This window comes from Pseudomaricurvus hydrocarbonicus, assembly GCF_011602365.1.
Taxonomy (GTDB): Bacteria; Pseudomonadota; Gammaproteobacteria; order Pseudomonadales; family Cellvibrionaceae; genus Pseudomaricurvus; species Pseudomaricurvus hydrocarbonicus.
Window position 1 is genome coordinate 346,028 of the sequence record NZ_JAAONZ010000003.1, and the last position, 57,671, is coordinate 403,698.

The 57,671-nt window shown below is 50.2% G+C and carries 55 protein-coding genes and 1 pseudogene (2 of these 56 running past the window's edge); 34 read left to right on the forward strand and 22 right to left on the reverse strand.

What is annotated here, in order from left to right; genetic code table 11:
* The 7 genes from G8770_RS06035 to G8770_RS06065 form a co-directional block, all read left to right on the forward strand.
* Positions 1-1,022 carry the 3' portion of a tetratricopeptide repeat protein gene (locus tag G8770_RS06035; protein WP_167183234.1) on the forward strand. 913 nt of this gene lie to the left of the window's left edge, so only the last 1,022 of its 1,935 coding nucleotides appear in the window; its start codon lies beyond the left edge, outside the window; the stop codon is at positions 1,020-1,022.
* Entirely contained in the window at positions 1,012-1,881 is an 870-nt protein-coding gene (locus tag G8770_RS06040; protein ID WP_167183237.1) for a glycosyltransferase family 2 protein, read from the forward strand. Before G8770_RS06035 ends, G8770_RS06040 begins: the two co-directional genes overlap by 11 nt.
* Positions 1,878-3,056 (forward strand): glycosyltransferase family 4 protein, encoded by a 1,179-nt coding sequence (locus tag G8770_RS06045; RefSeq protein ID WP_167183240.1) that lies wholly within the window; start codon positions 1,878-1,880, stop codon positions 3,054-3,056. The genes G8770_RS06040 and G8770_RS06045 overlap by 4 nt, the downstream gene beginning before the upstream one ends.
* A gap of 67 nt (positions 3,057-3,123) precedes the next feature.
* Complete coding sequence (locus G8770_RS06050; protein WP_167183243.1) at positions 3,124-4,194, forward strand: glycosyltransferase family 2 protein; 1,071 nt, start codon at positions 3,124-3,126, stop codon at positions 4,192-4,194.
* 497 nt (positions 4,195-4,691) lie between these two features.
* A complete protein-coding gene (locus G8770_RS06055; protein WP_167183247.1) occupies positions 4,692-5,522 on the forward strand; it encodes a glycosyltransferase in 831 nt (276 codons plus the stop codon).
* An 8-nt stretch (positions 5,523-5,530) separates the two neighbouring features.
* Positions 5,531-6,733, forward strand: coding sequence for a capsular polysaccharide export protein, LipB/KpsS family (locus G8770_RS24510; protein WP_167183250.1), 1,203 nt, complete (start codon positions 5,531-5,533; stop codon positions 6,731-6,733).
* 179 nt (positions 6,734-6,912) lie between these two features.
* A complete protein-coding gene (locus G8770_RS06065) occupies positions 6,913-7,800 on the forward strand; it encodes an FkbM family methyltransferase (protein WP_167183253.1) in 888 nt (295 codons plus the stop codon).
* 74 nt (positions 7,801-7,874) lie between these two features.
* Here the strand turns inward: G8770_RS06065 and G8770_RS06070 are convergent, their stop codons facing one another.
* From G8770_RS06070 to G8770_RS06115, 10 genes and pseudogenes are all read right to left on the reverse strand, one after another.
* Positions 7,875-9,314, reverse strand: a complete 1,440-nt coding sequence (locus G8770_RS06070; protein WP_167183256.1) for an MOP flippase family protein — start codon at positions 9,312-9,314, stop codon at positions 7,875-7,877.
* Complete coding sequence (locus G8770_RS06075; protein ID WP_167183259.1) at positions 9,304-10,008, reverse strand: methyltransferase domain-containing protein; 705 nt, start codon at positions 10,006-10,008, stop codon at positions 9,304-9,306. Before G8770_RS06075 ends, G8770_RS06070 begins: the two co-directional genes overlap by 11 nt.
* 78 nt (positions 10,009-10,086) lie before the next feature.
* Positions 10,087-10,340 (reverse strand): annotated as a pseudogene (locus G8770_RS06080) (IS5-like element ISCARN85 family transposase); the annotation flags it as partial.
* Positions 10,341-10,607: 267 nt separating this feature from the next.
* Positions 10,608-11,747: a polysaccharide pyruvyl transferase family protein gene (locus G8770_RS06085; protein WP_167183261.1), complete on the reverse strand. Its 1,140-nt coding sequence runs from the start codon at positions 11,745-11,747 to the stop codon at positions 10,608-10,610.
* 1 nt (position 11,748) lies between these two features.
* Positions 11,749-12,276 (reverse strand): class I SAM-dependent methyltransferase, encoded by a 528-nt coding sequence (locus G8770_RS06090; protein WP_167183264.1) that lies wholly within the window; start codon positions 12,274-12,276, stop codon positions 11,749-11,751.
* 1 nt (position 12,277) lies between these two features.
* Positions 12,278-13,435, reverse strand: coding sequence for a glycosyltransferase (locus G8770_RS06095; RefSeq protein WP_167183267.1), 1,158 nt, complete (start codon positions 13,433-13,435; stop codon positions 12,278-12,280).
* 226 nt (positions 13,436-13,661) lie between these two features.
* Positions 13,662-14,180 carry a class I SAM-dependent methyltransferase gene (locus G8770_RS06100; protein ID WP_208022073.1) on the reverse strand — a complete coding sequence of 173 codons (519 nt, stop codon included), beginning with the start codon at positions 14,178-14,180 and terminating at the stop codon, positions 13,662-13,664.
* A gap of 439 nt (positions 14,181-14,619) precedes the next feature.
* Positions 14,620-15,921 (reverse strand): nucleotide sugar dehydrogenase, encoded by a 1,302-nt coding sequence (locus G8770_RS06105; RefSeq protein ID WP_208022074.1) that lies wholly within the window; start codon positions 15,919-15,921, stop codon positions 14,620-14,622.
* 344 nt (positions 15,922-16,265) lie between these two features.
* Positions 16,266-17,123 (reverse strand): carboxylating nicotinate-nucleotide diphosphorylase, encoded by an 858-nt coding sequence (gene nadC, locus G8770_RS06110; RefSeq protein ID WP_167183273.1) that lies wholly within the window; start codon positions 17,121-17,123, stop codon positions 16,266-16,268.
* A gap of 345 nt (positions 17,124-17,468) precedes the next feature.
* Positions 17,469-18,005: a retropepsin-like aspartic protease family protein gene (locus G8770_RS06115; RefSeq protein WP_167183276.1), complete on the reverse strand. Its 537-nt coding sequence runs from the start codon at positions 18,003-18,005 to the stop codon at positions 17,469-17,471.
* 374 nt (positions 18,006-18,379) lie between these two features.
* Between G8770_RS06115 and G8770_RS06120 the strand changes: the two genes are divergently transcribed.
* The 5 genes from G8770_RS06120 to G8770_RS06140 all read left to right on the forward strand — a co-directional run bounded on the left by G8770_RS06120 (position 18,380) and on the right by G8770_RS06140 (position 24,603).
* Entirely contained in the window at positions 18,380-20,791 is a 2,412-nt protein-coding gene (locus G8770_RS06120; protein ID WP_167183279.1) for a DUF1631 domain-containing protein, read from the forward strand.
* Between the two features lie 306 nt (positions 20,792-21,097).
* Positions 21,098-21,733, forward strand: a complete 636-nt coding sequence (ampD, locus tag G8770_RS06125) for a 1,6-anhydro-N-acetylmuramyl-L-alanine amidase AmpD (RefSeq protein ID WP_167183282.1) — start codon at positions 21,098-21,100, stop codon at positions 21,731-21,733.
* A 189-nt stretch (positions 21,734-21,922) separates the two neighbouring features.
* Positions 21,923-22,762: a regulatory signaling modulator protein AmpE gene (ampE, locus tag G8770_RS06130; RefSeq protein WP_167183285.1), complete on the forward strand. Its 840-nt coding sequence runs from the start codon at positions 21,923-21,925 to the stop codon at positions 22,760-22,762.
* 88 nt (positions 22,763-22,850) lie between these two features.
* Positions 22,851-23,624, forward strand: coding sequence for a TetR/AcrR family transcriptional regulator (locus tag G8770_RS06135; RefSeq protein WP_167183288.1), 774 nt, complete (start codon positions 22,851-22,853; stop codon positions 23,622-23,624).
* Between the two features lie 496 nt (positions 23,625-24,120).
* A complete protein-coding gene (locus G8770_RS06140) occupies positions 24,121-24,603 on the forward strand; it encodes a YajQ family cyclic di-GMP-binding protein (RefSeq protein WP_167183291.1) in 483 nt (160 codons plus the stop codon).
* A gap of 136 nt (positions 24,604-24,739) precedes the next feature.
* On the opposite strand, the gene G8770_RS06145 is transcribed toward G8770_RS06140, so the two are convergent.
* From G8770_RS06145 to G8770_RS06155, 3 genes are all read right to left on the reverse strand, one after another.
* Positions 24,740-24,988: a hypothetical protein gene (locus G8770_RS06145; RefSeq protein ID WP_167183294.1), complete on the reverse strand. Its 249-nt coding sequence runs from the start codon at positions 24,986-24,988 to the stop codon at positions 24,740-24,742.
* Between the two features lie 224 nt (positions 24,989-25,212).
* Complete coding sequence (locus G8770_RS06150) at positions 25,213-26,235, reverse strand: ABC transporter permease (protein WP_167183297.1); 1,023 nt, start codon at positions 26,233-26,235, stop codon at positions 25,213-25,215.
* A 403-nt stretch (positions 26,236-26,638) separates the two neighbouring features.
* The gene (locus G8770_RS06155) at positions 26,639-27,520 is read right to left on the reverse strand and encodes an ABC transporter ATP-binding protein (RefSeq protein WP_167183300.1); all 882 of its coding nucleotides are present in this window, start codon (positions 27,518-27,520) and stop codon (positions 26,639-26,641) included.
* Between the two features lie 437 nt (positions 27,521-27,957).
* Here G8770_RS06155 and G8770_RS06160 point away from each other — a divergent pair, with 437 nt between their 5' ends.
* The 5 genes from G8770_RS06160 to groL all read left to right on the forward strand — a co-directional run bounded on the left by G8770_RS06160 (position 27,958) and on the right by groL (position 33,615).
* Positions 27,958-29,298, forward strand: a complete 1,341-nt coding sequence (locus G8770_RS06160; RefSeq protein ID WP_208022075.1) for an AmpG family muropeptide MFS transporter — start codon at positions 27,958-27,960, stop codon at positions 29,296-29,298.
* Between the two features lie 226 nt (positions 29,299-29,524).
* A complete protein-coding gene (locus G8770_RS06165; RefSeq protein WP_167183306.1) occupies positions 29,525-30,544 on the forward strand; it encodes a DUF481 domain-containing protein in 1,020 nt (339 codons plus the stop codon).
* 250 nt (positions 30,545-30,794) lie between these two features.
* Positions 30,795-31,355 carry an FxsA family protein gene (locus G8770_RS06170; RefSeq protein ID WP_167183309.1) on the forward strand — a complete coding sequence of 187 codons (561 nt, stop codon included), beginning with the start codon at positions 30,795-30,797 and terminating at the stop codon, positions 31,353-31,355.
* 248 nt (positions 31,356-31,603) lie between these two features.
* Entirely contained in the window at positions 31,604-31,897 is a 294-nt protein-coding gene (locus G8770_RS06175; protein ID WP_167183312.1) for a co-chaperone GroES, read from the forward strand.
* A gap of 71 nt (positions 31,898-31,968) precedes the next feature.
* The gene (gene groL, locus G8770_RS06180) at positions 31,969-33,615 is read left to right on the forward strand and encodes a chaperonin GroEL (RefSeq protein WP_167183315.1); all 1,647 of its coding nucleotides are present in this window, start codon (positions 31,969-31,971) and stop codon (positions 33,613-33,615) included.
* Positions 33,616-33,883: 268 nt separating this feature from the next.
* Here groL and G8770_RS06185 read toward each other — a convergent pair whose 3' ends face one another.
* Positions 33,884-34,312: a hypothetical protein gene (locus G8770_RS06185; RefSeq protein WP_167183318.1), complete on the reverse strand. Its 429-nt coding sequence runs from the start codon at positions 34,310-34,312 to the stop codon at positions 33,884-33,886.
* Between the two features lie 303 nt (positions 34,313-34,615).
* Between G8770_RS06185 and G8770_RS06190 the strand changes: the two genes are divergently transcribed.
* The 5 genes from G8770_RS06190 to G8770_RS06210 all read left to right on the forward strand — a co-directional run bounded on the left by G8770_RS06190 (position 34,616) and on the right by G8770_RS06210 (position 39,863).
* Complete coding sequence (locus G8770_RS06190) at positions 34,616-35,335, forward strand: response regulator (protein WP_167183321.1); 720 nt, start codon at positions 34,616-34,618, stop codon at positions 35,333-35,335.
* 7 nt (positions 35,336-35,342) lie between these two features.
* Positions 35,343-36,791 carry a sensor histidine kinase gene (locus tag G8770_RS06195; protein ID WP_167183324.1) on the forward strand — a complete coding sequence of 483 codons (1,449 nt, stop codon included), beginning with the start codon at positions 35,343-35,345 and terminating at the stop codon, positions 36,789-36,791.
* Between the two features lie 439 nt (positions 36,792-37,230).
* Positions 37,231-37,815: a superoxide dismutase [Fe] gene (gene sodB / locus G8770_RS06200; RefSeq protein ID WP_167183327.1), complete on the forward strand. Its 585-nt coding sequence runs from the start codon at positions 37,231-37,233 to the stop codon at positions 37,813-37,815.
* Between the two features lie 206 nt (positions 37,816-38,021).
* Positions 38,022-38,663, forward strand: coding sequence for a urate hydroxylase PuuD (locus G8770_RS06205; protein WP_167183330.1), 642 nt, complete (start codon positions 38,022-38,024; stop codon positions 38,661-38,663).
* 378 nt (positions 38,664-39,041) lie between these two features.
* Positions 39,042-39,863, forward strand: coding sequence for a hypothetical protein (locus G8770_RS06210; RefSeq protein WP_167183333.1), 822 nt, complete (start codon positions 39,042-39,044; stop codon positions 39,861-39,863).
* A gap of 340 nt (positions 39,864-40,203) precedes the next feature.
* Here the strand turns inward: G8770_RS06210 and G8770_RS06215 are convergent, their stop codons facing one another.
* The gene (locus G8770_RS06215; RefSeq protein WP_167183336.1) at positions 40,204-40,530 is read right to left on the reverse strand and encodes a Lar family restriction alleviation protein; all 327 of its coding nucleotides are present in this window, start codon (positions 40,528-40,530) and stop codon (positions 40,204-40,206) included.
* Positions 40,531-41,247: 717 nt separating this feature from the next.
* Here G8770_RS06215 and G8770_RS06220 point away from each other — a divergent pair.
* The gene (locus tag G8770_RS06220) at positions 41,248-42,765 is read left to right on the forward strand and encodes a fumarate hydratase (protein ID WP_167183339.1); all 1,518 of its coding nucleotides are present in this window, start codon (positions 41,248-41,250) and stop codon (positions 42,763-42,765) included.
* Positions 42,766-42,934: 169 nt separating this feature from the next.
* Here the strand turns inward: G8770_RS06220 and G8770_RS06225 are convergent, their stop codons facing one another.
* Together G8770_RS06225 and G8770_RS06230 are read right to left on the reverse strand one after the other, a co-directional pair.
* Entirely contained in the window at positions 42,935-44,095 is a 1,161-nt protein-coding gene (locus G8770_RS06225; protein ID WP_167183342.1) for a hypothetical protein, read from the reverse strand.
* A gap of 22 nt (positions 44,096-44,117) precedes the next feature.
* The gene (locus tag G8770_RS06230; RefSeq protein WP_167183345.1) at positions 44,118-44,690 is read right to left on the reverse strand and encodes a MiaE family protein; all 573 of its coding nucleotides are present in this window, start codon (positions 44,688-44,690) and stop codon (positions 44,118-44,120) included.
* Between the two features lie 232 nt (positions 44,691-44,922).
* On the opposite strand from G8770_RS06230, the gene fabV reads away from it, so the two are divergent.
* From fabV to G8770_RS06270, 8 genes are all read left to right on the forward strand, one after another.
* Positions 44,923-46,110: an enoyl-ACP reductase FabV gene (gene fabV, locus G8770_RS06235; protein ID WP_167183348.1), complete on the forward strand. Its 1,188-nt coding sequence runs from the start codon at positions 44,923-44,925 to the stop codon at positions 46,108-46,110.
* 208 nt (positions 46,111-46,318) lie between these two features.
* A complete protein-coding gene (locus tag G8770_RS06240) occupies positions 46,319-47,209 on the forward strand; it encodes an MBL fold metallo-hydrolase (RefSeq protein ID WP_167183351.1) in 891 nt (296 codons plus the stop codon).
* Between the two features lie 130 nt (positions 47,210-47,339).
* Positions 47,340-48,383 carry an NADP(H)-dependent aldo-keto reductase gene (locus G8770_RS06245; RefSeq protein WP_167183354.1) on the forward strand — a complete coding sequence of 348 codons (1,044 nt, stop codon included), beginning with the start codon at positions 47,340-47,342 and terminating at the stop codon, positions 48,381-48,383.
* 78 nt (positions 48,384-48,461) lie between these two features.
* On the forward strand, positions 48,462-48,692 hold the full coding sequence (locus G8770_RS06250) for a DUF2789 domain-containing protein (protein WP_167183357.1): 231 nt from the start codon (positions 48,462-48,464) through the stop codon (positions 48,690-48,692).
* 302 nt (positions 48,693-48,994) lie between these two features.
* Positions 48,995-49,870 (forward strand): 4-hydroxy-tetrahydrodipicolinate synthase, encoded by an 876-nt coding sequence (gene dapA, locus G8770_RS06255; RefSeq protein ID WP_167183360.1) that lies wholly within the window; start codon positions 48,995-48,997, stop codon positions 49,868-49,870.
* A 41-nt stretch (positions 49,871-49,911) separates the two neighbouring features.
* Positions 49,912-51,093 carry an outer membrane protein assembly factor BamC gene (gene bamC / locus G8770_RS06260; protein WP_167183363.1) on the forward strand — a complete coding sequence of 394 codons (1,182 nt, stop codon included), beginning with the start codon at positions 49,912-49,914 and terminating at the stop codon, positions 51,091-51,093.
* Between the two features lie 14 nt (positions 51,094-51,107).
* Positions 51,108-51,863: an MBL fold metallo-hydrolase gene (locus G8770_RS06265; RefSeq protein WP_167183366.1), complete on the forward strand. Its 756-nt coding sequence runs from the start codon at positions 51,108-51,110 to the stop codon at positions 51,861-51,863.
* A gap of 491 nt (positions 51,864-52,354) precedes the next feature.
* Positions 52,355-52,639: a PilZ domain-containing protein gene (locus G8770_RS06270; protein WP_341771092.1), complete on the forward strand. Its 285-nt coding sequence runs from the start codon at positions 52,355-52,357 to the stop codon at positions 52,637-52,639.
* An 88-nt stretch (positions 52,640-52,727) separates the two neighbouring features.
* Here G8770_RS06270 and G8770_RS06275 read toward each other — a convergent pair whose 3' ends face one another.
* Positions 52,728-53,270 (reverse strand): leucine-rich repeat domain-containing protein, encoded by a 543-nt coding sequence (locus G8770_RS06275; RefSeq protein ID WP_167183369.1) that lies wholly within the window; start codon positions 53,268-53,270, stop codon positions 52,728-52,730.
* 366 nt (positions 53,271-53,636) lie between these two features.
* On the opposite strand from G8770_RS06275, the gene G8770_RS06280 reads away from it, so the two are divergent.
* From G8770_RS06280 to G8770_RS06290, 3 genes are all read left to right on the forward strand, one after another.
* On the forward strand, positions 53,637-54,290 hold the full coding sequence (locus G8770_RS06280; protein WP_167183372.1) for a YiaD family glycine zipper/OmpA-like lipoprotein: 654 nt from the start codon (positions 53,637-53,639) through the stop codon (positions 54,288-54,290).
* A 402-nt stretch (positions 54,291-54,692) separates the two neighbouring features.
* Entirely contained in the window at positions 54,693-55,202 is a 510-nt protein-coding gene (locus tag G8770_RS06285; RefSeq protein ID WP_167183375.1) for a hypothetical protein, read from the forward strand.
* 167 nt (positions 55,203-55,369) lie between these two features.
* Positions 55,370-56,215 carry a class I SAM-dependent methyltransferase gene (locus G8770_RS06290; RefSeq protein ID WP_167183378.1) on the forward strand — a complete coding sequence of 282 codons (846 nt, stop codon included), beginning with the start codon at positions 55,370-55,372 and terminating at the stop codon, positions 56,213-56,215.
* Between the two features lie 37 nt (positions 56,216-56,252).
* On the opposite strand, the gene G8770_RS06295 is transcribed toward G8770_RS06290, so the two are convergent.
* The 4 genes from G8770_RS06295 to moaC form a co-directional block, all read right to left on the reverse strand.
* Positions 56,253-56,687 (reverse strand): PaaI family thioesterase, encoded by a 435-nt coding sequence (locus G8770_RS06295; RefSeq protein ID WP_167183382.1) that lies wholly within the window; start codon positions 56,685-56,687, stop codon positions 56,253-56,255.
* Between the two features lie 63 nt (positions 56,688-56,750).
* The gene (gene moaE, locus G8770_RS06300) at positions 56,751-57,200 is read right to left on the reverse strand and encodes a molybdopterin synthase catalytic subunit MoaE (RefSeq protein ID WP_167183385.1); all 450 of its coding nucleotides are present in this window, start codon (positions 57,198-57,200) and stop codon (positions 56,751-56,753) included.
* Positions 57,201-57,246: 46 nt separating this feature from the next.
* On the reverse strand, positions 57,247-57,498 hold the full coding sequence (moaD, locus tag G8770_RS06305; RefSeq protein WP_167183388.1) for a molybdopterin converting factor subunit 1: 252 nt from the start codon (positions 57,496-57,498) through the stop codon (positions 57,247-57,249).
* Between the two features lie 39 nt (positions 57,499-57,537).
* Positions 57,538-57,671: the 3' end of a cyclic pyranopterin monophosphate synthase MoaC gene (moaC, locus tag G8770_RS06310; RefSeq protein WP_167183391.1), read on the reverse strand. Its footprint extends 346 nt past the window's final position; only the last 134 of its 480 coding nucleotides appear in the window; the start codon falls outside the window, past its right edge — the gene reads right to left on this strand; the stop codon is at positions 57,538-57,540.

Below are 57,671 nucleotides of genomic sequence, written 5' to 3' on the forward strand. Positions count from 1 at the left end.
CTATGTTGATGATATTAGCTCTGATATTTGTAGCAGTACTGAAAAGAAAGACTTGGCCCTTATTTAGCTTTGGTGTTTTATGGTTTTTAGCTGGGCATTTAATTGAGTCGACAACGGTACCGTTAGAGCTTTATTTTGAGCACAGAAATTATTTGTCAGTATTGGGTGTGGCGATTGTGCTTTTTGCTGCCTTGCAGGCTATGGCAAGTAATGTGTCTGGCGCATTTTGGGGCATTGCTCCAGGTTTGTTGCTTATTCTTGGTATGTCAACCTATGGTTATGCTAACGAGTGGAGCTCTGCTGATCGATTAATACCTATTTGGGCGGCAGAGCATCCAGAGTCTCCAAGAGCTAGAAGAAGTTATGCGCAAATGCTTGCAGTAAATGGCATGTATGAGGAAGCTCTACTTGAATTGGATGAGGGTTATCGTGAATTCCCTCAGGACTTGAGTTTTCCAATTATGTCATTGATCTTTTCCTGCAGTGCAGAAAAGGCTTATCGATATGATGTGGATGATTTGATTAAGCGAACGGAGGAGCATAAAGCGACTAACTCATTCAGAACCACTACTACATTACTTTTTCAAATGATGATTGATGGCCACTGTCAAGATCTGGCGGCGCCTATGCAGAAACTGGTAGATGAGATGCCCTTACTATCAAATGCTCGATTTAAGCGGTCGCTATTGTCGGCAATATCCATTAAAAGTGGTGAGCTTTATATCGTAAAAGGTGATTATAATTCTGCTTTATTACGCTTTGTAAATGTTGATCGCAGGACTCCTAGTGCAAGCTCGGCTGTACGATTATCAAATTTATATCTTATGATGGGTGAATTGGATCTGGCAGTGAAATTTCTCCAGACAGCTAAAGATCGGTCAGAAAATAGTGCTTGGGGTTTAATGGAGCCGCGCAGAAGCGAGTATGATAAAAAACTTCAGTGGATACGGAGTGCTCAAGCTAAGCTGGATGAGATTGAGAGTGCTAGCCCAGACTTTAAGGAAAGTGTTGATGTCAATTAGTATTGTAATTCCTGCAAAAGATGAATCCGCAGTTATTAAAGAGGTTGTGCTGGAAATAAAAAAGTTGTTTGTTGGCGCTGAGTTGATTGTTGTTTGTGATGGGTCTTCTGATGATACAGCGTCTTTGGCAGAAGATGCGGGGGCTAAAGTCATTAGAAAGCCTTATTCAATGGGCAATGGTGCCGCGATTAAAACAGGTTTTCGGGCAGCCAGTGGTGATATTGTAGTGTTTATGGATGGAGATGGGCAGCATTCACCGAGTGATATTTCTAGCTTGCTGGAAAAGTTGGATGAAGGCTTTGATATGGTTGTTGGAGCCCGAGGACGAGACGGGCAAGCGAATGCCGGGAGAGGGGCAGCTAATAAATTTTACAATACATTAGCAAGTTATATAACTGGTCAGAATGTTGAGGATTTGACATCAGGATTTCGAGCAGTCAGAGCGAGTAAATTTCGTGAATTTCTCAGTCTTTTACCTAATGGATTTTCCTATCCCACGACAAGTACGATGGCTTTTTTTAGAGCCGGTTATCCAGTGGCATATGTCCCCATCTTAGTTAAAAAGCGTATTGGTAAAAGCCACATTAATCTTGTACGTGACGGGATTCGCTTCTTACTAATTATATTTAAGGTGGGTACGCTATATTCACCATTGAAAATGTTTGTTCCGTTAAGCTTCATTGTTTTTATATTGGGACTCATCAGATATTTTTATACATTTTCTGTTTCTGGTGAATTTACAAATATGTCGGCAATACTCTTTGTTTCCTCATTGCTGATTTTTTTGATGGGGCTGATATCGGAGCAAATATCATCCTTGGTATATCAATTGTCTACATTCAAAAAAAATGACGAATGAAAAACCTTTTAATATTAACAACCTCTTATCCTAATTCTAAGAACCTTTCATCAGGGGCCTTTGTTGAGAGTTTTGCTTCGGAAATATCGAAAAAATATAACGTTACCGTGTTGGCTCCGTCGGTTCGAGGTGGGTTGATCAAGTCGCCTGATCAGGGTTGCTTTAAAGTAGAGGAATTTCGTTATTTCTTTAAAGGTTTTGAGGTTCTGGCGCAGGAGGAGGGCGGGATTCCTGCGGCATTAAAAAGAAAGCCATATTTATGGTTTATGGTTCCATTTTTTTTGCTGGGTTTTTTTTACTCGATCTGCGCAAGGGTTAGAAAATTCGATTTTGTACAGGCAAATTGGGCTGTTTCTGGGCTTGTGGCAGTATTACCAGTCTTTTTGTTTGGCAGGCAATTAGTTGTCACTTTACATGGCGAGGACTCTAGAAACATATTAAATAGTAGCGTACATGGTTTTTTATTTAAAATCTTATGTTTTTTTAGTAAAGCCGTTGTTTGTGTTGGGTCTGAAATGGCAGGCGCATTACAGCGGCGTTTCCCTAAATATAGGGGGTCGATACGGTTCATTAGTAATGGTGTGAGCGATAAGTTTCTAAGAAAGAAGCCAGTGTGCGATGGCGAAGCTAAAGTGACAAAAATTCTGATGGTTTCTTCATTGATTAAATCTAAGTCAGTTGATCATGCAGTTTTTGCTGTAGATGAATTAAAGAAATCAGGTCATAAATTCACGTTAAGTGTTGTGGGTGGTGGGGAGCTAAGTTGTGAGTTACAGGCGTTGGTGCAAAGGTTAGGGCTTCAGGAGTATGTTTTTTTTAAAGGTGTATTGCCGCATGAGTCCCTTGAGGATGTGTTTGCTGCACATGATATTTTTTTAGTTTGTAGCTCCCAAGAAGGTAGGTCTACTGTGGTGATGGAGGCTTTGGCCGTAGGGTTGCCGGTAGTTGCTTCTAATGTTAAAGGCGTACGAGAGCTATTGGTTGGTTCACCTTGTTCTTATATGTATGAATATGGTGATGTATCAATGATTACTAAATCATTACTGTTGGCCAATGATAGGCTCCAGTCTGTGGGTAAAATTAGATCAAGTGATTATAGTAAGAGGTGGGTAGATGAATTGGGTTTGACGTGGGAGAGTACTTCAGAATCATATAAGAAAATATTTGACGGATAAGCGAGTCCGGTAGAAGAAAATGTATTTTAGAAGTAGGCTAGATGGTATTTAGGAGCGTTGAGACTCTTTGGCAAGTGTTGCAGTTAACAAGGACTTAGGTGTTTGCGTGAAGAATTACCCTTTAGTTTCAGTCATTATCCCCGTATACAATTGCGAAAAATATATTTCACAAGCTTTAAGTAGTATTCTCAGGCAAAGCTATACTAATTTAGAAGTGTTGTTGTGTGATGACGCTTCGATAGATACAAGCTTATCTGTTATAAAAAACGTTAAAGATGATCGAATTCGTATTTATCAGAACAGCCAAAACCTTGGCTATTTAAATACAGTAAACAAACTTTTTGATTATTGCCGAGGTGAATTTATAACATTTCAGGATGCGGATGACTGGAGTGGACCTGATAGAATTGAAAGATTGGTGAACAAATTTGAGCAAGATGTTGAGCTGATGTTGTGTGGCAGTCAAAGTAAAAAGCATTTAAGTTCTGGTGCGACGCAATTATCCCGTTACCCAATGAGTGATACGGAAATCAGGAAAAGACTTAACCGTGGTGAAACGGCTCTTTTTTGTGGTGCTAGCATCATGGTCAGAAAACAGGTACTTGAAAGTATTGGAGTGTATAACCCTATATTTTCTCGGGTTGGTGCAGAAGATATAGATTGGTATTTGAAAGTATTAGAACATTGGAAATGTGAGAATTTACCAGTCCCGCTATACCACTATAGGCAACATGGTGAGTCATTTACTCAGACTTTAAATGCTAGTGTAAATGGTTTTGCTGCGGATGTTGCGTTGGCCCTGCACATGCTGAGGGATGAGGGGGGGAACCCTTTACAGGATGTTCAGAAAAAGTATCTCTGTAATAAATTTAATGAACTTAAGTTTACTTTAGAAAAATCGAGTGATCGAGTAAAGTTGTTAGCATTTTATGGTAATTATTCACTTTCATTTAAAACCTTTATAAATGGGGTCGACGGCACAGAGGATCGACCAAAATTGTTGGCTTCAGCGCTAGTAGCACTTGTTTATATGGTTTTACATCCGTTGTTGCCAAGTTCGTTGATTAGAGAAATAGTATCAAGGAAAAGAAAGAAAAGAGCGCAAAGGATTAAAAAAAATTTGATTGGTTTGAGTTGATGATGCGTGTGTTTTATTTGGTTGGACTTATATGTTCTAGTGTAAGGCGGGTAGATCTGGAGGCGTTATTGCAAGTCGAGTGGTGAAAGGTTGATCCCTATTGACCCCGTTGCTTTCGATGTGTACTGATAGGTCATGGCGCTTGGTTTAAATTTAAAAATAAAGATATTGTTACGATGATAATGTGTTTGTTAGAACATTGGTTTTATGAGTGGGAAACTTTAATCAAGCTATACTAGCTAAAGCGGGAAAGTAGGGGAATGGTCTTAACGTATCTGAAAAGCATAAGGTTTTCATTGCTGAAAAGTGGATGTTGCTGCGAGAAAGACCTTGTCAGAATAGTTTCAACTGTCAATTGAAGGGACGATGTGTGTAAAAGGAAGAAAAAATTTTTTTGAGTTAAGCAGCGCGTTGGTTCCTGAAAGTGGTTGGCCTTCATGTAAAAGCCGATCGTATAATTCTTTACATTGTTTAATTTGTTCTTTGAGTAGTGATTTATGAACCAAGGTTTGGTTACAGTTTATATTCCTACTAGGGGTGATTCACCTTTGTTGAGAAGAGCTGTTGAGTCGGTAATGGCTCAAACTTATCAGAATATTGAAATCATCATTGTTGTTGATAGTGACATTTATAATATTGATAAATATTTGGCTGGGATTGGAAAAAGTTCTTATCGATGCTTTTTTCATGGGCGCATAAAAGGTGCCAATGCTGCTCGAAATTTAGCTGTTGAGTCATCCGCCGGCCAGTATATAACCGGCTTAGATGACGATGACTATTTTTTGCCTGATAGGGTAGAAAACTTATTAGAAAATTACAGTCCGGAATTGGCATTTGTTTGTAGTGATGAGATTTTAGAGTTTGATAATAAAGAAAGAAAGTTTACTAAGTATCGGAAAGAAAAAATTCAACTCGAAGATATGTTGCTAGAAAACTGCGCGACCAATCAAGTCTTTACGGAGACGTATAAGTTTAAAGAGGTAGGTCTATTTGATCCAAACTTGCCTGCTTGCCAGGATTACGATATGTGGATGAAGCTCATTTTGAAATATAAAGTAGCAATTAGAACCGCTAATCCTAGTATGGTAGTCGATAAATCATTGATGAGGCCAAGAATTAGCAACCAATCCAAAAAGCTTGATGGATTTAAGGTCTTCTTTGAGCGATATAAGCCATACATGAATAGAAGACAAATCAAGAGACAAAGAATGCGGTTGGTATTGGCGGAAAAAGAAAGAATAAACATTCGTGACTTTGTGAAATACACAACGTTGCAAACATTTTTTGGAGATTTTAAAAGGTTGTTTGGTCGTAAGTCATGGATCTAAGGCAGTCTGTGGTTTTTTATATTGATAATCTTGAGCGGTATGGATTCTTTTCAAGGTTCTTTGATGCAATAACGGGTTGTGGTTACCGTGTGTCAATAATTACTGCGTCATACTCGGTGTACTTTAAATCAAGATTAAAAAAAATAGATGCTCATGTTGTCAGTGATGTTGATATTTTAAAATTCGAAGTTATAAATCAAGATTGGTCTTCTTTTCATGAAGTCAAAGCTGGCTATCAAGATGAATCGATGGCTTCAAAATTGTATACGGTCTCGTATTGTTTTGCTGATAGGGTTTTCGCCAATAGATATGTTAAGAAGTGCTTTATATTTAACGGTTCTTCCAGTGTGGCCAAAGCTATAGCGGATTGTGCAAAAGATAGATCTGTGGAAACTCTATTTTTTGAGCTTGCGAATATTCCGGGAAAAATATTTATTGACCCAGAAGGTGTAAATGCCAAATCACTACTTTATAAAAACATTGGGATATTGGATGAGGTTGAGGTTGATTACGAAGAATTTGAGCGATGGAAGTCGGGCTACCTAAGTTCTTGCTTGAGACCAAAACAGGCTGCGCTTGCATCTAAGTTTCGGTTTGAGTATTTAATTGACTGGGTTGGGTTTTGTTTCTTTAGAGTACTTGATCAGAGTAATAAATCATATGTTTCTAGAGGTTTGAGCAAAGTAATGCGAAAGTCGATAGTAGCGGAGACTAGAGATGTACGTATTGTAAAGCCCTATTTGCTATTTCCTTGTCAGGTCAATAATGATACGCAATTAACTTTAAATAGCAGCATAGGGAATATAGAGGGGATTAAAATCGCTAGTGAAATGGCTAAAAGTGCTTCTCTAGAATTACTTGTGAAACTGCACCCGGCGGAAACTGATGTTGATCATGTGCGTGATATTTGCCATCAAGTAAATTATTGTGATGGAACACTTTTGAGCAAAGGGGACACTCTTGAATTAGTTTATGAGTCAGATAAGGTGGTAACTATAAACTCTTCTGTTGGCTTGATGGCTGTTATCCTGGGGAAAGATGTTGAGTTTTTAGGGGAGTCCATTTATTCGCAGTTGACAGGTGATAGGCTATCAAAATTTATCATTCGATATTTGTTGGATGTTGATTATTTTTCTAAAGAAGATCTGAGTATAGAAATAACTAAAAGTTTTTTTAGAAGCTCATTTGAATCTATGGCCTCCCCAAAATAAACAATGATGGATTCATAAGTAGCTGGTTGTGACAGCCGTTATTTCGATGTAATACACCCTGATGAGAGCTGCTCGTAACGACAACAAAAGCCAAGCAAGTCATTGGTAAGTTGCGGTAATAGTTGCTTGATCACTATTAATAATCCACCCCACAAAATATCACCGACAAGGAATAAGCAGTGCGTAAGCTAATGAGAATGCCGAGCATCATGATTAATCGATTTATGTCTGCTTTTTATCCTCGCAATGTAGTAATTTCGTTTGCAGGACATTCACTAAAACTTGATCTAAAGTGGAGACATGAGCGTAGCTATTTTGAATACATAAAGAGGAATAAAGTTACTGGCCCACTAGGAATGGACTTATGGGTACTAAGCCGCTTTGTCAAACCTGGTCATATAGTTCTAGATGCGGGAGCAAATATTGGGTTCACATGCCTCTTGGCCAAAATTTCGGGAGCAAAGGAAATTCATGGTTTTGAGCCAGACCCACGATTAACAGAAAGGCTGAAGGCCAACTGTCGTGGAGAGCAACTCTTTATTCATGAGAAAGCTCTTAGCGATGAATCGGGCTCAATGCAATTAAGAGTGTCAACAGCGCACAACCAGGGCTCCACTCTAAGTGGTAAAATTGTTGAAAAATTTCCGGAAGTATTCAAAGGCTCTCAATTGGTACCAGTTGAAGTTGTGACAATCGATGAGGTTTTTCAAGATAAGAATTTTGATTTATTTAAAGTTGATGTCGAGGGTGCTGAGCTGGCAGCTATTAAAGGGGCTGCTTTAATGCTAAAAAAAGCTCAACCAAGTACGGTATATATTGAAGCTTATGAGGAGTTTTTCGATGAAATCCATGAGTTTCTGCAAAAGTTCTACGGATTTTTCTATAGAATTGTCTGCGATCGAAGTGGTAATTGTTGCTTATTTCCGCTCGATACGGATTTTCGCAAAATGCAAAGAGAGGGTTTTTACACGATGCCACCCTCCTATATCTACTCTGTATCAGAGCAAGAGGAACTAACAAAGAGTTGGACTCAACCGCTGTCGCCGGTTAGTAAAGTTGACACTTAATTAATTTAGTGAGCTCGGGTTGTGGTTACAATATTACGATGCATATCCTCTCGTAAGTCGTAGACGCTGAGTATTTAAGTTTCTCTTCTAAGGCTATTAAGTATACTCTTCTCAAATAATAAGAGGTACGCAATATATACTGTCCCACAGACAAAACCTCCAATGAGAACTCGTAAGAGAGGACTATTTAAATCAACGGCCTTAACTATTAATGAGCCGAGCCAGCCAATCGTCATTACGACAGCGAATATTTTCAAAAAATATCTTGCAATTGGCCAATAATTAAATTTGGAAATTTTAGCAACCAAGATATGCCAACACGTTCCTAGTGTTAATGACAGCCCCAATAATGTGTAAGCCGCAGTCTGTGGTGTTGGTGAAATAATTAGCGCAGTTGTTAAAGCTGCCACGATGCAAAGAGCCCATAAAAGATTCCACCAGAACCCTACATTCGCCCAGCCTAGGGCTAGAATGAGTGCACCACCAGGGTTGCCCAGAGCCCTCAATATCCCAACTAAGGCAAGTATCGGTAGTAAAGTTGCAGTTGTGTCCCAACCTTCTCCATACACTATCTGAACAATCTCGTGAGAGAAGAAAAAGAGGAAAGCCAAAATAGGTATCGTGATAATAGACAGGGCTTTTACATTGAATGTGTAGTAGCGGCTGAGAGCGGCCGTATTATTTTGTATCTTAGAGTAAATGGGAAAGGCTACTTTGTTGATGATTGGGTTGACCTTGCTCACAGGAAAAATTATCAGATTCCAAGCAAGATTGTAGAAACCGGTAGCATTCATACCTACCAGCTTGCCTATTAACATTTTATCTGCATTGGTTGCGATGTAGTTAATACATCGTTCCCCCACTTGATAAAACCCGAAACTATAGAATCCTTTAAGTTCAGAGTGTTGGTAAACAAGTGAAGGTTTGTGGTATCGGTAAAGGCCGATCCATAGAAACAATAAACTAGCCAAACCAGCCTGAGTTAGCATGGCATATACTAGGGCGAGAATTCCTAATCCCTGTACAGCAGAGACAACAGCAACCACTAGACCGGCAAAAGAAGAGCTTACATTTATGATTTCCAAGGTAGAGAAATCCATTTCTTTTTGGCATAAAATGCGGTACTGATTACCTACGGCGACCAATATGAATACGCTGGAAAGTATTGCCATTAGGTTGGTGATTCTTGGATCATTGTAAAAGTTAGCTACTAAGGGAGAAATCGTAATAACAATTAGGCAAAGTACGACCCCTGATGCAAGGTTCAGCCAGTACAGACTTGAAAGCTGTGAATGGCTAAGCTCCTGACGTTGGATTATTGCACTGCTAATACCCATATCTTGAAATGCTTGCGCAAACCCAATGACCACCATGATTATCGCCATTAATCCGAAATCTTCCGGGTCCAACAGGCGAGCTATAATGAAGAGTTGGATGAATTGGAGCAAAGTAATGATCAGCGTGGATAAGGTGGTCCATTTGACACCGCTGACAGCTTGGGCTTTAAAATTCATCTCGAGTCTTCCTGGCTGTCACATAGTAACCGCAGGTCTCTAGTTCCCACTGGCGATCAAGTTTGTCCAACAAAGGTGCAGCCTTTTGTCCCAAAAACCAACACAATGACAGTGCTAACTTTAAAATGAACCGAAGAGGTTTCGGTCCCAGAATAAACCTTTTACTGAAGTAATTGATTTTCAAGATCCACATGCTAAAAAAACCAGATTGGGGTTCTACTGCCACATCTATGAAGCCAGCTTTCTCTATTAGATACTTTAATCCGTAGGGGGTGTAGCGATAATAGTCATATGGTGCTTCGTGTACCCACCACTGCCAAGGTACTTGAACAACAATATTTCCACCTGGCTTTAGGATGCGATAAGCTTCATCGAGCATATTTTGAGGTTCGCAAAGGTGTTCCAAGACAGAAAGGGATACAACTGTGTCGGCCACACTTGACTCTATTGGAAGTGGTTTGTTCAAATCTGCTGCGATATCGGCCGTAGTATTATGAGTGCTCCCAGACCAATCTACGCCTATATACTTCTCCGCATGTGTCATAAAGTAATTTCTATAAGGCGCTTCGCCACACCCAAAATCATAGAGTACCCCTTTATATAGCTTTGAGTGTTTCTGCAAAAAGTGATCGCTTATATCATATGCCAACCAGTTATGAGGCCTTCGGTTAGAATGGGTTTCGCTTATTTTCATTGGATAATCACTTTTTTAGTCATTAGAGGCCCCACTAGGTTGTCTATTATAACGGGGGCATTAAAAACGTTTCTTTTACTAGGGCCTGTTCACACTAATTAGCTTGTCAGCAATCAGTGAGAAGTTAATAAAAATCGGAATACAACATCCAGTTTCTCAAAGCGGCTGAAGATTCTCCGGAATCCCTTTAGCCGTCTAAATAAGCGCTCTACTTCATTGCGCTTTTTGTAGATCTCCTTGTCATACTCCCACGGTGTCAGTCGATTAACCTTTGGTGGCACGACTGGAAACATGCCCAGATCAAGAGCCAACTGCCTTGTCTCATCTCCCTGTTGCTTAAGATATCCATAATAGGTGTCCACTTAAAAATAGGTGGACACTATGATTGTGGGTTTAACACAGAATTTAAAGATGAGTTCGCCTGACGGTTACGGCTGGCGTCAGAAAGGCTGTCAGTATCAGTTGTAAAACTGCATGTATAATGCATGAGGCGGTTGTCCAGATGAAGAAGAACGTGAAGTTCAGTAGGCTTATGCTGATAAATTGTGTTTTAGATATTCATGAAAGATAATGAATGGTGTAGAAGTTTTAAAGTTAAATTAGTTCAAACGGATCATAAATTCTTTAAAGTCCTGTAGTGCTCGCTGATGTTGATGTGCCAATATGCCTGGTAGTATTTTTTTTATTTTATGTTCTTCTGCCAAAAATGAAGAAAACTTATTTTGGGCTTCCTTCAGTGGTTCGTTGTAATCAATTGAATAATTATCTAGCGTCATATATTTATAGCATTCCTTCCCTTTTTGCTCATAAGAGATATTAAATGCAGGAACTCCATGCAAAAGTGAGATAAGACACATGTGAAGCCTTGTTCCTAAAATACATCTATAAGTTGAGACCCGCTCTTTGAGTTCTTCAAGACTATGTGCTTCTGTATTAATAGTAATGAGTGAACCTTTTCCAGTTTTCTTTATAACAATGCCTGCAATTTTGCAAGCTAGCCTTGAGTCATCAATATAATTTGGTATGCCTTGGCAAGTTGATATGAACTCAATTGAATAACCCTTGTTAAGAGCTATTTCAGATAAATGGCAAATAATGTTGATATAGGTTTCTTCATCACGTTGGTCGTGATGCCATTGTCTTACTGAAATACCTATGACTTTCTTTGAGCTTTTAGAGTTGGTTGGAGAGGGTGGTGTGAGGAATATGGCATCTATAGATGGCAGTATTTTTTCTGCTGGGTACCCAGCATTTATTGCATTGTCTTTTGACCACTTGTCACGAACCATTATAAGGTTAATGTTTTTTGACAGTTTGGCTAGGCCTTCTTGATCTTGCGAATTCAACGGGCCAACAGACTGGGCATAAATTGCTGTTTTTTTTCCTAGCCTACTAGCCCAGCGATAAATTGCACTGCGCCAAGTGAATCCATAGTAAGAGTTAATGTATCCTCCGGGTGCTCCAATTAATATGTCTGCTTTTCGGTAGGCAGAAGATGATAGTAAGCACACTAATGCGGCTATATCTGCTAGCAATGGGAGTCGAAATATGCTTTTTTTATAGCCGAGTACCTCGCCGCAAATATTGCTGCGGTGTTGGAACTCTCTCAATTGGTCTGGGTGTGGCGTGGCAATTAGCACAGAGTGTCCTTGAGCTAATAACATATCCTCTAGTGCGGTTATTAGTGCGATATCACCATTATTACGAACGGCTGTTGAGTTTATAATTACGTTTGCCATATTAATTTAGTTTTTCGAATACAAAAAGTGAATTGCTTGAGGGTAATAATTCATAATGTTTTTCTACTAGGCCATATTTGCAAAAAAGTGATTGTATTTCTTGTTCGGTAAGGTCGTTTTTCCAGCCTCTTTTTATTCTTTCTTCCTTTATAGGAAAATAATCTGTCGAACAGTAGGATATAATGAATTTGTTAGTTAACGTTGATGCGGTCGTTATAAACTTTTCAATATCGTTTATGTATTCAAGGCAACCGCTAATAAACCATACGTCTGCCTGCATCTCTGGTAGATTTTCTTTATTAATGTCGCAGACTATCATTTCATCTCCACGTTTCATGTAGTCAATCCCAATATATGTCGTGCTTTCTGGGATATACTCTCTGAGCCACATGGGGCCACACCCAACATCAATTACAACCTGATCGTTGTTTCCGATAAACGATGCCATTCGTTTGATTCGAAGACGCCAAGCCGGATCGAATCGTTCGATTTTTGACCAGGCTGGAGCCTTGCAGAGAAGGGTACGCATTCTATTGAGCATAATTTTGGCCGGTAGATATTATGTAATTCGCTTCAAGAAGCGTTGAGTTGAGTTGGATGTTAAAGTATTGAGTTGCGCGGTGTCTGGCATTCTTCGACATTGAATACAAATTTTCTGGGTTATTTAGTATGAGTGTCAGGACTTCAACAAACTCCACATGACCCTTTTCTGGGATCAGGTAGCCAGTGAAGTTATTACTAATTGCTTCCTGATTTCCACTATGTCGAGTGGCGATGCAAGGAATACCGCAGCTCATAGCCTCAAGAATGGCTATAGGCAAGCCTTCCGCATCGCCATTTTCTGCTGTGACGCTGGGTAAACAAAAAACCTGTGCCTGATGCAATTGTGCAAGCACCTCATCTGAGCTTTGTGTACCCAAAAATTCAACATCAACAGCCAGCTCTTTGGCCAGTTGCTTGGCATCTTCTAACAGTGGACCTGTACCGATCATCACCAGCTCTATGTCCGGTATTCGTATTCGCACTTCTGCGTAGGCTCGGATCATAGCTAACGGCGCTTTCTTTTCGACCATGCGCCCAACGAACAGAATACGCTTACGGCGCTGTCCAATGGGTAAACTGCCAGGTTCGAACCGCGCTGTATCTACACCGATGTAAGATACATTGATTTTTTCTTCAGGAATACCGTATTCAATAGCCTTTTGCTTAATTGCTTTGGATACAGCAATAAAATAGACGGAAGGGTCTTTAGCCATGCTTAATAATCGACGAGGATAAACTTTTCCTCGCAACCCACCGTGTCCGGCTTCCCACCACTTTCTATGGATGTTGATATCTTGACCATGCAAAGTGACTAACATAGGAAGCTTGGCAGCTTTTACACTCGGCCAAATACGGGTGGCATCGGTGCCAAAGTGGGCGTGTACTAAGCTGACTTGTAATTGTTGTAACTTTTGAACTAGGTCTGTCTCGGGCCGCTGTAACCAGAAGTGGAATAAGCGATGAAGCGTGCTGCCTAGTTCTGGCACAATTTCGCGTTTGATGTTGGGGGTTTTTAAACCTCCATTGAGCTCTGTGCGCCCAATCAAAATTGGTTCCCATGAGCTCAGGGTGTTTGCCTGATCTCGAATAAAGGTCTCCGAGATCTGAAGCAGTGTAGAGCGGAATATTGCTACTTTTTGTTTCATAATCAAAAACTTTTAACTTTTTTGGAACGGTAAGATGGCTGATGTCCGTGAATATTGACTCGGTAAAAGGCTAATACTCGTTGGGGCAGGTGTTTACTGCCTAGAGTATATGTTGTTCATGCATATCCAGTAATGTGTTTCGTGTCAAATGCTCGAAGTAGGAGTCGTATATGCTATATAGCGTACGAATTAACAGGTGACACTAATACCGGGTAAGACCAATGACTTATGCGTAGCATACAGGAATAACGTCGATGTGCTTCTCGCCTGTTATTGCCGGTAATAAAGGATTTTCTTTTGTAGGTCTTTGACTTCTGTCTTCAAAAATAAACAATTGATATTTCTCAGGGAGAGAGCCTGATTCGAATATCTCAGTTTTTTTAAAGTGCTGGTTGTATCTATCAAAATAATCTAAACCAGGCGCCCTGACATGATATGACTCTTGGGGGTTGGGTTCTGGGTATTCAATTGTTTTTTCTACCACAATTGGAACTGGAAGAAATGCTATGCCGTTTGGTTTTAGTACTCTATTTATTTCTGAGATTGCTTTATCATCATCAGGGATATGTTCTAACACGTGCGAAGCAAAGATAAAGTCATAACTATTGTCATCGAATGGTAAGTTCTGAATGTCAACTTTATGATCAACACCTTTCATGAATATGTCTGCACTTTCATATTTGCCGAATTTAGCTGTAAAGTATTCTTGGAAAAATGGTTCTGGAGCGAAATGTAGGATTTTCATGGTGCTAGTATCCAAGCCGTTTAGAACTTGATTTAGTATTATGAATTGCATTCGGTGTCTTTCTAGTGCGTTGCAATTTGGGCATTTTGCATGTTTTCTGACCCCGGTTGTAGGGTTGATGTCCATAAAGGGACCGTTATAGTTGCAAATAGGGCATTCAAACTGCTTTTTTTGGCTGTTTTGAATTTTATATATTCTGGCAGTAATGTTGCGTTTCAGCTTGTCAATATGATGTTTTATTCTCATGGTGTTCCTATGTGTAGTCTTGCACTGATAAAGCGGAAACATTTTCTTTTATAAGAATATCCGCTCATTTTCCAAAGCTTTTAAAGCCTGGGCCATTATCTTAATTGCAGCTGCTCTTATTAATCGGCCTCAAGGTTTGTTAGTGTCGCCGCTGTGACCGAGTGCAGCTCTTGGGATATTACGCTGTTCGATTCTAAGCTGAAATTTTACTGTAGCTCGCCCCTAAAGTAGAATTTACACAGTCAACAAGCAGAGCAGCCCTCCCCACAACCCCCAAATCAAACGCCCCATGCCCGGTCGCCAATACCACCGCATCAAACCCCTCAATATTCTCCACCGTCAACTCCACGCTCTGTAAATCAAATTGGTGATCGCGCATCTTCGGGAATACCGGAATGTGTGGGTCGCTGTAAGCTACGTCAGCGCCTTTTGATCTCAAAATTTCCATAATTTTAATGGCCGGGCTTTCCCGCGCGTCATCGATGTCTTTTTTGTAGGCAATGCCCAGGATCAGGATTTTGCTGCCTTTAAGGGCTTTGCCTTGGTCGTTGAGGGCGTCCATCAGTTTGCCCACCACCCATGCTGGCATACCGCGGTTGATTTCGCCGGAGAGTTCAATAAAGCGGGTGTTGATGTTGTACTCTTTGGCTTTCCAGGTCAGGTAGTAGGGGTCGATGGGGATGCAGTGTCCACCGAGACCGGGGCCGGGGGTGTATTTGGTAAAGCCGAAGGGTTTGGTGGCGGCGGCGTCGATGACTTCGTGGATGTTGATGCCCATTTTGTCGGCGACCATTTTCATTTCGTTCACCAGGCCTATGTTAACGGCGCGGTGGATGTTTTCCAGCAGTTTGGTCATCTCGGCGGCTTTGGTGGAGCTGACGGTGACCACCCGCTCGACGATGCTGCCGTAAAAAGCTTCCCCAGCCTGGGCGCAGGCGTTTGTGATACCGCCAAGGACCTTGGGGATCTTATGGGTCGGAAACTCTTGGTTGCCAGGGTCTTCCCGTTCTGGCGAGTAAACCACAAAGATGTCTTGCCCGGGGGTGAGGCCGAGCTCTTCGACCAGCGGCACAATTTCTTCTTCGGTGGTGCCGGGGTAGGTGGTGCTTTCCAGCGATATCAGCTGGTCCTGGTGCAAATAGGGCTTGCAGGTTTGCAGCGTGTCGCGGATGAAGTGCAGGTCGGGCTCGTGGTGTTTGGACAGCGGCGTGGGCAGGCACAGAATGACCACATCGGTGTTGGCGATGAGGGCAAAGTCGGTGGTGGCCTGAAAACCCTTGTCGTTGGCGTTGCGAATGCGCTGTAGATCAATGTGTTTGATGTAGCTGAGGTTGTCTCTCAGTTGCTGAATTTTGCCGAGATCCACATCAAAGCCAATGACGTTGCGGTAGCCCGCCTCGCTCACCGTTAAGGCCAGTGGCAAGCCCACGTAGCCCAGGCCGATGATGCCGACGGTGGCTTCTCTGTTGTTGATTTTCTGAAGCAGGCTGGTCATGTAAGTGATGAATTCCTTTTTGGGGCCGGGCTCGTGGGCTGAGAAATTGCCACGTCGCTTCGCTCCTCGCAATGACGAGTTTTTAATGGCTGTGCGTATATCTATGTTTACTACGGCATGCCTGAGGTTGCCACGTCGCGTCTTGTAGTGACGCGTTTTCAATGCTCGTAGGGGATCCCAATTCAATGCTCGTACGTGCATCACCAGTGGTTCGGCCAGAACAGGGCTACAACCCAGCGGGGGTTGTTACTCTGCTGCTGGAATGGCAATGGCAACGCTATCTTCCTGGAGTGGCCTGAGGCACTGCTTATGGTCGGGCAGGTGAAGGGTATCGCCTTCAGCCCTTACATCTTAAAGCGCATCGACAGATCCACGGCCTTGCAATCTTTGGTCAGTGCCCCGATCGAAATGTAATCAACCCCGGTTTCGGCGATCGGCCGCAGGGTTTCGTCGGTGATGCCGCCGGAGGCTTCCAGTTTGGTGTTGCTGTTATTCTCTTCTTTATTAAACCGCACAGCTTCGCGCATGTCGTCTAAAGAAAAGTTGTCGAGCATCACAATATCGGCGCCTGCGGCGAGGGCTTCTTTAAATTCGGTCAGGTTTTCGACTTCCACTTCGACCGGTTTGCCGGGCTCCTGCTGTTTGGCGGTGGTGATGGCCTGAGTGATGCCTCCGCAGGCGGCAATGTGGTTTTCCTTGATCAGGAAGGCATCGTAAAGACCGATGCGGTGGTTAAAGCAGTTGCCACAGGTCACGGCGTATTTTTGGGCGGTGCGCAGGCCGGGAATGGTTTTGCGGGTGTCCAGCAGTTTCACGCCCGTACCTTCGACCAGCTTGGCGTAGCGGTTGCTGACCGTGGCGGTGGCGGACAACAGCTGCAGGAAATTCAGGGCACTGCGTTCGCCGGTGAGCAGCGAGCGGGCACTGCCTTTCAGGCTGAACAGCGGTGAGTTGGCTGTGACGTGATCGCCGTCGGCCACGTGCCAGGTGACTTCGACGGTATTATCCAGCTGCTTGAAGACTTCATCGACCCAGGCGACACCGGCGATGACACAGTCGTCACGGGTAATGATGGTGGCTTCGCCGGGCTCGCCCTCGGGAATCAAGCGGGCAGTGATGTCGCCGTCTTTAATATCTTCTGCCAGTGCAATTTTGACGCTGTGTTGCAGGTCTTGGAGGAGTCCGGGAATGGTGTCGATCATGGTGAGCCTGTTTGTTGGGTCTGTTTTTTGGGGCTACAACTTAGGTAGCATGCCTGACTGTTCAGTCTACTCAGTGTGCTTCTATCGTCTGTATAGACTTTGTTGTTTTGCATTACTCGTCAATCCTGGCGCGAGGCCAGGGAGATTGCTTCGTGCCTCGCAATGACGAGTTCTTCCCTGGAGATTGCTTCGTGTCTCGCAATGACGAGTTCTTCCCTGGGTATTACTTCGTGCCTCGCAATGACGAGTTGTTCTGTGTTCTTAATAACGTGTTCTCAATATATGGGCTGGATTCTATCAGTAAATCCCGGCTTGGGCATGCCCGCCATTCAGCCCCAACGCCGCCTACTCGGGCCAAACGGCCTGCCTGAGCACCAGTTGTCCCTGGCTCTGCCGGAATTCAATGGATTTGAGGGCGCTCATGCCCAATAGCACCTCGTTGCCGCGCATGCCGGGGTTGATGCTGGCGCGAACGTCGGTCAGGTGGATGTCCCCGAGCGCAACGTTGTCGAGTCGGGTTGAATAGACCGTGACGTTGCCGTTGGCAGTGGAAGCAATCTGAGGGTTACCGGCTTTCAGGCCGAGCTTGTTGGCCAGTCTTTGGGGGATCACGACATCAGTCGCGCCGGTGTCGAGCAGAAACACCACCGGTTGCTGGTTGATCAGGCCGGAGGCCACGTAGTGGTGTTGGCGGTTACTGTCCAGCACCACCTCCCGGTATTGAGCGTTTATTGAACTGTTGGGGGAGGTGTTGGGGTTGATCTGGCTTTCTTCCCAGTTGCCGAAACCCCAGGTCAGCAGGCCTATCACCAGCAGCCAGAATACAATGAGCATGCCTTTGCCCATGGCTCGGGTGTCAGAGGGGGCTTGGGAGGGGGGCATGATCGTGGGTTCTCCTGTTGTGATTGTTTGGTGTCAATGCCTGGGGTCAACTAATCACTGGTTCTAGAGAGTGTCATAAAGTTGCATTAAGATTATAAGAATGATTTCAGCTTATATCAAAACGTGATGATATTCTCGAATACAGTGTTTGTCTCTGGTACGTCAACTCCCCTGAATTATACTCGATTCGCACTCTGGTATAAGACGATTCCCTGTTTTCCCGCATTTTCCTTGATGGGCTTTCGCAATTTCAGAGGCAGATGTTTGGGACCGCTGGCCTGAGGAATAGACAAAAGGTGTTTGACAAGTCAAAGAACTTCAACGGGGCATCGAATGTGGTGTCTTTAGTCTCAGCCTCCCCTGAGGAAGCGCCCATGCGCTCAGCGCAGGTGTCCCTGGCACGCTTGCCAGCACCGGTGCATCGGGTGCGGGAAAAGGCGACAGCTCTATTGCAGCAAACCCTGACGAGTCTCTTTAGTGGCGCGGACGATGCTCTGTTTGATCTGGCAGATAAAGCCACGAGCAATCAGGATCAAAACATCTATTTTGAGGCTATGCGCGAAGTACGGCTTAAACGCCGTGAAACCGAACAACATTTTTTCGCCCAACTGGATCGTGCCTATACGGCGTTGTCGCGGGCAATCCCGGAAGAAGCCGCTGACACTTCCCTGGCGACGAACGATCTGAAACTGGTTGATAATACTCTGGAGTTTCAGGTGGCGGTCGAAAGCATGACGGCGAAGGCGCTGACGTCGTGCGCCGAAGGGGCACAACACATTGCTTTGCGACTCAACAGCCTGGTCCCAGCCAAAGTGTATCAAATGAACAATCCCGTTGGCCCGGATGTGTTGTGCAAAAGTTTTTTGAGTGTCATTGAACCGCTCGAGGTGGACATTAAAGCCAAGCTGGTTTTACTGAAGCTCTTTGATAAGGCCGTCATGGCTCAGTTGAGTAAGATCTACCAGATCCTGAACAGCGTGTTAATTCAACAGAATGTATTGCCTTCGCTGGCGATTCATGACAGCAGCCAGCAACGCCAAACAAACACTTCAGCGCAGCGCTCCGCTTCCGCGAACGGTCAGCAAGGTGCAGGCACGGCTCAAACAGCTGCCGTTCAGGCGCCGGTGTTGGAGCAGTTACGCGGTTTATTGACGCCCGGTGAATCGGAAATGCCTGCTCAAGCAGGGGGGGGGGTAGCCGCTCTCAACAAGACGGCTGGCCCTCAGGTTCCCGCCGGCGATGCTGCGGTTGGCGCTCCTTCTTCCTCTGGTGCCACTGGCGTAGAGGGGGAGCCGCTGGCCTTATCCGTGACCGAGCTTGCGGAATTGTTGACTGCCTTGCAGTACCAGCCGATGACCAATTCCGGAGCACAACATTTACTTGATGCGACTCAATTGACGCAGTTGTTGCAACGGTCCGCGAAAGCTAAAACGTGCGTGTCCTCAGAGGATCAGGATGTGATGAATCTCATCTACATGCTGTTTCAATTTATCCTGGACGACAGAAGCCTGGCGACAAGCATGCAACGTCAGTTGGCGCGCTTGCAGATCCCGCTGTTGAAAGTCGCCATTGTGGATAAATCCTTTTTTATCCGCGCAGGTCACCCGGCCCGGCGTTTGTTGAATGAGTTGGCCACTGCCGCATTGGGTTGGCAGGAACCGGATAAGGGGATTCAAGAGGACCCTCTGTTCAAAAAAGTAGTGTCCATCATCGAGGTGGTTATTGCGGACTTTGAGGACGACGCTGCTATTTTTGATGCGTTGTTAACGGATTTTCTTGCCTTTACTGAGAAGGAGCGGCGTCGAGCCGATGTTTTGGAAAAGCGTACAGTGGATGCTGAAGGGGGTAAGGCCAAGTCTGAGTTTGTCCGCTCTCAAGTCAGTGAACAGATTGATGCCATTGTTCAGGGGAGAGAGCTGCCGGCCTGTGTGTCCATCATTCTGGATGGACCCTGGCATAACGTGATGTTTATCACCCTGTTAAAGTGCGGTAGTGATACCGAGGCGTGGCAGGCGGTTAGCCAGGTGGTTGACGATCTGGTTTGGTCGGTTACCGCAATTCTGGATGCGCCGGCCCGTAAACGCTTCATGGGAATGTTGCCGGGGTTGTTGAAAAACCTGCGCAAAGGGTTTGAAGAAATTTCGTACAACCCGTTGGAAATGAACAAATTGTTGCAGCAGTTGGAAGCAGAGCACTTGCGTCGTATGCGTGCGCCCCTGGGGCAGCCTCCTGTTGCGAGCGCCATTGATGTTGCGGCACCTGATGCCAGACACGCAGCCGGAAAGGCGGGGGATCCCGGCTCAATCGATCCGGTAAATGCCGGGTTCTCGGTAGCATCCCCAGTGACGGATAAGCCTGAGTTGAGGTCGTCAGAACCTCCTGAACGAAAAGCGGGAGGACCCGGGCGGGGTGACTCGAAACCTGCTCAACCCACACGCCCCGAAAAAAGTGTAATCATGGACGGTGACGGCAGTAAAAGCAGCCAGCCTGATTCAGAGGTTTCTGCTGCCTGGTTGGGGCAAGTGGACCGGTTTGCTCAGGGGGCCTGGTTCGAAGTGGCTGAGCCCGGCCAGCCCGTTTTTCGCTGTCGTTTGGCCGCAGTGATGAAGGCGGTTGATAAGTTTATCTTTGTGAACCGCAGCGGGATGAAGGTGGCCGAAAAAAGCCGAAAAGAGCTGGCACGAGCCTTGGAAACCAAGGTTTTCAGGGCGCTGGACGACGGCATGCTGTTTGACCGTGCGCTGGAGTCGGTCATCGGTAATTTGCGCGAGACCAGAAGCAAGTAGTCTCAAGACTTGGGTCAACAGGTAGTCTCAAGACTGAGGTCAACAGGTAGTCTCAAGACTGAGGTCAACAGGCAGCCTCAAGACTGGGGGCAACAGGCCGTCGCGAGCGGGCCTGGTAACCCCAAGAGCCGACTGTGGCTTTCAGCGGGTGTGTATAGAGCCCCTGTCATTGAAGCAATGTGCCTGGCCACGGGTGTCTTCGCAAGCGCCAGTGCCCGCAAACCGATGTCGTTCAAACTGGTGAACCGCGCCGCAGTTGTGTAATCTTGGTGGATGAACGCCAATCACCCGACTGACGGTATACGAATGCCTCCCCAGCCAAAAGACAAGCCCCCACAGGATTCGACGCATTCCGAGGACTCCGGGGCGGCTCACGCATCCAACCTTCCCCTGAGCGTGGATGCAGAGGGCTGGGTCAATGCGGCTGTTTGTGTTCCCTCCCCAAACTGTGACGAACGTGCCGACCCTGAAGACATCTCACTGTTGGTGATTCACAACATCAGTTTGCCGCCTGGTGAATTTGAAAATGGCTGTGTGCAGCAGTTTTTCTGTAACCAGCTGGACCACGCTGCGCATCCCTTTTTTCAGGAGATCGTCGGCCTGGAGGTCTCTTCGCATTTTTTTATCAGCCGTCAGGGGGCACTGACTCAATTTGTCCCGGTGGGTGCACGGGCCTGGCATGCAGGCGCCTCCACTTTCAATGGTCGGGAGCGCTGTAATGACTTCTCCATTGGTATCGAGTTGGAAGGCACGGATGAGCAGCCGTACACTGATCAGCAATATGCTTGCCTGCAGCGACTGACGGACACTCTGATGAGACATTACCCCGCCATATCAGTGGAGCGGATTACCGGGCATTCAGACATTTCGCCCGGGCGGAAAACGGATCCCGGTCCGGCTTTCGACTGGCCGCGTTACCTTGATGGGTTGGCAAGCCGGTAATCGGATCCACACAGCTTTTGGAAGGGATCATAAATCCGGTATTGATAAAAGATCCGGCGCAGCTAAAACAACCGCCATTAATACAGCAATGTCGTAGATAAACAGTGTCGTAGATCAAAGTACCACCGCAGAAAAAATAGCCGGACAGAGAGACGTCGGGCTTATAACAATAGGACAAGGAGTTAAAACATGACCTTTGTGGCCATCATCATCGTATTTGTTTTGGTGCAATATTGGGGGTCTGTCGACACCTTTCATCGTGATGGCTGGTTTGACGACTGGTCGGACACCACCCGCAGCTGGTTTGAAGGCAATGCAGGACTGCAGCTGCTGGCCCTGGTGGTGTTGCCTCTACTGCTGCTCTGGTTGTGCCTGGGGCTGTTGGATCAGATTTCGGGCGGACTCTATTTTCTGGCCTCTATCCCTTTGCTGCTTTTCAGTCTAGGGCGGGGCAACTACAGTGAGTGGCTGGCCGGCTACTGCGAGGCGTATCACCGCAATGATAACGAAGTGGCCACGGAGTATGCACAGCGTTTGGGTGTGGATGCGAATGAAATTTCAGATTGGCCCGAGTTGCATCGTGAGGTGTTGCGTAAAGCGGGTTATCAGGGGTTGGAGCGCTGGTTTACCGCCATTTTTTGGTTTGCTTTGTTGGGGCCGATCGGGGCGGTATTTTATCGTTTGGCATCCTTGGCCCAGAAGGCTCCGAACCAGTCTGAAGAGCTGCAGGAGTTTTCCGCGCAGCTCTTGTGGCTTCTGGAGTGGCCGGTGGTCCGGTTATTGGGATTAAGCTTTGCCTTGACGGGCAACTTTGTCAGCTGTTTTCATGGCTGGAAGGAGCACCTGCTGAGTCGTGATCACAGTACCGAGGATGTGATGGAGTTTTACACTCACGGCGCCCTCAGTGTGAATGGGGACGGGGTTACTTTGGAGAGTGTGACTGAACAGGAAGTGGAGTCTCTTATCCCGTTGCTCAGCCGCAGCCTGATTTTGTGGTTCTGCGTCTTGGCGTTGCTGGCGATTTTATAAACAGGGTTATCATTACAGCCAGGCGCGTTGCCTTTGAGGCAAGCCCTGAGCATGATAGCCCCCGATGTAGACGAATGATCTGAAGTTAATGCAAGACTCGAATTCAACAAAAAGCTCGAAATCAACTCAGGCCCCGGGCTCCACCCGGGCTCCGAACTTATCTCCGGGCTCCAGAGCCGCAAGTGATCAGCAGCTTAGCACCAAGACTCAGAAGCTTAGCACCAAGACTCAGAAGCTGAGTAAAGGAGAGCAGACCCGCCTGAAGATCCTCAGGGCCGCGTTGCGTGTCATTGCCCGGTCAGGCCCTCGGGCTGTGACCCATAGGGGGGTGGCGAAAGAGGCAGCAGTCAGTCTGTCCTTGACTACGTATTATTTCAAAGACCTGTCTGAGCTGCTGATTGAGGCGTTCCGGCTCCACAAGCAGGAATTGCACGATCAGATTGCGCCTAATTTTCTGTCCTTCCAGGGTCAGGTTGAGTTAATTCAAACTTGCCGTGCTCAGGGGGACCGAGAGGGTCTGAGGGCGTCGATCCATGCCATCACCGAGCAATTAAGTGACTTCATGATTGCGCGCAGTCAGGAGGATTCACAGGGGTTGATGGTGGAAATGGCGTTTTTCTTTGATTTGCACATGCCAGATCATTTTCGGCAAATTGCCTATGAGCTGCGGCAAAGGTTCGTTGATGATGTGATTGAGCTGGCGACTCAAGTGGGGTCTGATGACCCGGTTTCTGACGCCGAATTGATTGTCTCAACCGTGCAGCGACTGCAATTGGAGCTGAGGTCAGTACCGAATTGCATGTCTGAGGAGAAGCTGAGGCGGCAATTGCAGCATCTGGTGTGGCGGCTCTGGCGGGATTGAGGGTTTTTATTCCTTTTTAATACAAGCCCGTAAGATACTTTACCCGTGCCCGGACTTTCTGACGGGTCGTACTCTGCGCCATATCGCCAGTTTACCGTATGTAAGTGATCGCATACGGTAAGAGCCTTGTTTTTGTGGGGTTTTCTCCGTTCAACGATTTTGCTCTAAGGGCTGAAAAAGGGTTGACCCTGACTGGTCGCTGGGAATATGATGGAAAAACTTACCGACAGGGCTGTATATGTATACAGTTCTCCTCGATTGCACGGACGCGCCACTAACACAGCACTTGAACTGACGCTGAGAGCTCTGTCGGTAAGCTTTTCCCCTGTTGATATTCACTGGTCTCTACCGTGCCCCTTCAGGCACTTTTCCCGTCTGCTACTCGCAATCTACTCTCAGTAGGGCTCTTCTTATTGGGGAATGGCCGTGATCGGGTATGAGCACTCAGTTCTCCTTGAATCTGCTATGATCTGCTTTTTTTCAGAGGGGAAAGCCAATGCCATCATTTGATATCGTCTCAGAAGTGGATAAGCATCAGTTGACGAACTCTGTGGATCAGGCCAATCGTCTGATCTCTACGCGCTTTGACTTTAAAGGGGTGGACGCAAAGTTTGAACGCACAGATTACCTGGTCACACTGTGGGCTGAAGTGGATTTCCAGTTGGAGCAGATGCTGGATGTGCTCAAAAGTGCGTTGCACAAGAACAAAATCGATATTGCCTGCCTGGAAGAGGGCGAGATGAAGGCTTATGGCAAGCAGGTGAAGCAGGAAATAAAGGTGCGAACCGGCCTGGAAAGTGAGCTTTGCAAAAAAATTGTTAAGCTGATCAAGACTGAAAAAATGAAGGTTCAGGCGCAGATTCAGGGCGATCAGGTGAGGGTGACTGGCAAAAAACGTGATGATTTACAGCAGGCGATGGCACTGTTGCGGGAGTCTGAGTTGGGAATGCCGGTGCAGTTTACCAACTTTCGGGATTAATCCGCGTTGTTTGCATCGGGGGGGATAAAAAAGGCCAGTCGGATAACTGGCCTTTTTTAGGGTTTGAGCCGGCCTGTTAAAGGGGGCACAAACGCTTTCGTCATGGCGGACGAGGCTACTCTAACGGGGAGAGCCCTTATTTACAGGCTTTTTTAGCTGCGCGCATTTTCTTGCCGCAGTAAGACTCGTCGCTCAGGCACCACTTGCGGCTGCCTTCCAGTTGAATGATTTCACGAGCGTCGGAGCTGCCGTGACAAGCAACTTCGATTTTATTAAAGGTGCGGCCGTCGCTGGTCTCGCCGCTACCGGCGTCTTTCAGGCTTTTTGGGCCGGCAAATGCTGTGGTTGCAGCAGTTAACAACAGTACAGTAATTAAGTGTTTCATGGATACCTCGAAAAGCAGCGGCAAAAAGTCCCGCGTAGTCTAAAAAAAGAGTGTTAGCAAATCTGACGGGTTATTATACATACATGTTGAGTAAATAGGCAACGCTGCACGTCACCTTTTTTGTCTGGTGTGTACAAAGGGAACAGTTTCTTGTGCTTGAGGGATCGCAGAAGGGTGTTTAAGTGCGGCAGGGGGGATCGTGTGGCGGACGAGGGAGGCGATGTCTAGTCGCTCCGCCACTTGAATATTTTGGCTGAAATAATGAGAAAAACGGCAGTCATGACACACATAACAACAAGGTGATGGCTGATGTCTCCTAAAGTAGCCCCTTCGACCATAACTTCCCGGGCGGCTTGTACCATGTGAGTCAGAGGCAGAAGCTGAGCAACCTGGCTCATCCACTGGGGGGCGCCATCCAGCGAAAACCAAACCTCTGACAGGAGTAGCATCGGGAAGGTGAGGAAGTTCAGCAGGCCGTTGGCCAGCTCTTCGTTGGACAGGCGGCTGGCCACAATCAGTCCCAGAGACAGCAGGCAGAGGTTGCCCGTGAGGGCAATCAGCAGCAAATTCCAGTAGCTGCCCAGCATGAGAAAGTCGATAAACCAATCGCTGACGACGTAAATAATGATACTGACTGCCAGCATGATCATCAGTCGCGACAGCACTTGAGCCGCGAGAAAGCTGTAGGGGGAGACCGGTGCGGCCTGCAGGCGTTTGAGAACACCATTCTTGCGGTAGCGAACAATGACATAGCCCACGCCAAATAGTCCGCTGAACATGAGATTCATCCCCAGAATCCCTGGGATCACCCAGTCAACGTATCGAACCTTTCGGCCTTCCAGTTCACTGCCCTGCCATCCGGCGTTGTCCGCTTGCGCAGTATGTTGATTCCGGGCATTGAGGAGGTCGCGCAGTACTTTGGCGTTCTGCGATTCCGGGTTGTAACGATACTGATGGCTACCGTCGGTGAGGATTAACAGATCCAGTTGATGGTGCCGGACTTTTTGCTCCGCAGCCACCAGGTCATCAAACACCACGGTCTGAATGTAGTCGCTCTGTTCGACCACGGGCGGAGGTTGGTCTGCCGGATAGAGCCCCACTTTAAAGAGCGCAGGATCTTCCCGAGAGAAGGCCAGTGCCACCACCGCAATGATCAGCGGCGGCATCACAAACGACCAGATCAACGAACCTTTATCGCGGTAGTATTCTTTGGTTCGAGCCCAAAACAGGGCGGATAACTGATTCAAAGCGGTATTCTCTTCAACGTTAAGACTGAATGTAAGGGCCAAGGCATCGGCACCATGCCGGGCTCAAAAAAATGTATGGTCAGAACACACCCATGACTTAGGCTGTTCTCGCCACTCGCCCAAGGTGGATGACGCAGCAAAAGAGGGCTCCCTGGAACGGCTAATGCGTCGGGTTTATGCACCTGAGCGATGAGCCTATTTCCAGAGATTGCCGCGTCGTTACACTCCTCGCAATGACGGCTTTGAATTGCGTCGCAAGAAAAGGCAACCTTGGGTGACTCGCCACTCGCCACTCGCCACTCGCCACTCGCCACTCGCCACTCGCCACTCGCCACTCGCCACTCGCCCAAGGTGAATGGCGCAGCCAGAGAGGGCACCCTGGGGTGACTCGCCACTATTTTTATCATTCCCTCAGACTGTGCCCGGTCAATTTCAAAAAAAGGTCATCCAGTGTCGGGTTGCGAACTTGCAGCGAGTGCAGCCGGGCTCCGTCCTGAATCAACCGCTGGAGGGTGTTTTCCACCGATCGACTTTCTATGACGATTTGGTGGCTTGAGGTTTGGGTTGTCTCATTCGTGACAAAATTGTCTGGCAAGTCCTGTTGGTCGAGACAGACAAAGACGTGCTCAAAGTGCGAGTGAAGCAGCTCGCTGGGAGAGCCTTCGGCAATGATCTGGCCGTGATCCACAATCACCAGATGGTCGCACAGCTGCTCAGCTTCATCCATATAATGGGTGGTGAGTACGACGGTTTTGCCCTGGGCTTTAATGTTGTTGATCAGGTGCCAGAAGTTTCGTCGCGACTGTGGGTCCAGGCCGGTTGTCGGCTCGTCCAGAAACAGAATGTCAGGGTCGTTGACCAGAGCCAGGGCCAGCAGCAGCCGTTGCTTTTGACCGCCAGACAGTTTGGCCGCCTGCTGGTGAATAAAGTCCGCAAGGTGGCACTGTTCAATCAGCGATGCCACGGGCAGGGTATGCGTGTAAAAGCTGGAAAACAGCTGCAGTACCTCTTTGACGGTCAGGTAATCCATCAGTGATGTCGATTGAAACTGGATACCGGCTTCCTGTTTGAAGTCAGGGTTTTTGCGGGTGCCTTTGTAAAGTATGTCACCGCTGGTGGGCGGGGTGATACCTTCCATCATTTCAATGGTGGTGGTTTTGCCGGCCCCATTGGGCCCCAACAACCCAAAGCAGATCCCCTTGGGAATGCTAAACGATAAGCCGTTGACGGCTTGGACCTTACCAAAATGTTTGGTGAGGTTCCGGACCTCTATAATGGGCGTCATGCCGCTTCCCCTTTGATCGTGCGGCGTCAGTATAGCAGGGGCCTTCTTGGAAGACAGGAGGCAGTTCAGCTCAGCCTGGAAAGCATTGACTCAAAAGGCAGGGGCGAGTCATAGGTCTGGATTAGAGGGATGAAGGTGTGAGCTGGCGTCCACATTCATGAATCGCTCTGGGTTTGCCCGACGTGTTCTGATAATGTGGGGATTCTCAGGGCGTGAAAGTTTAAATCTTGTCTGATTTCCTGGCTGGCTGTTTGTTTTGTGATCGATCTGCTGTGGGGTTGTACTGCGGTGGTGCGATTCAGGCAGCAGGCGAAAGATTATCCGCTGCCCGCGATTGAGTCTTTCAAAGAGTTTGGTGTGTCCTGGACGTCAGTGTGTCTGAGGCACAAATTCATACAAAAGGTTGTTGAACTTACCTAGCATTAAGTCCTTAGTTTATGCCCCCCACTAGTCCTTCCTGGTCCGACTCATTTCGCGTCTATTTGAAACCTCGTGTGATCACGATGTTGTTTCTCGGATTTGCGGCGGGACTTCCTTTGCTGCTGGTTTTTTCAACCATGTCTGCCTGGCTGCGGGACATGGATGTCAGTCGCAGTGCCATTGGTTTTTTTGGCTGGATTGGCATTACCTACTCGGTGAAAGTGTTCTGGTCGCCAGTGGTGGATCGCCTCAAGATTCCCTGGTTGAGTGAACAATTGGGGCAGCGGCGCAGCTGGATGCTGTTGGGGCAACTGGGCGTCATTGCCGGGGTGTTGGGGATGGCGATGACCGACCCGCAATCACACCTGACTCTGGTCGCCTGGCTGGGCTTGACCGTCGCCTTTTCCTCGGCGACCCAGGATGTTGCCATTGACGCCTACCGGATTGAAGCGGTGGTGCGCGAGTATCAGGGGGCGATGTCTTCCATGTACATACTCGGCTATCGGGTGGCGATGCTGGTGGCGGGGGCGGGCTCTCTTTATATTGCTGACTTTTTTTCGTGGTCTATGGCCTACGCAGTAATGGCGGCTTTGATGCTGGTGGGGGTTGTGACCGTGATGTTGATTGCGGAGCCCAATGGTCATACACATGAAGATGCCGATGAGCTGGAGGAAGCACTGCATCACCAGCTGCACCTTGACGACCCTCATTTGCGTGGACTGCGATGGTTTGTGGATGCGGTGGTGGCGCCCTTTGTGGATTTCTTTAAGCGCAACGGACGTTTTGCGCTGGTGATCCTGTTGTTTATCGGCCTTTTTCGTCTCAGTGACATTGTGATGGGGATTATGGCGAACCCGTTTTATCTGGATTTGGGGTTTAGCAAGACGGATATCGCTTCCATCGGTAAAGTGTTTGGTTTTTTTATGACCATTATTGGCTCTTTTCTGGGAGGGCTGCTGGTGGTGCGCTATGGCGTGTTCCGGCCGCTGATTGCGGGAGCGGTGATGGTGGCCCTGACCAACATGCTGTTTGCGCAATTGTCCCTGATTGGGCCGGACATCACCTGGCTGGCACTGGTGATCAGTGCCGACAATCTCAGTGGCGGCTTTTCGAATGCGGTGTTTGTCGCCTACTTGTCCGGTTTAACCAATCGCGCCTACACGGCCACGCAATACGCGCTGTTCAGTTCGGTGATGACCCTGCCAGGTAAATTTGTCAGCGGGTTTTCCGGAGTGATTGTCGACGCCAACAGTTATACGTTTTTCTTCAGTTACGCGGCGTTAATGGGGGTGCCGGCGATTTTACTGGCCATCTATCTGTGGCGCCGGAATTTGGCGGAAGAGCCTCAGCGGGCCTAATCCCAGAGCCTCAGCGGGCCTAATCCCAGAGCCTCAGCGGGCCTAAAGCTAGAGCCTCAGCGGTCCTAACGCCAAAGCCTCGACGGGATAAAAATACACCACTTTGGATGTTCAAAGTGGTGTCAATTGACTACACTGTGGCGCAATTTTTTGCCGAACTTTTTTCCAAGTATGAAGACTGGGTGATATGCGACGATTTTTTACAAAGCCATCATCGGCTGCTTTGATGGCTGTGACAGCGAGTGTGTTAAGCGGCGGGTTATCTGCCGCTGAGTTGGTTCTGACCAATGGTGACCGAATTCACGGAGCTTTAACCAGCGTGAATGCTTCATCGGTAATGTGGAAGTCCGACAGCTTTGGCGACCTGGCCATTGATAAAAGCAAGGTGGCAAATTTAACCACCGATCATAAAATGAAGGTTCAGGGTGTTAAAGAGGCCTGTATCATCAGTGGTATGGAAGGTTACTACCTGAACTACGTCTGTGGTGATAATAATGAGCCGCACAGCATGCAGCTCATGGCCCTGGATTCCATCGTTCCATTTGTCCAGTTCCATGCTGACGGGGCTCAGGTGTCCGGTAAAATGAAGCTGGCGGCCACCTATCAGCGCGGTAACACCGTCGAAGACGATGTGGCAATCGACGGAGAAACGGCTTACCGCGAAGGTGACTGGCGTCATGTCGGTACCCTGAATTACGACAGCGAATCGACGGATAATTTGCCGGCTGATGAGGATTATGATCTGGAATATCGACTGGACCGATTCCTTTCGGAGCGATGGTTCTGGTACAACCAGATTGGCTATGGGGCCGAAGAGTCGATAAATGTTGATGAGCGGTATACGTTCGGTACCGGTATTGGTGTGCAGCTGTGGGAAGACCCCAATTCAGCGTTGGCGATCGGCAATGGTTTGCTCTATAAGAAGGAGCTGCTGGATCCAACCGCCGAAGAGAAAGTTGACCCCAGCTGGAACTCAAAAACCGAAGTCGCCTATTATCGGTTTTCTACGAAGTTTCGTTACAAGCTGCCTTTCTCTGCAGAGATATTTAATACCAATGTCGTCCTCTACTCGTTGCAGGATTCGGAAAACTGGGAGCTCAGCGCCGATTTTGGTTTGCACATCCCCTTGGGTGTTGGCCTGTTTTCGGAATTTAAGTTGGAATACGATTACGACAATCAGCCTTCTTCCCCAGACGCCAGAAATGAGGATTCGAAGCTGACGGTGGGCATTGGTTATCAATGGTAATCCGCCGGGACGGAGCTCTTAAGCGGGGCTCCCTATTCCATGGCTAAGGTATTTTGTAGGTAAAACGTCCAGGGCTGATCTGCCCTGGTTGCTCGTTGCTGCTGGTAAAGTTCGGTTAATCCCTTGTAATCACGCCCTCCTGCCTCCAAATAGTCTTTATTGCTGTGACTCTTAAATACCCAAAGTCTTTGAATATCCACCGTCTTTGAATATTCATAGCCTTTGAATACCGCTGCCTGATGAGGATGCCATGCCCCTATTGTTACTGTTTGTGATCGTGCCCGTCGTTGAGATGTGGGTGCTGATCCAGGTGGGCTCGAAAATCGGTGCTCTGACCACCATTGCCCTGGTTCTGTTGACGGCCATGATTGGCCTGGCCTTGCTGCGCAAGCAAGGTGTTTCAACATTGGCGCGAGCGAATCAGCGGATGCAAGCCGGTGAAATGCCGGCTAAAGAAATGGTCGAAGGACTGTTTTTGGCCGTGGGCGGTGCTTTACTGCTCACTCCGGGCTTTGTGACGGACTTGATTGGCTTCAGCTGCCTGATCCCGGGGTTGCGCAGTTTGGTGATTGGCCGGCTGATGAAGCATGTTGTTATGCGCGCCAGTGCCGGCGGGGCCAGCTTTGGTGCCGGGTCGGCTGGTGGGAGTTTTGGCGGTGGCCAGGCCCCTTACCGGGATCGCCCGTTTCGTCGGGGCCGCCATGGCGACGATTTTATTGAGGGGGAATATGAGCGCCAGGACTCTCCTCAGCAAAGTACGCTCGAGCCAGGTACACCTGATCAGGACTCATCGGAAAAAGGTGACCGATAGCCTTAAGTTGGTCGCGGCGTGTGCCAGGGCTGAAATCTTTACAAAAAATGAGTTTTTTTGTGTCTGGGTGTTGAAATCCCAGTTTCGAGCCCCATCTCCCCTAACACTTGGTTTTTATCGCCTCCGGCACTTGGCTTGGGGGTAGGTGCTCCGGTTTGACAGCTGGTATGTGAAACTGGGGTTTTATTGAAAGTATGAGTCGCAAGGCTCAAATTGGTCCAGAAATAGACGTTTTGGAGAAGAAACACATGAATATTCGTCCTCTACACGACCGTGTTGTGGTTCGCCGCAAGGAAGAAGAAGCTACTTCAGCTGGTGGCATCGTGCTGCCAGGTTCCGCACAGGAAAAGCCAAATCAGGGCGAGGTAATTGCCGTGGGTAATGGCCGCGTTTTGGATAACGGCGAAGTTCGTCCTGTTGACGTGAAAGTGGGTGACACTGTTGTATTCGGCAAGTACGCCGGCAGCGATACCATTGAAGTTAATGGTGAAGATCTGGTTATCCTGAGCGAAAGCGACATCAAAGCGGTGATCGAAGCTTAATCCGCAAGGATGGTTTCCTACCCTCGCTTTAATGAATTAAACAAGAAAGACAGAAACGGAGCTAACGAATAATGGCTGCTAAAATTGTAAAATTTGGTGATGAAGCTCGCCAAGGCATGCTGGCTGGTGTAAATATCCTGGCTGATGCGGTAAAAACGACTCTGGGCCCCAAGGGGCGTAACGTTGTCCTGGAGAAGTCCTTTGGTTCACCGACCGTGACCAAAGACGGTGTCTCTGTTGCGAAAGAAATTGAACTGAAAGACAAGTTCGAAAACATGGGCGCCCAGATGGTTAAAGAAGTAGCCTCTAAAGCGTCTGACGATGCTGGTGACGGTACTACCACGGCGACCGTTCTGGCCCAGGCTATTGTAAATGAAGGCCTGAAAAGTGTTGCTGCGGGCATGAACCCCATGGACCTGAAGCGCGGTATTGATAAAGCTACTGCGGCGGCGGTTGCGTACATCCAGTCTGTGGCTCAGCCGTGTTCCGACACCAAAGCCATTGCACAGGTGGGTACTATTTCTGCTAACTCTGACTCTTCCATCGGCGACATCATTGCTGAAGCCATGGAAAAAGTGGGCAAAGAAGGCGTGATTACCGTTGAAGAAGGTCAGGCTCTGCAAAACGAGCTGGACGTGGTTGAAGGTATGCAGTTCGATCGCGGCTACCTGTCTCCATACTTCATCACTAACCAGGAAAACATGAGCGTTGAGCAAGATGCACCGTTCATCCTGTTGGTCGATAAAAAAGTATCCAACATTCGTGAGCTGCTGCCTGTTCTGGAAGCCGTTGCTAAAGCCGGTAAGCCACTGGTGATCATCGCTGAAGACATCGAAGGCGAAGCTCTGGCAACTCTGGTTGTGAACAACATGCGCGGCATCGTGAAAGTTGCTGCCTGTAAAGCACCGGGTTTTGGCGACCGTCGTAAAGCTATGTTGCAAGACATTGCTATCCTGACTGGCGCGACCGTGATTTCTGAAGAAATTGGCCTGGATCTGGAAACGACGACTCTGGAGCACCTGGGTACTGCCAAGCGCATTACCATGAGCAAAGAAACCACCGTTATCATTGACGGCGCTGGTGAAGCGGCTGATATTCAGGCTCGCGTTGCTCAAATCCGTGCTCAGATCGAAGAGTCTTCATCAGATTACGACCGCGAAAAACTGCAAGAGCGTGTGGCCAAACTGGCTGGCGGTGTTGCTGTGATTAAGGTTGGCGCTGTCACCGAAGTCGAAATGAAAGAGAAAAAAGCGCGCGTAGAAGATGCTCTGCATGCGACCCGCGCAGCGGTTGAAGAAGGCGTTGTGCCTGGTGGTGGTACTGTTCTGATCCGTGCGGTTCAGGCGATTGTTGACCTGAAAGGTGATAACGAAGATCAGGACGCAGGTATCGCCATTGCCCGTCGTGCGATGGAAGCGCCTTTGCGTCAGATCGTAACCAACGCCGGTGATGAAGCCTCTGTTGTGGCTGACAAGATCAAGCAAGGTGAAGGTAACTTTGGTTACAACGCCGGTTCCGGTGTCTACGGCGATATGCTGGAAATGGGCATTCTGGACCCTGCTAAAGTGACTCGTACTGCTCTGCAGGCGGCAGGTTCTATTGCTGGCCTGATGATCACCACTGAAGCCATGGTTGCCGATGCTCCATCTGAAGGCGGCTCCGGTATGCCTGATATGGGCGGCATGGGTGGTATGGGCGGAATGCCAGGCATGATGTAAATGCGCATTCAGCGGCGGTCTTTTCCCCCGATCTCTTCGTTGGGTAAAGACTTCCGGTGCTCATGTACTGTGTGTACATTCTGCTCCGGCTTCTTTACCCGCCTCGACCTCGGGGAAAAATCCTCGCCGCTGAACGCACATTGTGCTGCGTAATACCTACAGGTAAGTCATGCGTAGTTGTCGGCGCAGAACTTAGTTGTAAGAGCAGTAGTAATACAAAAACAGCCCGCTTTTAGCGGGCTGTTTTTGGTTGGGGTACGGATAAAACTTACTGGTCCTTTTTCATCTCTTCGCGCTGCTTCATGCGTTCTTGCATCTTTTCGTACATTTTCAGTGGCATGCCGTTTTTCGCCACTTCTTTTTCTTCTACCAGTGAGTTGTCCTGAGTCACGATGGTGACGGTGTAACCGGTTTTGGTGCTGGTAACCTTGCCGACTTTGATGTTGGGGTTGCCTTCCATGATCAGGCGGGCTTCGGTCAGGGTACGGACTTGATCGGCCGTGAACTCTCTTGCCATCATGTCTTGATGGCCCATGCGGCCACCAAAATCACCATGGTGTTTCATCATGCCGGACTTGTAGCCGCGTTCGCAATCTCCGTCTTTGTGACCGCCAGCTAACGCGTAACCGGTGCTGAGGCTGGCTGTTAAGACTGAGGCCATAATCAGGGCTTTTTTGTTGGTCAGTAAAGATTTCATAACAGGCTCCTTTGCCTTTCGTTTAACGTGAGTCTATTCAATCATGAGAGTGTCGGATAACTATCCCGAACGCGTGATAATTTGTACCAAAGTGTAACAAGTCCCGGAGGTCTCCAAGGGCGGGATACACTTTGTTACAGGTGCGGGGGCTTCAGGTTTGTATAATGTTAGTATCTGCCCAGGGCTTAACCAGAACACTTACGCATAACAGTTTGTAGGGAAGTGCTGGGCTGGGTTATCAGGTGCAGGCAGGCTTTAATAAGGGTATTCATTATACCGCGGACATTCACAGGAAGGAGCTTCATGTCACAAGCGCATATATTGATGGTCGATGACAATCAGGACATTCGTGAGTTGTTGAGCACGTATTTGTCGCAGCATGACTATCAGGTAAGTTCTGCTGAAAATGGCGAGCAGATGCGCCATTTGCTGAGTAGGGGTTCCATTGACCTGATTGTGCTGGACCTGATGATGCCGGGTGAGGACGGTCTGAGTCTGTGTCGCCATGTGCGTGAGGTGAGCGGTCCACCGGTGATTATGCTCACGGCCATGAGTGAAGATGCGGATTGTGTGGTTGGGCTGGAAATGGGCGCCGATGATTATGTCACCAAGCCCTTTGTGCCGCGTGTGCTTCTGGCTCGCATTAAAGCGGTGTTGAGGCGCAAGGTTTCTCAGGACGTGAGTGAAGAGCGACTTGTGGCTGATGCCGGGCAATGGCGCTTTCAGCAGTGGTCTCTGGATGGAAGCCAAAGGCAGTTGATTCGCAAGGATGGGGTTCTGGTGCCGTTGAGTACCGCCGAGTTTAAATTGCTGGAAGTGTTTCTTCAGCACCCTCAGCGGGTATTGAGTCGTGATCAACTGTTGAGTTTTACCAAGGGTCGGGAGGCGGAGCCTTTCGATCGCAGTATTGACAATCAAGTGAGCCGGCTGCGTAAAAAGGTGGAAGAAGACCCGCAAAACCCGACCCTGATCAAAACGGTTTGGGGCGGGGGCTATATGTTCTCAGCCGTGGTGACTCGTTGAGGTGGTGATGAAGGCTTTTCCCTGGTTTAACGTTCGCCGCTTTTGGCCCCGGAAACTATTGACTCAAATGGTGGTTCTGGTGCTGTTGGCCCTGGCGCTGGCGCAAGGGATCAGTCTTTGGATTCTGTCGTCGGCTTATCGTTCAGCGATGATGGATAACAGTGAGCGTCATGCTGTGCGACAGTTTGCTTCGGCGGTGATTTTGCTGGAGCAAACCCCTTCGCATCTGCACCAGAATATTTTACGGGCCTGGCGTCGCCCCGGCCTGTATTACACCTTTTCTCCTGTGTTGTCAGGGGAGTTTCAAAACGGGGGCACGAGCGCAGCCAGCGTACCGGAGCAGCGCATTGAGCAGTTGTTGTATCGCTGGTTGGGGGAGGAATATCAGGGGCGGGTTAACGTGGCTCTGGAGCTGGATGACCAGGTGCCGCCGAGAAAGTCCCGCAGCGAAAGTGCCTGGGGGGACGGCTCCTGGAAGGATTCTCCCGATGGGCACGCTCACCACGCCCGGCGGCCCAGATTGCCGGTCAAACAGCTGTTGCTGGCGGTAAAACTGAAGGATGACCGTTGGTTTACGGGGCATATGGCGGCACCGGATTTTTCTCCTTTGGCGGCGCGTCATACGTTGACCTTCGTGGGGGTGGCCAGCGTATTGGTGCTGTTGGTGGTGTTTTGGCAGATGCGCAAAATTACCCGACCGCTGTCGTCACTGGCCGCTGCGGCCAATGATTTGGGGCGCGGTAAAGAGGTTCCCCCGCTGCAAGAAGAGGGGCCTGCGGATGTGCAGGAAACCGTCGCGGCTTTTAATCGTATGAATGATCGTTTGCAGCGCTTTGTGTCCGACCGCACCCGTATGCTGGCGGCATTGTCCCATGATTTGCGCACCCCGATGACCAGCATGCGGCTCAGGCTGGAGCTCATGGCAGCCGGGGAGGAGCGTGACCGTTTGTTGGCCAGTCTGGAAGAAATGCAACAAATGTCAGAGGCCTCGCTGGATTTCGTCCGTCAGTCCGGTGATGTAGAGCCGACTCAGGCTGTTGATTTGAACGCCTTGCTGGAGAGTCTGTGTGAAGATTTGCAGGATCTGGGAATGCGGGTTGAGTGTCAGGAGGGGCAGGGTGTAATTGTGGATGTTCGCCCTGTGAGTCTCAAACGGGCGTTGCGCAATGTGATTGAAAATGCCGTGCAGTACGGTGGGCATGCCGAAGTCAGTTTGTGTGAAGGCGCGGACAGTGTGGCGATTATTGTCAAAGACACTGGCCCGGGAATTCCGGTGAACAAGCTGAAGTCGGTGTTTGAACCCTTTGTGCGTGTGGAAGAGTCCCGCAATCGCAACACCGGAGGTATGGGGTTGGGGCTGTCCATTGCGCGCCAGATTGTGGTCAGTCACGGCGGTGACATCAGTTTGCAGCTTTTGGATCCCGGGCTGGCTGTGACCATCACTCTGCCTCGGTAACCGCTTTTATTGGGCCCCGGCAACAGGCCCGCGATTTAAGTCGGTGTAATTGGATGATTAAGCGACAGTAGTCGGTGAAACTACGGATTAATTGACCTTTTTGCCTTCTTATTTGGCCGTCAAGGCTTTAAAATGAAGGCGATTTTTATTTGGGGTAAAAAACGATTAAACCCTCAATTATGAAGGGTTATTGAGCCGCTCTATGTTTTCAGACGCGCTTGGCTGCAGACCTGATTGGGACGTCGCTACGCTCTTCCCCAAAAAATAAATTTCAATGACGCTGATAAGTTTTGTCAATGGTAGGACGAGCTGCTGCTCATTGAGTCGTAACAGAGCCTTGTCATCATTGGGGCGTAACCGTATGAGTCGGTTGCCAACCAAGCGAGCTGTTGCGAAAGCTTTACATACCGTGTGTTAACCGAGATAAAGGAAGAGAATTATGTCTATTGAATTACCAGCATTGCCATACGCACAAGATGCATTGGCCCCTCACATTTCTGCGGAAACCCTGGAATACCATTACGGTAAACACCACAAAACCTATGTTGATAAGTTGAATGGCTTGATTCCGGGCACTGAGTTTGAAGGCAAGACTCTGGAAGAGATCGTTAAGACTTCCACGGGCGGTGTGTTCAACAACTCTGCTCAAATCTGGAACCACACTTTTTACTGGAACTGCCTGAGCCCTAATGGCGGTGGCGAAGCCACTGGTGCGGTTGCGGAAGCGATCAACGCCGCGTTTGGTTCATTTGAAGCTTTTAAAGAAGAGTTTACAGCGTCTGCTATCAACAACTTTGGTTCTTCCTGGACCTGGCTGGTGAAAAAAGCGGACGGCAGCGTAGCCATTGTTAACACGAGTAATGCCGGCACCCCGCTGACGGATGAGAGCGTGACTCCAATTTTGACGGTAGACCTTTGGGAGCATGCGTATTACATTGATTACCGTAATGCCCGTCCTAACTACATGAATGCCTTCTGGTCATTGGTGAACTGGGATTTTGTGAATGCCAATTTCGCTGCTTAAGTTGTTACTTGCTTAAGAGATACTTGGTGAAATCGCAAAAAAGGGCCTTCGGGCCCTTTTTTGTTGCTGGCGTTACGCGCTGTTGGCCAGCGTCGCGCTTTACGTGCTGGGTTCGCGCCCTACCTTAAAGTCGCACACTGTCCATTGGCGGGGGCGTACATTGATAATAAGAAACTACAAACACTGGCTGTTTTAAGGATGAACTTATGGAATTGATGAACTTTATTTTTCGTTGGGCACACGTGTTATTTGGGGTGGCGTGGATCGGTTTGCTCTATTACTTCAATTTTATCCAGGGGGGCTATTTTAAGCAGGCCACCCCGGAGGCTTTGAAGGATGCCAAGGCAAAATTAGCGCCAGAAGCGCTGTGGTGGTTCCGCTGGGCCGCTATGTTCACACTGATCACCGGACTGCTGCTGCTGGTGGGTGTGAAGATGAAATACGGAGCGTTTAACGCCTACATTGTGGCGGGGGCGGTTATGGGAACGTTAATGTTCCTCAATGTCTGGCTCATCATCTGGCCGAATCAAAAGATAGCACTGGGTCTGGTGGAGGGTGGCGACGGCCCGACAGCCGCAGGTAAAGCACTGTTGGCGTCACGCACCAACACACTCTTTTCCGGTCCTATGTTGTTCTGTATGTTGGCCGGACCGCACTTTGTGACCGGCGGCGGCTATGGTCTGGCCGCGGCAGGATCCACGGGGCTGTTGGTTGTGCTGGCCATTATTGCCGCACTTGAGGTCAATGCTGTCATTGGCAAGCAGGGTCCTATGGCCTCGGTCAAGGGGGTGATTCACTGCAGTGTGGCACTGACCCTCATCATGGGGGCTTTAATGGTCTACCTCTGATCGATAGTGGTTATTGTCTATCGAACCGGGCTCTTTAGATTAGGGCCCCGACGGAGCATCTGAAGGCTCGTTGAGAGCAGGAAAACCGGGCTTTGCCCGGTTTTTTTGGGTCTGAAATCATCATTTTGGGCTTTTAGGATGTCAATATAGGCGTGCCTTTGATATAACCATCTCTTTAAGCTGCAGGCGTTCGTAATGACTTGAGAGTGACTTGAGAGTGACTTGAGAGTGACTTATTAGTTACTTGGTAGTTACTTATTAGTTACTTGGGGTGTGACAGCCCGGATCCCGGCGTGTAGGCTGTTGATTGGTTTCATCAATGTTGATTAAATCGACGTTGTCAAAATTGTTGTTGGTTACATTACCTTGAGGAATAGAATGAGCGTAGAACGCAAGGAACCCACGTTATCCGGACTGGGTCCTAACCGTGATGAGCCTGTCAACTCAGCCTCTTCAACCAAACCCCACACCCAGAATTCGACTTCCGGGGCAAAACCGGCTGCGCCCCAGCCGCGCAGGCGCCCCGCGCCGGTCTCCAGCGTGCAGGCTAAGGCTTCACCGCTGGTGCCTTTGGCGTTGATTCTGGCGTTAACCGGATTAGGCTTGGCGGGCTTTTCTTACTGGCAGCTGGTGACTGCGCAACATCATATCAATGCGTCTGATAAGCGCATTGCCGAATTGGAAAACCGGCTGGCATTATCAGATGATGAATCCTCTCAGTCAGTGACTGCTTTGCAGCTGAGCTTGCGTGAGGCCCGGGAACAGCTGAAAACCTCTACTTCAGAAATTCGTAAATTGTGGGATACCCGCAATGTCAATCGTGAAGGAATTGCGGCCAATAAAACGCAGATAGCGTCTAACTCAAAGGCGGTGAAGAGTGCGGCGGCAGCGGCAGCAGAGGCCAAGAAATTGGCGCAGGCGCAACAGGCCAGTGTGAAAGCGCTTAATGACAGTATTGCTCTGCAAGCGGAGCAGCTGGGAATGATGTCAGACTTGTCCGATGTGCAGCAACAGCGAGTTCGCGAGCTGGTGGATCAGGCCGGTCGAGTCGATGCGCAATTGACGAAACTGCAAAATAATCTGGTTGGCCGGGTGCAAAAGAACGAAGCGGCGATTGAGGCCATTGATGCTTATCGGGTCAGTATTAATCGGGACATTCTGGACTTGAAACGGCGACTCAACACCACTGGAACTCAGTAGGTGGTTTCCAGAATTTAGTCGTTGTTTTCCAATGCGTATCCTTGTTTATTACGGCGTTTCTTTATTTAAGTCAGCATAGCCATAGACATAGACATAGCCACTCAGCAAACACCGTCACTCAGCACACACCCTCAGTTCTGCACTGCCGGGGCTGACGAAAAGCAATGGTCCCCGATCTCGGCGGTCCGGACGGGGCGAGCGCGGTAGTGTCTATTTCCGGGATTTAGCCTGCTGCGTGGTCAATTTACGTCAGCCGCAGGCTATCCATTTTATCCGCTCCATCTCTATTTACCCCCTCCATCAAAGCGTCAGCGCTGGGCATATAAAACGTGTGCCTGGGTCAGTGTTCCATTTCCAGAGCTTCGCTTTTTTTTCGTGCCGCACTGTTGGGGCCATTCGCGGGTCCATGTCGCAGGGCGCTGGCCAGATTCCTCACGGCATCCTCCAGTTCGTGCAGGCGCCCGTGGACGTGGCTGTTTTCCAATGTTCGCGCGCTGCGCAGCAATTTGGAGGTGTGATTCCATTCCAGCAGGGCATCTTGCAGGCGCCGCCGGTGCGGACCGGTAGATTTACAGGTCTGACAGGCGACCGAGTGGGATAAGAGATGGTGACTGATGTGCAGGTGGCCGCTGTCGCAAAACGGGCAGGGCTCAATCAGAGTAGCCATGGTGTTATCTCCGGTAGTTTTCTGTGGGCAGAGCGCAGTGTGTGGCGGTTCGAGAGCAAGTAAGCGGGGCAGTTTGAAAAGAGGTTGAGGGAAGTTTGGTGGGGTTGTGCCGGACGGGTTGAACGGTCGGGGTTGGTGCGATGGATTGCCGTTAATTCGATGCCTGATGGCTGGGTTAAAACGCTGGGAAAAGAGTCGCGGCGGTGTTTTTTTGAGGGAGTCGGGGCCGGGCCAGGCGCTGCGCCCGGGTGGGTAAAACAAGCTTGTCGGTCATAGGCCGAGGGTATCATTCCGTAGAGAAAGCCTCGTTTCTGTTATTTCGGTTGTGCATTTGTTTTGGCGAAACACGCCCAGTCATCTTTGGGGTCTGGGTGTTCGGTTAGCCGTTCACTTGAAAGTCCAGGTTATAAAAACAAATTCACAAATTAAGTTTAGAGCTACCTTGAGCATATGCAAGGCGGAAGCCTGACTAATTGCCGCCACGGGTGTGGAAAGGCTTGATGGCTCTCTTGCTGGCAGTGTCTTCGGGATGCGCCGTTGGTCGTCATTGGGCGGCGTTTGATCGGGGGCAGTCCCCTCAGAGATCGAGTCCTCAGTTGCCTCTGGGGGCAAGACGGACGGACAAACCCGCTTCGCTGGTGTAGAATCGGCGCCTTAACCGTGATACGGGACGACTTAGTCCTTCGATTCTGACAACCTGAGTGAGAGATGTAGCCGATGACTACGGTAATTCGTAAAGACGATCTGATTGACAGCATCACCGATGCGCTTCAGTTCATTTCCTACTACCACCCGAAAGATTTTATCCAGGCCATGAATGCCGCCTATGAGCGTGAAGCCAGCCCTGCGGCCAAAGATGCCATGGCTCAGATTCTCATTAACTCACGCATGTGTGCCGAAGGCCATCGTCCGATTTGTCAGGATACCGGCATTGTCAGCGTCATCATGAAGATCGGTATGGATGTCCAGTGGGAGACCGATTGCAGCATCGAAGAGATGATCAACGAAGGCGTGAGACGCGCCTACGATCACCCAGACAATAAACTGCGTGCCTCGGTGCTGGCCGATCCGGATGGCGCTCGAAAAAACACCGGTGATAATACCCCGGCCATGATCACCTACAAAATGGTGCCTGGCGATAAAGTGGATGTGCACGTAGTGGCCAAAGGCGGCGGCTCCGAGGCGAAGACCAAATTTGCCATGTTGAACCCTTCCGACTCGGTAGTGGATTGGGTGTTGAATGTGTTGCCGACCATGGGTGCTGGCTGGTGCCCACCGGGCATTCTGGGTATTGGCATTGGCGGCACCGCCGATAAGGCCATGGCGATGGCGAAAGAAGCGCTGCTGGACCCGATCGACATCCAGGACTTGCAGGCTCGCGGTGCGACCAACCGCTCCGAAGAGCTGCGTCTCGAATTGATGGAAAAAGTGAACAATCTGGGCATTGGTGCACAGGGGTTGGGTGGCTTGACGACCGTGCTTGATGTCAAAGTGAAGGACTGCCCGACGCACGCGGCCAATAAGCCGATTGCGATCATTCCTAACTGTGCGGCTACCCGGTTGTGCAAATTTACCCTGGACGGTACCGGCCCTGCGTTGCAAACACCTCCGAGCCTCGACGACTGGCCGGAAATTACCTGGGAAGTGGGCAATGCCCGCCGTGTGAATCTGGATGACATTACCAAAGCCGACGTGGCTGAATGGCAACCGGGCGAAACCATTTTGCTGTCCGGTAAGTTGCTGACCGGCCGTGATGCTGCCCATAAACGCATGGTCGACATGATCGCCAAAGGCGAAGAGCTGCCGGTGGATTTCACCAACCGTATGATTTACTACGTGGGTCCGGTTGACCCCATCGAGGGCGAAGTGGTGGGCCCCGCTGGTCCTACCACGGCCACGCGTATGGATAAATTCACCCGCACCATGCTGGAGAAAACCGGCCTGATTGGCATGGTGGGTAAAGCCGAGCGCGGTGTGATGGCGATTGAGGCCATCAAAGACAACAAAGCGGTCTACTTGATGGCTGTGGGTGGTTCTGCGTATCTGGTGTCCAAGGCCATTAAAGCCTCGAAAGTGGTGGGTTTTGAAGATCTGGGTATGGAAGCCATTTACGAGTTCACCATTGAAGACATGCCGGTCACCGTGGCCGTGGATGTCAACGGCGAGTCGGTGCACCAGACCGGCCCGCAGATCTGGAAGGCCAAAATCGAAGAGGGCGTGATCGAGGTTCAGTAAGCCTCGTCACTGACTTTCTTTAGATAAAAAACCGGAGCTTGCTCCGGTTTTTTGTGGATTTTATTTACTTCTCACTCAGTGTGGATGGCGCCGCCAGAGAGGGTAGTCTGGGCTGACTCGCCACTCGCCACTCGCCACTCGCCACTCGCCACTCGCCACTCGCCACTCGCTAGAGCGGCTTTGGCGGAAACGCCTCCGCCTGCAAAAAACGCACAAATTTCAATGTTCGGAAGGCGTCCAGCCAGTGGTGGAAGTGTTGGCTTTGCCAGTCAGGGTTCGGGTTTTGTTGCAGGTGTTTCAGGCACTGTGGAAAGTCCAGACTGGCGAGAGCCGACTGAGTGATGGCGGGCAGTCGGAGCAGGGCTGCTGCGGGCGGCTCTGCACTGGTGATCGCCGCGGTAAGCGTCGCAAGACACTCTTGCAGGTGATCAAAAATGACCGGGTCGTAACTGAGTACGGGCTGATCTTCTTCCAGCGCGTGCAGGATTTTCAGGGTGGCCGGTCCGGTGCCGAAGGGGACCCGGTGGGACAGTCGTGGTTGCAGTTCCACTCTGGCGGTCAGGTGTTCAATGGCGCCCAGCTTGGCCAGTTTGTTGAGCAGGTAAAAGTCTTCGCCGCCGGAGCGTTTGGGAAAGCCGCGGGCCTGGCAATAGTGTTTGTGATTCAGTACTAAAATGCTGCCGATGGTGTGGTAGGCATAGGGTGAGCCCGCGTGTTTTAAACCGTTAACATAGTGGTGCAGGGTGCGCTCATAGTGTTCGGTGGCCTGACTGGTCAGGTCTTTACCGCGGCGGTGCTGGAAATCGTAGGTGGCAGCCGCGCTGTTTTCTGCCAGTTGTTGCGCTGCGTTGAAATATTCGTCGGGCAGGAAGGCGTCGGCATCCGTGCTGTGGATCCAGGGTGAGGCAATGAAGCCGTCGGCAATCAATTGGGCGGCCAGGTCACAGCCAATTTTTCGGGCTAGGCCCACGCCCTGTTTTTTCGGGATGGGGTGATGGTGACGATCGACACAGAGCACCCCGCGCTGAGGGTTGCCGTAGAGGCTCAGTGTGCCCTGTGCCCACTGTATGGGCAGTGTGTCGGAGAGTGTTTTGAATAGCTGGTCATTGGCCGCACAGGCGTCAATGTGATCGGGCCGGTTGATCACCAGAATTACCAGCACCGAATCTGGGGTCGGGTGGCGGTGGAGCAGCTGCTGGATAAACCCGAAGGGTTCGTCGTAAGCGGGGATGACCAGCGCGTGCTGGTATCGACTGGCGTCAGGCCAGGTGGCCAGCTCACGCACTTCGACTTCGGCGTATTGGCTGAGGTATTTTACGGTTGCGCTCATTTCTGCATGATCGCCTTGGGGTTCAGTGCAAGGCGGGTCGTAAGGGCAGGGATTTAACGATCCCGGCCTCAATGTCGAGCAGTTCGTCCATGCGCTGGTCGATTTCGGCTTGGGGGAAATATTCAGCGGCAAGATCGATGAACAGACGGTTGTGTTTCGCTTCCGATTTGGCAATGGCCTGGTAAAACTCCTGTAATTTTCCTGCGGGCAGGGCCTCGCCGACCAGGCCAAAGCGTTCACAACCACGGGCTTCAATGATGCCGGCGGTTAACAGGCGATCCAGAAAATACACCTCGCTGCCTTTGCGCATCACTTTGCGGAAGGCGTTGATGTAGGGGTCCTTTTCATCCGCCCCCAGCTGCAGGCCGCGCTCGGTCATAATTTTCACCACTTCGCGAAAGTGGGTCATTTCTTCGATGGAGAGATCGATCATGGCTTTGACCAGCTTGGTACGATCCGGGTAGTGCGACAACATGGAAATGGCCATGCCCGACGCCTTCTTTTCGGCGGCGGCGTGGTCGACCAGAAAAGCATCCATCTGCTCGATGACGATTTGAGCCCATTCGGGGGGAGTGTTGTAGCGCAGTTTGAACATGGGTACAGCCTGGTGATTGTGGGGAATAGGGTGGGCATTATAGCCAGCCTGAACGGAAAATCAGACAGTTAGTTGGCCGCAATGGAGGGAAATCACTGTTTTCTCGGACGTGGGTGACTATAATGTCCAGCCAGTGGCGCTTGAAATAGCCATCCATCTAGACCATAAATCGAGGCAGGGGAGTTGCTCCAATTGCCCGTTACTCCAGCAATCATTCTTACGGGATTGAAACATGATAATTAAACCCAAGGTTCGTGGCTTTATTTGTACAACGGCTCATCCACAAGGTTGCGCTGCCCACGTTCAGGAGCAGATTGAATACATCAAAGACCAGGGCGCCATTGCCGGTGCGCCCAAGAATGTTCTGGTGATTGGCTGCTCCAATGGTTATGGTTTGGCATCCCGGATTACAGCGGCCTTTGGTGGTGGTGCCAATACCTTAGGGGTGTGCTTTGAAAAGCCGCCGACCGAGAAGCGCACCGCTTCAGCCGGCTATTACAACACCGTCGCCTTTGAGAACGCTGCCAAGGCAGAGGGCTTGTACGCCGAAAGCATCAATGGCGATGCCTTTTCGGACGAATGCAAAGAGAAAGCCATTGCCCTGTTGAAAGAAAACATGGGTAAGGTGGACCTGATTGTCTACAGCCTGGGAGCGCCTCGTCGCCAGGACCCCAAAACCGGTGAAGTCTATTCCAGCGTGCTGAAGCCTATTAACGAAGGTTATACGGCGAAGAACCTGAACACCGATACCTTGACCATTACCGACATCACCGTCGAGCCGGCCAACGAAGAAGAGATTGTCCAGACCGTTAAAGTCATGGGCGGTGAAGATTGGGAGCTGTGGATTGAGGCGCTGAAAGAGGCGGATTTGCTGGCCGAAAAGTGCAACACCGTGGCCTACACCTACCTCGGTGAAAAATTGACCTGGCCTATTTATGGCCACGCCACCATCGGCAAAGCCAAAGAGGACCTCGATCGCGCGGCCAAAGCCATTAATGAACAGTTGGCCCCGGTGCATGGCAAGGCCAATGTCTCGGTGCTGAAGGCCCTGGTGACTCAGTCCAGCTCGGCGATTCCAATCATGCCGCTGTACATCTCGCTGGTCTACAAGGTGATGAAAGAAGAGGGCACACACGAAGGCTGTATTGAGCAGTTGTACCGTTTGTTTACCGAAGGTTTGTATGCGGACGCCCCACGCCTGGACGAGCAAAATCGCTATCGCATGGACAACCTTGAGTTGCGCCCCGAAACTCAGGCGAAGATCGAAGCTTTGTGGCCACAGGTGACCGAAGAAAACCTGTTCGATTTGACGGATTACAAGGGTTACAGCGAGGAATTTCTCAAGTTGTTCGGCTTTGGCTGGGACGGCGTTGATTATGAGACCGATACGGACCCGATGGTTGAGGGTAACTTCAAGTAAGCGGCAGTAATTGAGCTTGTTCTTCAGTTAAAACGGCCGAATCACTCGGCCGTTTTTGCATCTGTTTTTGCCAGGTTAGCCGGTTAAATCTGACAAATCTGCGTTTCAACTTTCCCTAAGCCCCCGTAAATTGTTAGCCTTGTCTGGTTCAGCCCCATTGTCAGGGTGGCTAAAGAGCCACCGAAGACTTCACGATGCAGGAATAGCTATGGCCGACATACACACCACACTGGTTCATTTTGACCTGATTTACGATGAACCTGTTGTCCTTTCGCCTTTGGTTAAACGTATAACGGCCAACAACCCCAGCTTGTTTACCGGTCCGGGCACCAACACTTACCTCATCGGCACCGATCGCTTTACGGTGGTCGATCCGGGACCCAACGAACCGGCGCACATTGAGGCGATTCTCAAGGCGACCGATGGCAAGATTGACCGGATTCTGGCGACCCACGGCCATGAGGACCACTCCCCGGCCGCTAAACCTCTGGCCGATGCCACCGGTGCACAGATGATTGGCCTGACGGTGAATCCGGATCTGGAGCATCTGGATACCACCTTTACCCCTGAGCGGGATGTGGCAGACGGGGAAATCATTGATTGCGGTGACTATCAGATAAAAGCGATTTACACGCCTGGGCATCTTAAACGCCACGTCTGCTTTTTGCTGCAGCAAGAGCAAATGTTGTTTGCCGGGGATCATATTATGCAAGGAGCTACCGTGGTGATCATTCCGCCACACGGCGGTACCATGTGGGAATACCTGGAGTCACTGGACAAGCTCAAAGGCACGGGCATCGAATTGCTGGCGCCGGCGCACGGACATTTGTTGTCCGACCCCGACAAGGTGTTTCAGGAGCTTTACGACCACCGCTTGTCCCGTGAGCACAAGGCCTTGAGTGTGTTGCAATCCATGAAAAAAGGCACCATCGAAGAACTGGCACCGCTGGTCTACCCTGAGGTGGAAGGGGACTTGATCAAGGGCACACACATTGCCCTGTGGTCCCATTTGCAGAAGCTGGTTCACGATGGCAAGGCGACCAAGCACCACGAAAAACACTGGATCGTGGGCGAAGAAATCTGGGAAATCATTGAGTAAGTTTCTGCCGTAATTGCGGGAATTGTTTGACGGCAAGGTGCTGCGGCCCTGCATCAGCGACAGGCCCTAACTCAGCCACATGCCGCTAGTAGAGTCTGAACCCATCCATTATTTTAAGGAGAAACTACCCATGGAATACCGCCAATTAGGTAAAACCGACGTCCAAGTTAGTGCCATTGCCTTGGGGACCATGACCTGGGGGCAGCAGAATACCGAGGCGCAGGCGTTTGAGCAGATGGATTATGCCCTGACGCGAGGAGTGAATTTTTTTGATACGGCGGAGATGTACCCTGTGCCGCCTCGCGCGGAGACCTTCGGTCTGACCGAAACGTACATCGGTAACTGGCTGGCCAGCCGCGGGGCGCGGGACAAGATCGTTCTGGCGAGCAAGGTCACCGGGCGCGGCGACAACAATCCGGGCGTCCAGCACGTTCGCGGTGGGCCGCGGCTCAGCAAGGCCCACATCCAGCAGGCCATCGATTCGTCTTTGCAGCGCTTGCAGACTGATTATCTCGATCTTTACCAGTTGCACTGGCCGGAGCGTGAGACCAACTTTTTTGGCAAGCTGGATTATCGCCATGGCGCTGACGATGGCATCTCGTTGCGAGAGACGCTGGAGGCGCTGGCGGAATTGGTGCAGCAGGGCAAGGTGCGCCACATTGGTCTGTCGAATGAGACGCCCTGGGGGGCGATGAGCTACTTGTCGCTGGCCAAAGAGTTTGATTTGCCCGTTCCGGTGTCTATTCAAAACCCATATTGCCTGGTGAATCGCAGCTATGAAATTGGCCTGGCGGAGGTTTCCATGCGTGAGCAGATGGGGCTGCTGGCCTATTCTCCGCTCGGCGGAGGCGTGTTGAGTGGCAAGTACCTGCATGGCCAGCGGCCGGAAGGAGCCCGGATGACGCTGTTCGAGCGGTTTACCCGCTACAGTAATGAGCGCACCGAGGCCGCCGTGGCCGACTATGTGGCGCTGGCCCGGAAATACGGGCTGGACCCCGCGCAAATGGCGCTGGCGTTTGTTACCCGTCAGGAGTTTGTCACCAGCAATATCATTGGGGCGACCTCAATGGCGCAGTTAAAGTCCAACATCGACAGCTGGGATCTGGTTCTGGAGCCGGAACTGCAGGCGGACATCGAGGAAATACACCGGAGAAATCCGAATTCTGCGCCATAAGCACTGGCATTGGTGGGGGTCTGATGTAGGGTGTCTATACTGTAAAAAAGCGTTCATTCACCGGGAGGAAGGCACACCATGGACACCAGTCTGCACTCAATGACGACGTTGTTTCAGCAATTGGGCTTGCCCCATCAAGACAGTGATATTGAGGGCTTCATTGCCCAGCATCGCCTGGAAAAAAGCCAGGCACTGGCGGAGGCGTCGTTTTGGAATGCCAACCAGGCCCGCTTCCTGAAAGAGGCGCTGGAAGATGACGCAGACTGGGCTGAAGTCGTGGACCAGCTGGATGCGCGTTTGCGTTATTAAGCGGCTCCGTCCGATTCGAGGCTGGCCTCTGAGTCAAGCCCGGCCCCTCCCTCTGGTCCCCCCCAGATCCTGCCAATGCCTCTGGAGGACGACAGGCCCGCTGCTCCGGGGATCTCTCATCCCCGCCGGTATGAGCGCCTGCGGGGCGCTCTGGCGCAGGTTGATTTAGGGATTTGTCAGCCAGATCCGGTTTTACCCACCCTTATCTGCCGAATAAAGAAAAGAAAATGGCATGGGAACTTGTGTCGGGGTTAGGGCGTCAGTAACATACCGCTTTTGCTTTACCCTGACGGAGATAGTGCATGTTTCAAGGCAGTATGGTTGCCCTGGTAACCCCAATGACAGCAGATGGCCAGCTGGACTGGGAAGGACTCCATAAATTAGTGGACTGGCACCTGGAAAAAGGTACCCATGCCATTGTTGCAGTGGGTACGACGGGGGAGTCCGCTACGTTAAACGTCAGTGAGCACCTGCAGGTCATCCGAAAGGTGGTTGACCAGGTTAATGGGCGTATTCCGGTGATTGCCGGGACCGGCGCAAACTCTACCTCCGAAGCGATTGAGCTCTCTCTGTCCGCCAAAGGGGCGGGTGCGGATGCCGGCTTATCCGTCACGCCTTATTACAACAAGCCTACCCAGGAGGGCTTGTTTCTCCATCATCAGGCCATAGCCAAAGCGGTAGCGTTGCCGCAGATGCTTTATAACGTACCGGGTCGTACCGGTGTGGATATGCTGCCTGAGACCATTGCCCGCCTGTCGGCCATTGACAATATCATTGGTGTGAAAGAAGCGACCGGTGAGCTGGACCGCGTCAGCTGGTTGCTGGAGAACACCCCGGATGATTTCCTGGTGGTTTCTGGTGATGACTTGACGGCGGTAGAGCTGATGCTACTGGGTGGTAAAGGCAACATCAGTGTCACGGCCAACGTCGCGCCGGCGGAAATCGCGAAAATGTGTGAGTTGGCGATCGCTGGCAAAGCCGACGAAGCCCGGGCGATTCACCAGCGCTTACTGCCGGTGCACCATGCGATGTTTGTGGAATCCAATCCGATTCCCGTGAAATGGGCTGTGGCTGAGATGGGCCTGATGCAGGCTGGAATACGTTTGCCTTTGACGCCATTAGCGGATAGCTATCATCAGCAGGTACGCGATGCCCTGAAGGGCGCTGATCTACTGTAAGATTCTGATCCAAGATCCTTTGATGACAAGATGAAAAAATAATGATGAATCGTTTGGTTTTGCGTGTCGCTTTGTTGGCCGCGGTTGGGGGTGTGTCGGGTTGTAGTTCACTGTTTGGTCAGGAAGGCTTTTTTCGTGACCGTGGCGATGACTATTTGAATGCCGATATGGTTCCCCCTATGAAGTTGCCTGCAGGTGTCAGTGAGCAAGGCATTCAGCAGTTGTATGTGGTTCCCCAAATCAGCAATAAAGAGGTGGACTTCAGTGGCACTTTTGAGGTGCCCCGGCCGCAAGCGCTTTCAGACAGTGCCTTTACCGATCGGGTAAAAATTCAGAAGCTGGGTGAAAAACGCTGGATTCTGGTCAGTGCCTCTCCAGCCGAAGTCTGGCCTCAAGTGAGAAGCTTTCTGTCCAGAAATAATCTGGAAGTGGTCTACACGGATGCCACCAACGGGGTCATTGAAACCGGCTGGCTGAAGTTCAAAGGGGATGAAGAATTCAAAGACAAGTATCGCCTTCAAATTGAGCAGGGTGTGCAGCCCGACAGCACTGAAATTCATGTGTTGCACATGAGTGTGGCGCAGGACACTCCCGGGCGCGGGCAGGTAAACTGGCCGGCTTCATCGGCCAATCTGGAGCGTGAAGCCTGGATGATGGATGAGCTGGCAGCCACCATCGCCAGTGACGGGGGTAGTGGGCAGGCGGCCTCGCTGCTGGCTCAAACCATTGGCTTGAGCGGCAAGGTTAATCTGGAAGCGGGTCAGGGCGAGCCTTACTTGCACCTGATGCTGGATTACGCCCGTGCCTGGGCGACGGTAGGTCATGCCGTCAATCAGGATGGTTTCACTCTGTGGGAAAGTGACGATGTGGTCGGTGTTTACTATGTCAACTTTGACCCTGCAGCCACCGAAGAGGGTGACGATGAGCCCGGTTTCTTCAGTGGATTGTTTGGTGGCGATGAAGAGCCGCGCGCCTCCAGTCCATATTCTCTGAGAGAAGTCCTGGCGCATTTGCAACTCGATGATACGGCCGAGAATCGTCAGATTTTCAGCAGCGTGTCGAGCACATCGGCTGAAAAGTTAAAAGATGTTCCGGGTTACCTGGTGGTCGTTCGCGGTAGCGGCGATGACATCAAAGTCCGAATTCGCGACGGTTACGCGCGTAACCTGCCGGCTCGGGATGCGAAAAAACTGCTGAATATCATTCGTAACAACCTGATTTAATCCCAGTGGCGGCGATGAGGTTTGCTTCGCTGGGAAGTGGCAGCCGGGGTAACGGCACTCTGGTTGAGTGGCGGGATCACCTTTTATTGGTTGATTGTGGTTTCACTATCAAAGAGGTGGAGCGGCGTATCGAGCGGTTGGGTCGGTCTGTGGCTGACGTTACCGCCATTCTGGTGACGCATGAGCACGCCGATCACTTGAAAGGCGTGCCGCCACTAGCGCGTAAATACAAGTTGCCGGTGTACATGACGCCGGGGACTTTTCACAGCCGGGATCTCGGCAAATTGTCTGAGTTAAACCTGATTCAGGGTTATCAGTCCTTTCATTTTGGGGATTTGGAGGTCCAGCCTGTTGCTGTTCCGCACGATGCCCGGGAGCCCGCCCAGTTTATTTTTCAGGCCGACGGTAAGCGCCTGGGGATCTTAACGGACCTTGGCAGTATCAGCGCGCATGTAGAAGCCTACTTCTACAACTGCGATGCGCTTCTGTTGGAGGCTAATCACGATCCGCAGATGTTGGCCTACGGCCCGTACCCGCCCTCTCTCAAGCAGAGAGTCGGTGGACCTTGGGGGCATTTGAGCAATCAGCAGGCGGCTGGCTTTTTGACGCGGGCAGATGCCGAGCGCCTGAAATGTCTGGTCGTGGGGCACATCAGCCAGAAGAACAACTCCCTTGATCGTGCCCAGGAAGTTCTGGCAGAGGTGACTGCGAGCATTGAGCAGGTCACTTATGCCTGTCAGGACGAAGGGTTCGACTGGATCCAGGTCTGAGGTGCGTGAGTGCGACCCAGGTCATGCGTGTAAATGCCGGCTAGTGGGTGCACACTTTCGCGCTTCATTATTGGCAACCTGTCAGACCTGACAGCTTTTGTCCACATCTGCACTATTTATTTTTGAGCTTTCGCCTGAATCTATTGCTATCCCGATAAAACCTTTGCAAAAAAATGTAACTCACTGAAGCATAAAGAAAAACCCTTATGTGGTCACATTGTATCCAGGTTGTCATAAGTCTGTGACAGCGGGGGGTCAGGGCAGATGCCCAAGCGGGATCCACAGAGTTATCCACAGTTACAGTGGATAACTCATGATTTATGACTGATGCTTTCGGCGACAAGGTTGTGGTGAGCGGGCCTATTCGATGCCAATACGATGTTGTCATCTCATAATTAAGGGGGCCGCTGACTTTATCGAAGGTCTTAAATATGGTTTGATTGAAAGCTTAAACCAGAAAGTCTCAATCTTTGAGCAGGAGGCAAGAAGACGTGATAACAGTGGATGAACGCCGTCAATTTGAGCGCAAACCGACTTCTATAAGAGTTGAGATGACGCACCCGGCTTTTGGCACCATCATTGGGTTTGCCAGGGATATCTCCGATGGTGGAGCGTCAGTTCTGATTGAAAATTATCAGGTGCCGCCGGTGGGTACCATCGTCGAAGTGCGTTTCAAAAAGATGGTTGGGCCCATTAATGCCGAGCCCGTCAAGATGCAGATTGTGCATCACCACCGAAATACGGCCGGCTTGATGTTTATCCCCGACAATCTTTAACCTATTGCCCGGACTGTCAGAGGCATTGGCCGCTGAATAGTCCATGCAGTTTGACGGGGGGATTCATTAAGGCTTTGTTCAGTCTCTTTCAGCGACACTGTCCAGGCAGCTGCAGTTTACTGCTGCTGTTTTGTTGCAGTTGGTGCAGATCACCGCACTCCAAAACGGGGTTGTTCTCCAGTTTGACTTCTTTCAGGGCGGGAAGGGTCAGCAGCTCTGGCACCTGAACCAGGTGATTGTCATTGAGTATGACGACTTCCAGTTTGGACAGGTGCTGCAGCGGCGTGATGCTCGAAATCTGGTTATTTTCCAGGTTGATTTCACGAAGGTTGGTGAAGGCTTCCAAACCTTTCAGGCTGGTTAGGCCGGCATGGCTGCAAATTAGGCGGGTGACTTCGGCAAACGTTGTGAAATTGCCGTCTTTGATCATCTGGTCCAGGCAGTTCCTGAGGTTGGGGTCTTCGGTTGTAAAGTCTGTCAACAGACCTTGTGGTGAATACATCACCGTTTCGTTGAAGGTCATTTGGTAGCGGCTGCAGGCTGTAAGGCCAAAAGCGAGTGCCAGCGACGTCACCACGATAGTTGTTATGTTGTTAAAACGGTTGAGGGCTGCGGTTAGGCCTTGTTTCATGAAGCTGTCCTGAATGATGGGGCTGATCCCGATGATCGAATGCGCGATTGTAACAAGATGGGTTTGGAAAAGCGTGGGGCATGTCGCAGGCAATTGCGCAAAGGCTGGTAGAATTGCGCGTCACTTTTTACGGGGCAGTGTATAAGAGTGACGTAGTAAAAGGATTCCAGTCTCACCTGTTGGCAAGCCAGCAGAGAGTTGGGGTAGTAGTTTTGAAATTCAGTAAACTTTTTAACACATCAGTTTTCTAAAATGGCAGTTCGATGCGCTTGTTGTCGCCATGATCACGGCTCGCCGTTATGGTCAGGGGGGCGTCGGTAGTAACAGGATGTCGCTGTTTTACAAAAGCAAAATTAGGGGAAAATCATGTCACGTATATTAATCGCACTGTTTGTTACTTTGGCGGTGGGCTGTATGTCTACCGATCCATACACGGGCGAACAAAAAGCCAGCAATACTTCGGTCGGTGCGGGTGCGGGTGCTGTTATGGGGGCCATTGTGGGGGCGGCAACCTCAAGTAAGAAAGATCGCGGCAAAGGCGCTTTGACCGGTGCGGTTGCTGGTGGTGCGATTGGCGGTGGCGTTGGCTATTACATGGATAAGCAGGAAACAGAGTTGCGCAATAAGTTGCAAGGTTCTGGTGTGCAGGTTCGTCGTGAGGGTGACACTATTCGGCTGATCATGCCGGGTAACATCACGTTCGATTCTGGGCAAAGTGCTATTCGTGGTAACTTTTACCCAACACTCAACTCTGTGGCGGTGGTCTTGGCCGAATTTGATCGTACCGCGATTCGCGTTGCTGGCCATACTGACTCCACCGGCGGAGCCGAGCTGAATCAGCGCCTGAGTGAAGACCGTGCAAACAGCGTCAGGCAGTACCTGATTTCACAAAACGTGGCTTCTGGTCGTATTCAGACCAACGGCTATGGTCCTCGCTACCCTGTGGCCAGTAATAACACCGCAGAAGGTCGTCAGGCTAACCGTCGTGTAGAGCTGGAGCTGCTGCCACTGGATTCTTAATCCTCCCGACACAGTGACCAGCTGGGCGTTTCTCAATCGCCCAATCGAAAAACGCCGCCGCCTGTTGATCAGGCTGCGGCGTTTTTTCATACTGTCTCGCATCTCGCATCTCGCATCTCGCATCTCGCATCTCGCATCTCGCATCTCGCATCTCGCATCTCGCATCTCGCATCTCGCATCTCGCATCTCGCACCTCGCACCTCGCACCTCGCACCTCGCACCTCGCACCTCGCACCTCGCACCTCGCACCTCGCACCTCGCACCTCGCACCTCGCACCTCGCACCTCGCATCTCGCATCTCACATCTCGCACCTCGCATCTCCTATCTCGTGGCTCGCATCCAACCTTGGCTTTGTAGTAAGCTAGCGCGCATCAAAATGCCCATTTATTGGTAAACACACCATGATTAAACGTATCTGGCTGTTGCTGTGTCTGCTGTGCATGCCGTTAGCGTCGGGGGCTGCAGATGAGGCAGAGGCCCGCTTCGCGGAACCTCCGGCGGCTGACCGTGCGATTGAAGGCGCTTCGACTGAAAGACTGGCATCGCAGGCGGATGCCGTTGCCCGGGTGAAAATAGCACATGTGAACAGTGTGATTAATCCGGCAATGAGTCGCCCGGGAATGCTGGCGATTGAGGCGTTTTCCTATCAACTGCTGTGGGGGCGGGTTTGGAAAGGGGAGTCTCGCCCGGGGGTCGAGTTATGGATCAGCCTCAATGACTGCCCCCAGAAGCTGGAGAAGGGGGAGGAGTACCTGGTTTTCGTTCAGCAACAGGGAGCGCAGTGGACACTGAGCGGGTGTCAGCAGGTCATTCCTGCCGCCGACGCGGAGCCGCGTATGGTTCAGCTGGACAGAATATTTAAAACGTCCGCGGAGCAGATCGCCGGCCTGGTTGAGACCGCAAGCCCTTGAGCCGAGTTCGTGGTCAGGTTGTAGGGGGGCAGGCTTGCATGTAGCCGGTACCCAGAATGTGATTCACCCCGGAGCTACATTCACCTCATCCGATTTTTATCAACGACCAGAACATCATCAACGACCCGTACTTCATTAACCCCAGGACGTTTTACGACAGACCCCCTATGCCATTATCACCGTATCCATTAGCGGTCGTGTATCAGAGTTCGGAGTCCCATCCGGAGATCGAGCCGCAGGCCATCGAATTGGCGAAACGGCTGTCCTTGCCGCACAGCGATTCGTGGGCCGAATTCAGCCGTTCGGGACAGGAGGGGTTCGTGCTCTTGCTGACGGAGCAGGGCTTGGCTTTGCAGCAGCTGGGCAAAAAAGCGCCGGGTCCCATTCGGGTCGATTTTGGCGCGGGAGCCATGGCTCACCGGCGCAAGTTCGGAGGTGGCGCCGGCCAGATGATTGCCAAGGCGGTTGGGGTGAAAGCCAGTCGGCCATTGCATGTACTGGACGCGACGGCGGGTTTGGGTAAGGACGCCTTTGTGTTGGCGAGTTTGGGGTGCCTGCTGACGCTGCATGAGCGCAACCCTGTTGTCGCGGAATTATTGGCGGACGGTCTGCGGCGCGGTCGCCAGACGGGTGATCTGGAATTGGCGACTATTCTGGAGCGTATGACCCTGTTGGCTTGTGACAGTTTGCTGGGTCTGGCTAACAATCCACAGCTGGGAGGCGCTCCTGGCGTGGACATTGCCCCCATTGATATTGTGTATCTGGACCCCATGTTTCCCGACCGCAGTAAATCCGCCAGTGTGAAAAAAGACATGGCGGTTTTTCATCAAGTCGTGGGCAAGGATGAAGATGCCGATGAGCTGCTGCCATTGGCCAGGTCAGTGGCGCAGTATCGCGTGGTGGTGAAACGGCCTCGCAAGGCGCCGTTTTTAAACAGCGAAGCCCCCACCTACCAGTTAAGTGGGAAAACCAGCCGCTACGATATTTACGTCAACAAGAAGATACCCGACTGACTCTGATGATGGGCCTGGGGCTATTGGACGCGCCTGTTTAGGATTGGATGTTATCGCGGCGAGTCAATTTGATCACGCCGCTGGCGGTTAAGATTGTCTGGTTGTTCACTTGCAGGGTGCAACGGGTAAACGCCAGATTTTTCCCCTGACGGGTGATGTCACCTCTCCCCAACATCAAATCCCCGGCTTTCGATGGACCGACAAAATCGCTGTTGCAATTCACCGTGACCACACTGGCTATGTCCTCGGTAAAGGCGGCCATACACAAACAATAGTCGGCGAAGCTCATCAGCAGCCCGCCATGGGTGATGCCAAACAGGTTGCAGTGATGCGGCTGAACACGAAAGGCCGCGTGGCAGACGTCGCCATCGCGGTGATAGAAAAACGGCCCCAGGTAATCTTCGGCGGTATCGCCCGGGTAATGTTGAAAATGCGCCGGGATGTCGTAATCCTGAGGGTTAAATGTTGCCATGATGAATCTCTTGCTGACCGGTAATGCTCCAGGGTTTAGCGGGATGCTGATCGACGCAGTGCTTTATTTTTCCCACCGCTGCGCAGAATCCTCATCGGAACGGCGGGCATCGACCCAGCGGCCACCCTGTTCGGTCTGTTCCCGCTTCCAGAAGGGGGCTTGGGTTTTGAGGAAATCCATAATGAATTCGCAGGCCGAAAAAGCGTCGCCGCGGTGTGCGCTGGAAACACCCACAAACACGATTTGATCACTGGGGAGTAAATTCCCGACCCGGTGAATGATGCGCACTGCCTGCAGATTCCAGCGGCTTTTGGCCTTTTCCACAATGTCAGCCAGAACGTTTTCCGTCATCCCGGCATAGTGCTCAAGGAAGAGCGACTTGACGTTGTCGCCGTCGTTAAAATCGCGCATCAACCCCACAAACGTGACAATAGCGCCGATACTGGGGCAGTCCTGGCGCAGGGCTGCGTACTCGTGTTGCAGGTCAAAATCCTGCTCCTGAACGACAATCATGTTGGTCTCCCCGGTTCGATTGCATTGGTGGGTGAAATGGGGGGCGTTAACCGCCGGTGACCGGTGGGAAAAACGCCACTTCCTCATCGCCCTGTAAGGGGGTTTCCCAGCCAGCGACCTGTTGGCCGACGGCCACAAACAGTCCGGGGCGGTGCAGGGCGGTTTGCCAGTTGTCGCCGCGACGACAAAGGAATTCGCGCAATGCCGCCACGCTGGTAACCCCTTCCGGTAACTCCAGAGTTTCTTCGTGAGTGCCCAGATCTTCACGCAGTCGGGCAAAAAAAAGCAGTTTCAACATACAAATTCGGCTCCAGTCACTGTTATGGATAGTCGTGTTTTACTCATTAGCTTGCCAGTGGCCGGACTTTCCGCCCTGTTTGTCCAGCAGGCGAACCTGACTGATCACCATGCCTTTATCGACGGCCTTGCACATGTCGTACAGGGTCAGTGCGGCCACAGAGACGGCGGTCA

Coding starts and splice junctions, on each gene's coding strand:
- G8770_RS06040 (WP_167183237.1), top strand. CDS start 1,012: ATGTCAATTAGTATTGTAATTCCTGCAAAAGATGAATCCGCAGTTATT.
- G8770_RS06045 (WP_167183240.1), top strand. CDS start 1,878: ATGAAAAACCTTTTAATATTAACAACCTCTTATCCTAATTCTAAGAAC.
- G8770_RS06055 (WP_167183247.1), top strand. CDS start 4,692: ATGAACCAAGGTTTGGTTACAGTTTATATTCCTACTAGGGGTGATTCA.
- G8770_RS06070 (WP_167183256.1), bottom strand. CDS start 9,314: ATGAATTTTAAAGCCCAAGCTGTCAGCGGTGTCAAATGGACCACCTTA.
- G8770_RS06075 (WP_167183259.1), bottom strand. CDS start 10,008: ATGAAAATAAGCGAAACCCATTCTAACCGAAGGCCTCATAACTGGTTG.
- G8770_RS06085 (WP_167183261.1), bottom strand. CDS start 11,747: ATGGCAAACGTAATTATAAACTCAACAGCCGTTCGTAATAATGGTGAT.
- G8770_RS06090 (WP_167183264.1), bottom strand. CDS start 12,276: ATGCGTACCCTTCTCTGCAAGGCTCCAGCCTGGTCAAAAATCGAACGA.
- G8770_RS06095 (WP_167183267.1), bottom strand. CDS start 13,435: ATGAAACAAAAAGTAGCAATATTCCGCTCTACACTGCTTCAGATCTCG.
- G8770_RS06100 (WP_208022073.1), bottom strand. CDS start 14,180: ATGAAAATCCTACATTTCGCTCCAGAACCATTTTTCCAAGAATACTTT.
- G8770_RS06105 (WP_208022074.1), bottom strand. CDS start 15,921: ATGACCAGCCTGCTTCAGAAAATCAACAACAGAGAAGCCACCGTCGGC.
- nadC (WP_167183273.1), bottom strand. CDS start 17,123: ATGATCGACACCATTCCCGGACTCCTCCAAGACCTGCAACACAGCGTC.
- G8770_RS06115 (WP_167183276.1), bottom strand. CDS start 18,005: ATGCCCCCCTCCCAAGCCCCCTCTGACACCCGAGCCATGGGCAAAGGC.
- G8770_RS06120 (WP_167183279.1), top strand. CDS start 18,380: ATGCGCTCAGCGCAGGTGTCCCTGGCACGCTTGCCAGCACCGGTGCAT.
- ampD (WP_167183282.1), top strand. CDS start 21,098: ATGCCTCCCCAGCCAAAAGACAAGCCCCCACAGGATTCGACGCATTCC.
- ampE (WP_167183285.1), top strand. CDS start 21,923: ATGACCTTTGTGGCCATCATCATCGTATTTGTTTTGGTGCAATATTGG.
- G8770_RS06135 (WP_167183288.1), top strand. CDS start 22,851: ATGCAAGACTCGAATTCAACAAAAAGCTCGAAATCAACTCAGGCCCCG.
- G8770_RS06140 (WP_167183291.1), top strand. CDS start 24,121: ATGCCATCATTTGATATCGTCTCAGAAGTGGATAAGCATCAGTTGACG.
- G8770_RS06145 (WP_167183294.1), bottom strand. CDS start 24,988: ATGAAACACTTAATTACTGTACTGTTGTTAACTGCTGCAACCACAGCA.
- G8770_RS06155 (WP_167183300.1), bottom strand. CDS start 27,520: ATGACGCCCATTATAGAGGTCCGGAACCTCACCAAACATTTTGGTAAG.
- G8770_RS06160 (WP_208022075.1), top strand. CDS start 27,958: ATGCCCCCCACTAGTCCTTCCTGGTCCGACTCATTTCGCGTCTATTTG.
- G8770_RS06165 (WP_167183306.1), top strand. CDS start 29,525: ATGGCTGTGACAGCGAGTGTGTTAAGCGGCGGGTTATCTGCCGCTGAG.
- G8770_RS06170 (WP_167183309.1), top strand. CDS start 30,795: ATGCCCCTATTGTTACTGTTTGTGATCGTGCCCGTCGTTGAGATGTGG.
- G8770_RS06175 (WP_167183312.1), top strand. CDS start 31,604: ATGAATATTCGTCCTCTACACGACCGTGTTGTGGTTCGCCGCAAGGAA.
- groL (WP_167183315.1), top strand. CDS start 31,969: ATGGCTGCTAAAATTGTAAAATTTGGTGATGAAGCTCGCCAAGGCATG.
- G8770_RS06185 (WP_167183318.1), bottom strand. CDS start 34,312: ATGAAATCTTTACTGACCAACAAAAAAGCCCTGATTATGGCCTCAGTC.
- G8770_RS06190 (WP_167183321.1), top strand. CDS start 34,616: ATGTCACAAGCGCATATATTGATGGTCGATGACAATCAGGACATTCGT.
- G8770_RS06195 (WP_167183324.1), top strand. CDS start 35,343: ATGAAGGCTTTTCCCTGGTTTAACGTTCGCCGCTTTTGGCCCCGGAAA.
- sodB (WP_167183327.1), top strand. CDS start 37,231: ATGTCTATTGAATTACCAGCATTGCCATACGCACAAGATGCATTGGCC.
- G8770_RS06205 (WP_167183330.1), top strand. CDS start 38,022: ATGGAATTGATGAACTTTATTTTTCGTTGGGCACACGTGTTATTTGGG.
- G8770_RS06210 (WP_167183333.1), top strand. CDS start 39,042: ATGAGCGTAGAACGCAAGGAACCCACGTTATCCGGACTGGGTCCTAAC.
- G8770_RS06215 (WP_167183336.1), bottom strand. CDS start 40,530: ATGGCTACTCTGATTGAGCCCTGCCCGTTTTGCGACAGCGGCCACCTG.
- G8770_RS06220 (WP_167183339.1), top strand. CDS start 41,248: ATGACTACGGTAATTCGTAAAGACGATCTGATTGACAGCATCACCGAT.
- G8770_RS06225 (WP_167183342.1), bottom strand. CDS start 44,095: ATGAGCGCAACCGTAAAATACCTCAGCCAATACGCCGAAGTCGAAGTG.
- G8770_RS06230 (WP_167183345.1), bottom strand. CDS start 44,690: ATGTTCAAACTGCGCTACAACACTCCCCCCGAATGGGCTCAAATCGTC.
- fabV (WP_167183348.1), top strand. CDS start 44,923: ATGATAATTAAACCCAAGGTTCGTGGCTTTATTTGTACAACGGCTCAT.
- G8770_RS06240 (WP_167183351.1), top strand. CDS start 46,319: ATGGCCGACATACACACCACACTGGTTCATTTTGACCTGATTTACGAT.
- G8770_RS06245 (WP_167183354.1), top strand. CDS start 47,340: ATGGAATACCGCCAATTAGGTAAAACCGACGTCCAAGTTAGTGCCATT.
- G8770_RS06250 (WP_167183357.1), top strand. CDS start 48,462: ATGGACACCAGTCTGCACTCAATGACGACGTTGTTTCAGCAATTGGGC.
- dapA (WP_167183360.1), top strand. CDS start 48,995: ATGTTTCAAGGCAGTATGGTTGCCCTGGTAACCCCAATGACAGCAGAT.
- bamC (WP_167183363.1), top strand. CDS start 49,912: ATGATGAATCGTTTGGTTTTGCGTGTCGCTTTGTTGGCCGCGGTTGGG.
- G8770_RS06265 (WP_167183366.1), top strand. CDS start 51,108: ATGAGGTTTGCTTCGCTGGGAAGTGGCAGCCGGGGTAACGGCACTCTG.
- G8770_RS06275 (WP_167183369.1), bottom strand. CDS start 53,270: ATGAAACAAGGCCTAACCGCAGCCCTCAACCGTTTTAACAACATAACA.
- G8770_RS06280 (WP_167183372.1), top strand. CDS start 53,637: ATGTCACGTATATTAATCGCACTGTTTGTTACTTTGGCGGTGGGCTGT.
- G8770_RS06285 (WP_167183375.1), top strand. CDS start 54,693: ATGATTAAACGTATCTGGCTGTTGCTGTGTCTGCTGTGCATGCCGTTA.
- G8770_RS06290 (WP_167183378.1), top strand. CDS start 55,370: ATGCCATTATCACCGTATCCATTAGCGGTCGTGTATCAGAGTTCGGAG.
- G8770_RS06295 (WP_167183382.1), bottom strand. CDS start 56,687: ATGGCAACATTTAACCCTCAGGATTACGACATCCCGGCGCATTTTCAA.
- moaE (WP_167183385.1), bottom strand. CDS start 57,200: ATGATTGTCGTTCAGGAGCAGGATTTTGACCTGCAACACGAGTACGCA.
- moaD (WP_167183388.1), bottom strand. CDS start 57,498: ATGTTGAAACTGCTTTTTTTTGCCCGACTGCGTGAAGATCTGGGCACT.